At 69.5% G+C, this 56,802-nt stretch carries 51 protein-coding genes and 3 tRNA genes (1 of these 54 running past the window's edge); 33 read left to right on the top strand and 21 right to left on the bottom strand.

Annotation, left to right across the window (positions count from 1 at the left end; genetic code table 11):
- The first annotated feature begins 128 nt into the window (after window positions 1-128).
- The 8 genes from dnaN (at window position 129) to OO67_RS01755 (ending at window position 10,240) form a co-directional block, all read left to right on the top strand.
- On the top strand, window positions 129-1,259 hold the full coding sequence (gene dnaN, locus OO67_RS01790; protein WP_033296764.1) for a DNA polymerase III subunit beta: 1,131 nt from the start codon (window positions 129-131) through the stop codon (window positions 1,257-1,259).
- A gap of 145 nt (window positions 1,260-1,404) precedes the next feature.
- Complete coding sequence (gene gnd / locus OO67_RS01785) at window positions 1,405-2,283, top strand: phosphogluconate dehydrogenase (NAD(+)-dependent, decarboxylating) (protein ID WP_033296763.1); 879 nt, start codon at window positions 1,405-1,407, stop codon at window positions 2,281-2,283.
- Window positions 2,284-2,358: 75 nt separating this feature from the next.
- Complete coding sequence (gene recF / locus OO67_RS01780) at window positions 2,359-3,489, top strand: DNA replication/repair protein RecF (RefSeq protein ID WP_033296762.1); 1,131 nt, start codon at window positions 2,359-2,361, stop codon at window positions 3,487-3,489.
- Window positions 3,486-4,046, top strand: coding sequence for a DciA family protein (locus tag OO67_RS01775; RefSeq protein ID WP_033296761.1), 561 nt, complete (start codon window positions 3,486-3,488; stop codon window positions 4,044-4,046). The genes recF and OO67_RS01775 overlap by 4 nt, the downstream gene beginning before the upstream one ends.
- Before the next feature lie 414 nt (window positions 4,047-4,460).
- On the top strand, window positions 4,461-6,530 hold the full coding sequence (gyrB, locus tag OO67_RS01770; protein ID WP_033296760.1) for a DNA topoisomerase (ATP-hydrolyzing) subunit B: 2,070 nt from the start codon (window positions 4,461-4,463) through the stop codon (window positions 6,528-6,530).
- A gap of 244 nt (window positions 6,531-6,774) precedes the next feature.
- Complete coding sequence (gene gyrA / locus OO67_RS01765; RefSeq protein WP_033296759.1) at window positions 6,775-9,402, top strand: DNA gyrase subunit A; 2,628 nt, start codon at window positions 6,775-6,777, stop codon at window positions 9,400-9,402.
- A gap of 93 nt (window positions 9,403-9,495) precedes the next feature.
- Window positions 9,496-10,092 carry a DUF3566 domain-containing protein gene (locus tag OO67_RS35935; RefSeq protein WP_063746126.1) on the top strand — a complete coding sequence of 199 codons (597 nt, stop codon included), beginning with the start codon at window positions 9,496-9,498 and terminating at the stop codon, window positions 10,090-10,092.
- A gap of 71 nt (window positions 10,093-10,163) precedes the next feature.
- Window positions 10,164-10,240: transfer RNA gene (locus tag OO67_RS01755), tRNA-Ile, on the top strand.
- A 384-nt stretch (window positions 10,241-10,624) separates the two neighbouring features.
- Here OO67_RS01755 and OO67_RS01750 read toward each other — a convergent pair.
- Window positions 10,625-10,984 carry a DUF6344 domain-containing protein gene (locus tag OO67_RS01750; RefSeq protein ID WP_033296757.1) on the bottom strand — a complete coding sequence of 120 codons (360 nt, stop codon included), beginning with the start codon at window positions 10,982-10,984 and terminating at the stop codon, window positions 10,625-10,627.
- Between the two features lie 281 nt (window positions 10,985-11,265).
- On the opposite strand from OO67_RS01750, the gene OO67_RS39250 reads away from it, so the two are divergent.
- Window positions 11,266-11,400, top strand: coding sequence for a DLW-39 family protein (locus OO67_RS39250; RefSeq protein ID WP_003958712.1), 135 nt, complete (start codon window positions 11,266-11,268; stop codon window positions 11,398-11,400).
- Between the two features lie 497 nt (window positions 11,401-11,897).
- Window positions 11,898-13,235 carry a hypothetical protein gene (locus OO67_RS01745; protein ID WP_033297008.1) on the top strand — a complete coding sequence of 446 codons (1,338 nt, stop codon included), beginning with the start codon at window positions 11,898-11,900 and terminating at the stop codon, window positions 13,233-13,235.
- A 6-nt stretch (window positions 13,236-13,241) separates the two neighbouring features.
- Here the strand turns inward: OO67_RS01745 and OO67_RS01740 are convergent, their stop codons facing one another.
- Window positions 13,242-14,732, bottom strand: coding sequence for a serine/threonine protein kinase (locus OO67_RS01740; RefSeq protein ID WP_033296756.1), 1,491 nt, complete (start codon window positions 14,730-14,732; stop codon window positions 13,242-13,244).
- 107 nt (window positions 14,733-14,839) lie between these two features.
- Complete coding sequence (locus OO67_RS01735) at window positions 14,840-15,388, bottom strand: helix-turn-helix domain-containing protein (RefSeq protein WP_033296755.1); 549 nt, start codon at window positions 15,386-15,388, stop codon at window positions 14,840-14,842.
- Window positions 15,389-15,558: 170 nt separating this feature from the next.
- Between OO67_RS01735 and OO67_RS01730 the strand changes: the two genes are divergently transcribed.
- Window positions 15,559-15,631: transfer RNA gene (locus OO67_RS01730), tRNA-Ala, on the top strand.
- Between the two features lie 211 nt (window positions 15,632-15,842).
- Here OO67_RS01730 and OO67_RS01725 read toward each other — a convergent pair.
- Both OO67_RS01725 and OO67_RS01720 read right to left on the bottom strand, forming a co-directional pair.
- Window positions 15,843-16,757 (bottom strand): serine hydrolase, encoded by a 915-nt coding sequence (locus tag OO67_RS01725; protein ID WP_033296754.1) that lies wholly within the window; start codon window positions 16,755-16,757, stop codon window positions 15,843-15,845.
- Entirely contained in the window at window positions 16,754-17,626 is an 873-nt protein-coding gene (locus OO67_RS01720; protein WP_033296753.1) for a LysR family transcriptional regulator, read from the bottom strand. Before OO67_RS01720 ends, OO67_RS01725 begins: the two co-directional genes overlap by 4 nt.
- Before the next feature lie 275 nt (window positions 17,627-17,901).
- On the opposite strand from OO67_RS01720, the gene OO67_RS01715 reads away from it, so the two are divergent.
- Together OO67_RS01715 and bla are read left to right on the top strand one after the other, a co-directional pair.
- On the top strand, window positions 17,902-19,500 hold the full coding sequence (locus tag OO67_RS01715; RefSeq protein ID WP_382056144.1) for a penicillin-binding transpeptidase domain-containing protein: 1,599 nt from the start codon (window positions 17,902-17,904) through the stop codon (window positions 19,498-19,500).
- Window positions 19,501-19,554: 54 nt separating this feature from the next.
- Window positions 19,555-20,499, top strand: coding sequence for a class A beta-lactamase (gene bla / locus OO67_RS01710; protein WP_051709065.1), 945 nt, complete (start codon window positions 19,555-19,557; stop codon window positions 20,497-20,499).
- Between the two features lie 195 nt (window positions 20,500-20,694).
- Here the strand turns inward: bla and OO67_RS01705 are convergent, their stop codons facing one another.
- Window positions 20,695-21,420: a DUF5324 family protein gene (locus tag OO67_RS01705; RefSeq protein ID WP_033296751.1), complete on the bottom strand. Its 726-nt coding sequence runs from the start codon at window positions 21,418-21,420 to the stop codon at window positions 20,695-20,697.
- Between the two features lie 346 nt (window positions 21,421-21,766).
- On the opposite strand from OO67_RS01705, the gene OO67_RS01700 reads away from it, so the two are divergent.
- Together OO67_RS01700 and OO67_RS01695 are read left to right on the top strand one after the other, a co-directional pair.
- A complete protein-coding gene (locus tag OO67_RS01700) occupies window positions 21,767-22,294 on the top strand; it encodes a peptidylprolyl isomerase (protein WP_033296750.1) in 528 nt (175 codons plus the stop codon).
- Window positions 22,295-22,451: 157 nt separating this feature from the next.
- Window positions 22,452-23,366: a rhomboid family intramembrane serine protease gene (locus tag OO67_RS01695; RefSeq protein ID WP_033296749.1), complete on the top strand. Its 915-nt coding sequence runs from the start codon at window positions 22,452-22,454 to the stop codon at window positions 23,364-23,366.
- Between the two features lie 242 nt (window positions 23,367-23,608).
- On the opposite strand, the gene crgA is transcribed toward OO67_RS01695, so the two are convergent.
- Window positions 23,609-23,863 (bottom strand): cell division protein CrgA, encoded by a 255-nt coding sequence (gene crgA / locus OO67_RS01690; protein WP_033296748.1) that lies wholly within the window; start codon window positions 23,861-23,863, stop codon window positions 23,609-23,611.
- Between the two features lie 178 nt (window positions 23,864-24,041).
- Between crgA and OO67_RS01685 the strand changes: the two genes are divergently transcribed.
- From OO67_RS01685 to OO67_RS01665, 5 genes are all read left to right on the top strand, one after another.
- Window positions 24,042-24,767 carry a DUF881 domain-containing protein gene (locus OO67_RS01685; protein ID WP_033296747.1) on the top strand — a complete coding sequence of 242 codons (726 nt, stop codon included), beginning with the start codon at window positions 24,042-24,044 and terminating at the stop codon, window positions 24,765-24,767.
- A gap of 140 nt (window positions 24,768-24,907) precedes the next feature.
- Entirely contained in the window at window positions 24,908-25,096 is a 189-nt protein-coding gene (locus OO67_RS01680) for a hypothetical protein (protein WP_033296746.1), read from the top strand.
- On the top strand, window positions 25,093-25,731 hold the full coding sequence (locus OO67_RS01675; RefSeq protein WP_033296745.1) for an aminodeoxychorismate/anthranilate synthase component II: 639 nt from the start codon (window positions 25,093-25,095) through the stop codon (window positions 25,729-25,731). The genes OO67_RS01680 and OO67_RS01675 overlap by 4 nt, the downstream gene beginning before the upstream one ends.
- Window positions 25,728-27,077, top strand: coding sequence for a class E sortase (locus OO67_RS01670; RefSeq protein WP_033296744.1), 1,350 nt, complete (start codon window positions 25,728-25,730; stop codon window positions 27,075-27,077). The genes OO67_RS01675 and OO67_RS01670 overlap by 4 nt, the downstream gene beginning before the upstream one ends.
- A gap of 36 nt (window positions 27,078-27,113) precedes the next feature.
- Window positions 27,114-27,842: a class E sortase gene (locus OO67_RS01665; protein ID WP_033296743.1), complete on the top strand. Its 729-nt coding sequence runs from the start codon at window positions 27,114-27,116 to the stop codon at window positions 27,840-27,842.
- 81 nt (window positions 27,843-27,923) lie between these two features.
- Here OO67_RS01665 and pknB read toward each other — a convergent pair whose 3' ends face one another.
- From pknB to OO67_RS01635, 6 genes are all read right to left on the bottom strand, one after another.
- The gene (gene pknB, locus OO67_RS01660) at window positions 27,924-29,927 is read right to left on the bottom strand and encodes a Stk1 family PASTA domain-containing Ser/Thr kinase (protein ID WP_033296742.1); all 2,004 of its coding nucleotides are present in this window, start codon (window positions 29,925-29,927) and stop codon (window positions 27,924-27,926) included.
- A gap of 171 nt (window positions 29,928-30,098) precedes the next feature.
- Window positions 30,099-31,553, bottom strand: coding sequence for a peptidoglycan D,D-transpeptidase FtsI family protein (locus tag OO67_RS01655; protein ID WP_033296741.1), 1,455 nt, complete (start codon window positions 31,551-31,553; stop codon window positions 30,099-30,101).
- Window positions 31,550-32,950, bottom strand: a complete 1,401-nt coding sequence (locus OO67_RS01650) for an FtsW/RodA/SpoVE family cell cycle protein (RefSeq protein ID WP_033296740.1) — start codon at window positions 32,948-32,950, stop codon at window positions 31,550-31,552. The genes OO67_RS01655 and OO67_RS01650 overlap by 4 nt, the downstream gene beginning before the upstream one ends.
- A gap of 21 nt (window positions 32,951-32,971) precedes the next feature.
- Window positions 32,972-34,459, bottom strand: coding sequence for a PP2C family protein-serine/threonine phosphatase (locus OO67_RS01645; RefSeq protein WP_033297007.1), 1,488 nt, complete (start codon window positions 34,457-34,459; stop codon window positions 32,972-32,974).
- A 129-nt stretch (window positions 34,460-34,588) separates the two neighbouring features.
- Entirely contained in the window at window positions 34,589-35,104 is a 516-nt protein-coding gene (locus OO67_RS01640) for an FHA domain-containing protein FhaB/FipA (protein ID WP_033296739.1), read from the bottom strand.
- A gap of 10 nt (window positions 35,105-35,114) precedes the next feature.
- Window positions 35,115-35,966, bottom strand: a complete 852-nt coding sequence (locus OO67_RS01635) for an FhaA domain-containing protein (RefSeq protein WP_033296738.1) — start codon at window positions 35,964-35,966, stop codon at window positions 35,115-35,117.
- A 315-nt stretch (window positions 35,967-36,281) separates the two neighbouring features.
- On the opposite strand from OO67_RS01635, the gene OO67_RS01630 reads away from it, so the two are divergent.
- Window positions 36,282-36,364, top strand: a tRNA-Leu gene (locus tag OO67_RS01630).
- Between the two features lie 980 nt (window positions 36,365-37,344).
- Here OO67_RS01630 and OO67_RS01625 read toward each other — a convergent pair.
- The gene (locus OO67_RS01625) at window positions 37,345-37,797 is read right to left on the bottom strand and encodes a MarR family winged helix-turn-helix transcriptional regulator (RefSeq protein WP_033296737.1); all 453 of its coding nucleotides are present in this window, start codon (window positions 37,795-37,797) and stop codon (window positions 37,345-37,347) included.
- A gap of 89 nt (window positions 37,798-37,886) precedes the next feature.
- Here OO67_RS01625 and OO67_RS01620 point away from each other — a divergent pair, with 89 nt between their 5' ends.
- The 4 genes from OO67_RS01620 (at window position 37,887) to OO67_RS01605 (ending at window position 42,205) form a co-directional block, all read left to right on the top strand.
- Entirely contained in the window at window positions 37,887-38,960 is a 1,074-nt protein-coding gene (locus OO67_RS01620; protein WP_033296736.1) for an ABC-2 transporter permease, read from the top strand.
- 338 nt (window positions 38,961-39,298) lie between these two features.
- Window positions 39,299-40,750: a DUF2252 domain-containing protein gene (locus OO67_RS01615; RefSeq protein ID WP_051709063.1), complete on the top strand. Its 1,452-nt coding sequence runs from the start codon at window positions 39,299-39,301 to the stop codon at window positions 40,748-40,750.
- 57 nt (window positions 40,751-40,807) lie between these two features.
- The gene (locus OO67_RS01610) at window positions 40,808-41,815 is read left to right on the top strand and encodes a J domain-containing protein (protein ID WP_033296735.1); all 1,008 of its coding nucleotides are present in this window, start codon (window positions 40,808-40,810) and stop codon (window positions 41,813-41,815) included.
- 45 nt (window positions 41,816-41,860) lie between these two features.
- The gene (locus tag OO67_RS01605; RefSeq protein WP_033296734.1) at window positions 41,861-42,205 is read left to right on the top strand and encodes a rhodanese-like domain-containing protein; all 345 of its coding nucleotides are present in this window, start codon (window positions 41,861-41,863) and stop codon (window positions 42,203-42,205) included.
- Window positions 42,206-42,525: 320 nt separating this feature from the next.
- Here OO67_RS01605 and OO67_RS01600 read toward each other — a convergent pair whose 3' ends face one another.
- Genes OO67_RS01600 through paaA form a run of 5 tightly spaced genes read right to left on the bottom strand, consistent with a single transcriptional unit; the run spans window position 42,526 to window position 46,095 of the window.
- Window positions 42,526-43,587 carry a 2Fe-2S iron-sulfur cluster-binding protein gene (locus OO67_RS01600; protein ID WP_033296733.1) on the bottom strand — a complete coding sequence of 354 codons (1,062 nt, stop codon included), beginning with the start codon at window positions 43,585-43,587 and terminating at the stop codon, window positions 42,526-42,528.
- Window positions 43,588-44,085, bottom strand: a complete 498-nt coding sequence (gene paaD, locus OO67_RS01595) for a 1,2-phenylacetyl-CoA epoxidase subunit PaaD (RefSeq protein WP_033297005.1) — start codon at window positions 44,083-44,085, stop codon at window positions 43,588-43,590.
- Window positions 44,082-44,783 carry a 1,2-phenylacetyl-CoA epoxidase subunit PaaC gene (gene paaC / locus OO67_RS01590; protein WP_033296732.1) on the bottom strand — a complete coding sequence of 234 codons (702 nt, stop codon included), beginning with the start codon at window positions 44,781-44,783 and terminating at the stop codon, window positions 44,082-44,084. Before paaC ends, paaD begins: the two co-directional genes overlap by 4 nt.
- Window positions 44,780-45,070: a 1,2-phenylacetyl-CoA epoxidase subunit PaaB gene (gene paaB, locus OO67_RS01585; protein WP_031090474.1), complete on the bottom strand. Its 291-nt coding sequence runs from the start codon at window positions 45,068-45,070 to the stop codon at window positions 44,780-44,782. Before paaB ends, paaC begins: the two co-directional genes overlap by 4 nt.
- A complete protein-coding gene (gene paaA, locus OO67_RS01580) occupies window positions 45,067-46,095 on the bottom strand; it encodes a 1,2-phenylacetyl-CoA epoxidase subunit PaaA (protein WP_033296731.1) in 1,029 nt (342 codons plus the stop codon). The genes paaB and paaA overlap by 4 nt, the downstream gene beginning before the upstream one ends.
- A gap of 88 nt (window positions 46,096-46,183) precedes the next feature.
- On the opposite strand from paaA, the gene OO67_RS01575 reads away from it, so the two are divergent.
- From OO67_RS01575 to OO67_RS01565, 3 genes are read left to right on the top strand one after another with little or no spacing between them, the layout of a single operon-like run.
- Window positions 46,184-47,158 carry a DUF5819 family protein gene (locus OO67_RS01575; protein ID WP_244299997.1) on the top strand — a complete coding sequence of 325 codons (975 nt, stop codon included), beginning with the start codon at window positions 46,184-46,186 and terminating at the stop codon, window positions 47,156-47,158.
- Window positions 47,155-48,426 carry an HTTM domain-containing protein gene (locus OO67_RS01570; protein WP_033296730.1) on the top strand — a complete coding sequence of 424 codons (1,272 nt, stop codon included), beginning with the start codon at window positions 47,155-47,157 and terminating at the stop codon, window positions 48,424-48,426. Before OO67_RS01575 ends, OO67_RS01570 begins: the two co-directional genes overlap by 4 nt.
- Window positions 48,423-49,133 carry a TrmH family RNA methyltransferase gene (locus tag OO67_RS01565; RefSeq protein ID WP_033296729.1) on the top strand — a complete coding sequence of 237 codons (711 nt, stop codon included), beginning with the start codon at window positions 48,423-48,425 and terminating at the stop codon, window positions 49,131-49,133. The genes OO67_RS01570 and OO67_RS01565 overlap by 4 nt, the downstream gene beginning before the upstream one ends.
- A gap of 57 nt (window positions 49,134-49,190) precedes the next feature.
- Here OO67_RS01565 and paaN read toward each other — a convergent pair whose 3' ends face one another.
- Window positions 49,191-50,891, bottom strand: coding sequence for a phenylacetic acid degradation protein PaaN (paaN, locus tag OO67_RS01560; protein WP_033296728.1), 1,701 nt, complete (start codon window positions 50,889-50,891; stop codon window positions 49,191-49,193).
- Window positions 50,892-51,013: 122 nt separating this feature from the next.
- Here paaN and OO67_RS01555 point away from each other — a divergent pair, with 122 nt between their 5' ends.
- Entirely contained in the window at window positions 51,014-51,604 is a 591-nt protein-coding gene (locus OO67_RS01555) for a TetR/AcrR family transcriptional regulator (RefSeq protein WP_033296727.1), read from the top strand.
- 15 nt (window positions 51,605-51,619) lie between these two features.
- Here the strand turns inward: OO67_RS01555 and OO67_RS01550 are convergent, their stop codons facing one another.
- Window positions 51,620-52,141, bottom strand: coding sequence for an Lrp/AsnC family transcriptional regulator (locus tag OO67_RS01550; RefSeq protein ID WP_078597533.1), 522 nt, complete (start codon window positions 52,139-52,141; stop codon window positions 51,620-51,622).
- A 208-nt stretch (window positions 52,142-52,349) separates the two neighbouring features.
- On the opposite strand from OO67_RS01550, the gene pdhA reads away from it, so the two are divergent.
- From pdhA to OO67_RS01530, 4 genes are all read left to right on the top strand, one after another.
- Complete coding sequence (pdhA, locus tag OO67_RS01545) at window positions 52,350-53,513, top strand: pyruvate dehydrogenase (acetyl-transferring) E1 component subunit alpha (protein WP_033296725.1); 1,164 nt, start codon at window positions 52,350-52,352, stop codon at window positions 53,511-53,513.
- Window positions 53,510-54,541 (top strand): alpha-ketoacid dehydrogenase subunit beta, encoded by a 1,032-nt coding sequence (locus tag OO67_RS01540; protein ID WP_033296724.1) that lies wholly within the window; start codon window positions 53,510-53,512, stop codon window positions 54,539-54,541. The genes pdhA and OO67_RS01540 overlap by 4 nt, the downstream gene beginning before the upstream one ends.
- Window positions 54,541-55,914: a dihydrolipoamide acetyltransferase family protein gene (locus OO67_RS01535; protein ID WP_033296723.1), complete on the top strand. Its 1,374-nt coding sequence runs from the start codon at window positions 54,541-54,543 to the stop codon at window positions 55,912-55,914. The genes OO67_RS01540 and OO67_RS01535 overlap by 1 nt, the downstream gene beginning before the upstream one ends.
- Before the next feature lie 90 nt (window positions 55,915-56,004).
- A protein-coding gene (locus tag OO67_RS01530) for an NTP transferase domain-containing protein (protein WP_033296722.1) crosses the window boundary here: on the top strand, window positions 56,005-56,802 show its 5' portion. 78 nt of this gene lie beyond the right edge of the window; only the first 798 of its 876 coding nucleotides appear in the window; the start codon lies at window positions 56,005-56,007; its stop codon lies beyond the right edge, outside the window.

Genomic DNA, 56,802 nt, shown 5'->3' with positions numbered 1-56,802 from the left:
AGCAGCAACGACTGTCGGCGCCGTACGTCAGACTGGACCCCGGTGGCATCCCCAGCCCCTCGGCAGGGAGCCCCGGTAAGACGACGAAGGCCGGCAGGGCGAGCGAGCAACAGCAGGAGGCGGTTCCGGTGAAGATCCGGGTGGAGCGCGATGTACTCGCGGAGGCGGTGGCCTGGGTGGCCCGCAGCCTCCCGGCCCGTCCGCCGGCGCCCGTTCTCGCGGGCCTTCTGCTGAAGGCTGAGGACGGAGCCCTCAGCTTCTCGAGCTTCGACTACGAGGTCTCGGCCAAGGTCTCGGTGGACGCGGAGGTGGAGGAGGACGGCACGGTGCTCGTCTCCGGCCGCCTGCTCGCCGACATCTGCCGCGCGCTGCCGAACAGGCCGGTGGAGATCTCCACCGACGGTGTACGCGCCACGGTGGTCTGCGGCTCCTCGCGGTTCACACTCCACACCCTTCCTGTGGAGGAGTACCCGGCGCTGCCGCAGATGCCGACCGCCACGGGCACCGTCCCCGGTGAGGTCTTCGCCTCCGCGGCGGCACAGGTCGCCATCGCGGCGGGGCGTGACGACACCCTGCCCGTCCTGACCGGTGTCCGGATCGAGATCGAGGGCGACACCGTCACCCTCGCGTCGACCGACCGCTACCGCTTCGCGGTCCGTGAGTTCCTGTGGAAGCCCGAGAACCCCGACGCCTCGGCTGTGGCCCTGGTGCCCGCCAAGACGCTCCTGGACACCGCCAAGGCGCTGACCAGCGGTGACACGGTGACCTTGGCGCTGTCCGGTTCGGGCGCGGGCGAGGGGCTCATCGGTTTCGAGGGCGCCGGCCGCCGTACGACCACGCGGCTGCTCGAGGGCGACCTCCCGAAGTACCGGACGCTCTTCCCCACCGAGTTCAACTCGGTCGCGGTCATCGAGACCGCCCCGTTCGTCGAGGCCGTCAAGCGTGTGGCGCTCGTCGCCGAGCGCAACACCCCGGTGCGGCTCAGCTTCGAGCAGGGTGTGCTGATCCTGGAGGCCGGCTCCAGTGACGACGCACAGGCTGTGGAGCGTGTGGACGCCGTGCTCGAGGGCGACGACATCTCGATCGCCTTCAACCCGACCTTCCTTCTGGACGGGCTCAGCGCCATCGACTCCCCGGTCGCGCAGCTCTCCTTCACGACGTCGACCAAGCCCGCGCTGCTCAGCGGCCGGCCGGCCGTCGACGCCGAGGCGGACGACGCGTACAAGTACCTGATCATGCCGGTCCGCCTCTCCGGCTGATCCGGCGGTCGTCCCTGTCATGGCAGTTTCCGGCGGGCAGGCTCAGCGCAGAGCGGGCCCACCGTGCTGCACCCCGCCGTACTGTTCCGGCCGGGCGTAGGCTCGGTCCTGGGTACGAATCGGCACAACGCTTAAGGAATCTCTGATGGAGCTCGGTCTCGTCGGCCTCGGCAAGATGGGCGGCAACATGCGCGAGCGCATCCGCCGCGCAGGCCACACGGTCATCGGTTACGACCGCAATCCGGACGTCGCCGATGTCCACAGCCTCGAAGAGCTTGTGGGCAAGCTCAAGGGCCCGCGCGTCGTGTGGGTGATGGTGCCCGCCGGTGCCGCGACCCAGTCCACCATCGACGAGCTGGCCGAGCTGCTCTCCCCGGGGGACGTCGTCGTGGACGGCGGGAACTCCCGCTGGACCGACGACGAGAAGCACGCCGTCGAGCTGGGCATCAAGGGCATCGGCTTCGTCGACTGCGGCGTCTCCGGCGGCGTCTGGGGCCTGGAGAACGGCTACGCCCTGATGTACGGCGGCGAGGCCGCGAACGTGGAGAAGGTCCAGCCTGTCTTCGACGCCCTCAAGCCCGAGGGTGACTTCGGCTCCGTCCACGCGGGCAAGGTCGGCGCCGGCCACTTCGCCAAGATGGTCCACAACGGCATCGAGTACGCCATGATGCAGGCCTACGCCGAGGGCTGGGAGCTCCTGGAGAAGGTCGACTCCGTCACCGACGTGCGCGAGGTCTTCCGCTCCTGGCAGGAGGGCACGGTCATCCGTTCCTGGCTGCTCGACCTGGCTGTCAACGCACTGGACGACGACGAGCACCTCGACCAGCTCCGTGGCTTCGCCGCGGACTCCGGTGAGGGCCGGTGGACGGTCGAGGCCGCGATCGACAACGCGGTGCCGCTGCCCGCGATCACCGCGTCCCTGTTCGCGCGCTTCGCCTCGCGGCAGGACGACTCCCCGCAGATGAAGATGATCGCCGCGCTGCGCAACCAGTTCGGCGGCCACGCGGTCGAGAACAAGAAGTAGGAAATCCGCGGGGCCGAGGGCAGGAGACGGCCCCGCGGAACACAGCAGAGCACGCAGTCGGAAGGGTCGGCGACCATGCACGTCACGCATCTCTCGCTGGCCGACTTCCGCTCGTACGCCCGGGTCGAGGTCCCTCTCGAACCGGGCGTCACCGCGTTCGTGGGGGCCAACGGCCAGGGCAAGACCAATCTGGTGGAGGCGGTCGGCTATCTCGCCACGCTCGGCAGCCACCGGGTGTCCTCCGACGCCCCCCTGGTGCGCATGGGCGCGGAGCGCGCCGTCGTACGCGCGGCGGTCACCCAGGGAGAGCGCTCGCAGCTGATCGAGCTGGAGCTCAATCCTGGCCGTGCCAATCGGGCACGTGTCAACAGGTCGTCGCAGGTCAGGCCGCGCGACGTGCTGGGGATAGTGCGGACGGTGCTCTTCGCCCCCGAGGACCTGGCCCTGGTGAAGGGTGACCCGGGCGAGCGCCGGCGCTTCCTGGACGAGCTGATCACGGCGCGCTCCCCCCGCATGGCCGGAGTCCGCTCCGACTACGAGCGGGTCCTGAAGCAGCGCAACACCCTGCTGAAGTCCGCGGCCATGGCCCGCAGGCACGGCGGCCGGTCGATGGACCTGTCCACCCTGGACGTGTGGGACCAGCACCTGGGCCGGGTGGGGGCGGAGTTGCTGGCGCAGCGGCTGGATCTCATCGCGACCCTGCAACCGCTGGCGGACAAGGCCTATGCGGACGTCGCCCCGGGTGGTGGGCCCGTGACGCTGGAGTACCGCAGCTCGGTCGGTGGCGACGTGGAGCCCGCGCGCACCCGCGAGGAACTGTACGAGCAGGTGATGGCGGCCCTGGTCCAGGCACGTAAGCAGGAGATCGAGCGCGGGGTGACCTTGGTCGGTCCGCACCGTGACGATCTGGTGCTGGGTCTGCGCGGCATGCCGGCCAAGGGGTACGCGAGCCATGGCGAGTCCTGGTCGTACGCGCTGGCGCTGCGACTGGCCTCCTACGATCTGCTCCGCTCGGAGGGCAACGAGCCGGTACTGGTGCTGGACGACGTCTTCGCCGAGCTGGACGCGCGCCGTCGTGAGCGGCTGGCGGAGCTGGTGGCCCCGGGTGAGCAGGTGCTGGTGACGGCCGCTGTGGACGACGACGTCCCAGGTGTACTGGCCGGAGCGCGGTACGCGGTCTCCGAAGGGGCGGTGGAGCGGCTGTGAGCGGCCCGGACGAGCAGGGTGGACCCGCGCCGGGGCCGGCGAAGCAGCCGGAGGTGTCCGGGGTGGATCTGGCGCGCGTGGCTCTGCGTGCGGCCAAGGAGCAGGCCCGTGCCCGGGGCGCCGCGGCGCAGCAGAAGAAGCAGGCGAGGCGCGGCGGGGGGCTGCGGTCGGGTGCACGGTCCGACGGGCGGGATCCGCTGCCCCTGGGTTCGGCGATCAACCGGCTGATCACGGAGCGGGGCTGGGAGACCCCGGCGGCCGTCGGCGGCGTGATGGGCCGCTGGCCGCAGATCGTGGGTGACGATCTGGCCAATCACTGCGTACCGGTGCGGTACGACGAGGATCCGGCTGAGCGGGTCCTGACCGTGCAGTGCGATTCGACGGCGTGGGCGACACAGCTCCGGCTGCTCGCGCCGCAACTGGTCGCGCGGCTGAACACGGACCTGGGCCACGGCACCGTCCGGATGATCAAGGTGCTCGGTCCCGGCGGACCTCAGCGCAGATTCGGCCCTCTCCGGACGCCCGGGAGCAAGGGGCCCGGCGACACCTACGGCTGAGCTGGGCTTTCCCTGTCCACGGTCCTCGTCCACGGTCCTGGGTCACGGCTCGCGCAGGGAAGGGCCATGAGGGCGGTACACCCGCTTCTGTCCTGATTCGCCGACAGCCTGGCGCTTCCCCTCTGTCCGCCTTTGTGTGGATTTGCGGCACGCGAGGAATGTGCGGCGTCCCTCACCGTAGCCGGGGGTTGACAGCCCGAAGCGCGCAAAGCCGTCGTGAGCCCCCCGGGGCCCCTTCCTGAATATGGGGAGTCGTCAGCCGCTCATTCAGGGCGGCACATGCGTACTCAGGCACCGGCAAACCCCCATTCATGTCAGCGCTACCGGTAGACTGGTGGACAATCCCGCTTCCTCGCGGGAGTCGTCGATACAAGCCGAACGACGCAGCCGCTCCCGCCTGCCGGAGAACGGCCTGTGCTGTGCCAGAAAGGGCGCTTCGTGGCCGATTCCGGCAACCCCAACGAGAACATTCCGTCCACAGCCGGTGAGCACGGCGAGGTGACCGCCTCGTACGACGCCAACGCGATCACCGTGCTGGAAGGGCTGGACGCGGTCCGCAAGCGGCCTGGCATGTACATCGGCTCGACCGGTGAGCGCGGCCTGCACCACCTCGTGCAGGAAGTGGTCGACAACTCGGTCGACGAGGCGATGGCCGGCCACGCGGACACCATCGACGTCACGATCCTCGCCGACGGCGGGGTGCGCGTGATCGACAACGGCCGAGGCATCCCGGTCGGCATCGTGCCGTCCGAAGGGAAGCCGGCCGTCGAGGTCGTGCTGACCGTCCTGCACGCGGGCGGCAAGTTCGGCGGCGGCGGTTACGCCGTCTCCGGCGGCCTGCACGGCGTCGGCGTCTCCGTCGTCAACGCCCTGTCCACACGGGTCTCCGTCGAGGTCAAGACGGACGGATACCGCTGGACCCAGGACTACAAGCTCGGCGTCCCGACCGCCCCGCTGGCCAAGCACGAGGCCACCGAGGAGTCCGGTACGTCGGTCACCTTCTGGGCCGACGGGGACATCTTCGAGACCACCGAGTACAGCTTCGAGACCCTTTCGCGCCGCTTCCAGGAGATGGCGTTCCTCAACAAGGGCCTCACCCTCAAGCTCACCGACGAGCGGGAGTCGGCGAAGGCGACGGCGGGCGCGGACAGCGCGGACGCGGTCGAGCCCGCCGAGGAGGAGGCCGCCCGCTCGGTCACGTACCACTACGAAAACGGCATCGTCGATTTCGTGAAGTACCTCAACTCCCGCAAGGGCGACGTCATTCACCAGTCGGTGATCGACATCGAGGCCGAGGACAAGGACCGCCTCCTCTCGGCCGAGATCGCCATGCAGTGGAACACGCAGTACACGGAGGGTGTCTACTCCTTCGCCAACGCGATCCACACGCACGAGGGCGGTACGCACGAGGAGGGCTTCCGTGCGGCGCTGACCTCTCTGGTCAACCGTTACGCGCGCGACAAGAAGCTGCTGCGCGAGAAGGACGACAACCTCACCGGTGAGGACGTCCGCGAGGGTCTGACGGCGATCATCTCGGTCAAGCTGGGCGAGCCTCAGTTCGAGGGTCAGACGAAGACCAAGCTGGGCAACACCGAGGCGAAGACCTTCGTGCAGAAGGTCGTCCACGAGCAGCTGACGGACTGGTTCGACCGGAACCCCAACGAGGCCGCGGACATCATCCGCAAGGGCATCGCGGCGTCCACGGCCCGTGTGGCGGCGCGCAAGGCGCGTGACCTGACCCGGCGCAAGGGGCTCCTGGAGAGCGCCTCGCTGCCCGGCAAGCTGAGCGACTGCCAGTCCAACGACCCGACGAAGTGCGAGATCTTCATCGTCGAGGGTGACTCCGCCGGTGGTTCGGCGAAGTCCGGCCGCAACCCGATGTACCAGGCCATCCTGCCGATCCGAGGCAAGATCCTGAACGTCGAGAAGGCCAGGATCGACAAGATCCTGCAGAACACCGAGGTCCAGGCTCTGATCTCGGCCTTCGGTACCGGGGTCCACGAGGACTTCGACATCGAGAAGCTCCGCTATCACAAGATCATCCTGATGGCTGACGCCGATGTCGACGGCCAGCACATCAACACCCTGCTGCTGACGTTCCTGTTCAGGTTCATGCGGCCGCTCGTCGAGTCCGGGCACGTCTATCTCTCCCGCCCGCCGCTCTACAAGATCAAGTGGGGCCGTGACGACTTCGAGTACGCGTACTCGGACCGTGAGCGCGACGCCCTGGTGGAGCTCGGCAAGCAGAACGGCAAGCGGATCAAGGAGGACTCGATCCAGCGCTTCAAGGGTCTCGGTGAGATGAACGCCGAGGAACTGCGCGTCACCACGATGGACGTCGACCACCGTGTGCTGGGCCAGGTCACGCTGGACGACGCGGCGCAGGCCGACGACCTGTTCTCGGTGCTGATGGGTGAGGACGTCGAGGCGCGGCGTTCGTTCATCCAGCGCAACGCCAAGGACGTCCGCTTCCTCGACATCTGAGTCGGCCGTACAAGGAGGAGGGTCGGGCGAATCGGGAGGCGGCGTCACAGGTCTGGGCACGCACTCCCCCGAGCTCTCGGCCTCGCTCGAGCAGGGGGACCCCCAGCGGCATCGTCGTCGGTCACCATGGCTCCGCCATGGCTGGATCCTCCGCCTTGCAGCTGCACGCACCCGGACCCGCTCCTTCCCCCACCTCCCAGTCGCCGGACCTCCAAGCCGCAGCGCGAAAGGACTTTGACCAGCAATGGCCGACGAGAACACCCCTGTGATGCCCGAAGAGGAGCCCCCCGTCCCGGGTGTGGGCATGCGTGTCGAGCCCGTCGGGCTCGAGACGGAGATGCAGCGCTCCTACCTCGACTACGCGATGTCCGTCATCGTGTCGCGTGCACTGCCCGACGTGCGGGACGGTCTGAAGCCCGTCCACCGCCGCGTGCTGTACGCGATGTACGACGGTGGCTACCGGCCCGAGAAGGGCTTCTACAAGTGCGCCCGCGTCGTCGGTGACGTCATGGGTACGTACCACCCGCACGGCGACTCCTCGATCTACGACGCGCTCGTGCGACTGGCGCAGCACTGGTCGATGCGCATGCCGCTGGTGGACTCCAACGGCAACTTCGGTTCCCCGGGCAACGACCCGGCCGCAGCCATGCGGTACACCGAGTGCAAGATGATGCCGCTGTCCATGGAGATGGTCCGGGACATCGACGAGGAGACCGTCGATTTCAAGGACAACTACGACGGCCGCAACCAGGAGCCGGTGGTCCTGCCCGCCCGCTTCCCGAACCTGCTGATCAACGGGTCGGCGGGCATCGCGGTCGGCATGGCGACCAACATTCCGCCGCACAACCTCCGCGAGGTCGCGGCCGGTGCGCAGTGGTACCTGGAGCACCCGGAGGCCTCGCACGAGGAGCTCCTGGACGCGCTGCTCGAACGCATCAAGGGCCCGGACTTCCCGACCGGCGCGCTGGTCGTGGGCCGCAAGGGCATCGAGGAGGCGTACCGCACGGGCCGTGGCTCGATCACGATGCGGGCGGTCGTCGCGGTCGAGGAGATCCAGGGCCGGCAGTGCCTGGTCGTCACGGAGCTCCCGTACCAGACCAACCCCGACAACCTCGCGCAGAAGATCGCCGACCTGGTGAAGGACGGCAAGGTCGGCGGCATCGCGGACGTCCGCGACGAGACGTCCTCGCGCACGGGCCAGCGCCTGGTCGTCGTGCTGAAGCGTGACGCGGTCGCCAAGGTCGTGCTGAACAACCTCTACAAGCACACCGATCTGCAGTCGAACTTCGGCGCGAACATGCTGGCGCTGGTCGACGGGGTGCCGCGCACGCTGTCGATCGACGCGTTCATCCGGCACTGGGTGACGCACCAGATCGAGGTCATCGTCCGGCGCACGAAGTTCCGGCTGCGCAAGGCCGAGGAGCGGGCGCACATCCTGCGCGGCCTGCTCAAGGCCCTGGACGCGATCGACGAGGTCATCGCGCTCATCCGCCGCAGCAACACCGTGGAGATCGCGCGTGAGGGCCTGATGGGCCTGCTGGAGATCGACGAGCTCCAGGCGAACGCGATCCTCGAGATGCAGCTGCGCCGCCTGGCCGCGCTGGAGCACCAGAAGATCACCGCTGAGCACGACGAGCTCCAGGCGAAGATCAACGAGTACAACGAGATCCTCGCGTCGCCGGCGCGTCAGCGGCAGATCGTCAGCGAGGAACTGGCGGCGATCGTCGACAAGTTCGGCGACGACCGGCGCTCGAAGCTGGTGCCCTTCGACGGTGACATGTCGATCGAGGACCTCATCGCCGAGGAAGACATCGTCGTCACCATCTCCCGCGGCGGGTACGTCAAGCGCACGAAGACGGACGACTACCGCTCGCAGAAGCGCGGCGGCAAGGGCGTGCGTGGCACGAAGCTCCGGGAAGACGACATCGTCGACCACTTCTTCGTGTCGACGACGCACCACTGGCTGCTGTTCTTCACGAACAAGGGCAGGGTCTACCGGGCCAAGGCGTACGAGCTGCCGGATGCCGGCCGGGACGCGCGTGGCCAGCACGTGGCGAACCTCCTGGCGTTCCAGCCCGACGAGCAGATCGCGCAGATCCTGGCGATCCGCGACTACGAGGCCGCGCCCTACCTGGTCCTGGCGACCAAGGGCGGTCTGGTGAAGAAGACCTCGCTCAAGGACTACGACTCCCCGCGCTCCGGCGGCGTCATCGCGATCAACCTCCGGGAGACGGAGAGCGGCGCGGACGACGAGCTGATCGGGGCGGAGCTGGTCTCGGCCGAGGACGATCTGCTGCTCATCAGCAGGAAGGCCCAGTCGATCAGGTTCACCGCGACGGACGACGCGCTCCGCCCGATGGGCCGCGCCACCTCGGGTGTGAAGGGCATGAGTTTCCGTGAGGGCGACGAGCTGCTCTCGATGAATGTCGTCCGGCCCGGTACGTTCGTGTTCACCGCCACCGACGGCGGATACGCGAAGCGGACCGCGGTGGACGAGTACCGCGTCCAGGGCCGTGGCGGTCTCGGCATCAAGGCGGCCAAGATCGTCGAGGACCGCGGGTCCCTCGTCGGCGCGCTGGTGGTGGAGGATGCGGATGAGATCCTCGCCATCACGCTCGGCGGCGGCGTGATCCGTACGCGAGTCAATGAAGTCAGGGAGACCGGCCGTGACACCATGGGCGTTCAACTGATCAATCTGGGCAAGCGTGATGCCGTCGTCGGCATCGCGCGCAACGCCGAGGCCGGTCGTGAGGCCGAAGAGGTCGAAGGGACCGATGAGGCCGAAGGCGCCACGGTCGAGGCTCATGCCGAGAACGTGGTCGAGGGCACAGCCGAGGGCACGGCGCCTTCGGCCGGGGAGCACGAGGAGTAGAGCGTGAGTGGAGCCACGGGCGCAGGTTCGGCCGCTTCCGGAGCAGGCGCGAGCGGCGCCCGTGGCCCTGCCACGGACTCCCAAGGGGGCACTGTGACGGACACTCGGGGACCTCAGGCGCAGTACGAGGGGTACGCGACCGGGCCGTTGCCCGGCGAGCGGGAGCCCGCATCGGGTAAGGCGGGGCCCTATCACCCGCCGCAGGCGTACCAGTCCCCTGCGGGCGGTACGCAGGGCGGAGGCACACAAGGCGGTGCGGAGGGCGTCGGCGGCACGCAGGCGACCCGGCTGCCCCGCACGGGGGCGCGGACCACGCCGCGGACCCGTAAGGCGCGTCTGCGGGTGGCGAAGGCCGATCCGTGGTCGGTGATGAAGGTCAGCTTCCTGCTCTCCATCGCCCTCGGCATCTGCATGGTGGTCGCGGCCGCCGTCCTGTGGATGGTGATGGACGCGATGGGCGTCTTCTCCACCGTGGGAGGCACGATCAGCGAGGCCACCGGCTCGAACGAGAGCAACGGCTTCGATCTGCAGTCGTTCCTGTCGCTGCCGCGCGTGCTCATCTTCACCTCGGTCATCGCGGTGATCGACGTGGTGCTGGCCACCGCGCTGGCGACGCTGGGCGCGTTCATCTACAACCTGTCGGCCGGCTTCGTGGGTGGCGTGGAGCTCACTCTCGCCGAGGACGAGTAGGACGCCGGGTATCGATTTTGGGACTGGCCCCGACGTGCGCTAATCTTCAGAAGTCAGCGCAGCAGCGCGGCGGGGCTATAGCTCAGTTGGTTAGAGCGCATCCCTGATAAGGATGAGGCCACAGGTTCAAATCCTGTTAGCCCCACCAGCACGAAGGCCCCTCACCGGTAACGGTGGGGGGCCTTCGGCGTGTACCGCTCACATCAACGATGGTCACGGAACCAGACCTGGCACCTCAGGCGTCGCACCTTGGTGCGCACACTCCGTGAGGGGGACTGTGGGAGACGGTCCACCGTGGTGGGGAATCCTGGTGATCTCGGCCGGGGTGACAGTGATCCTCGGGGCGATCTCGCTGTCCGTGGTCGGCGCAGTGACTCTCGGCGTGATCTGGGTGCGGGGCAGGCGTAGTCGCTGACCATCCGCTGGAATGACCAGCCGATCCGGGTCGGTGCTGGAAACGGGTGCGGGCGCACGGAAAAGGCCCCTGCCGGTGTGGACCGGACCAGGGGCCTGGGTGGCGTCAGCGGTGCTCTCAGGGTGGCAGCGGGGCGGAGTCCCCGGCAGGTGTGGCGCTGTGGGCGGAGTGGCCGCTGTTCGTCGCGTGCACGGCGTCCGTGGTGTCGGCGGACAGCTGGCGGGTGGCGGGTGAGGAACCGTGGGCCTCGGCGCGGATGCGCTGCTTCATCGTGGGTGGCAGCGCCCTGTCACGCGGAAGGGTCCATCGCACCGACGGGGTGCTCGCGGTTGCCGGGTTCGCCCCCGTGTGCTCGTGGCTCGTGACCGCCGGCTCCGCGGCCGTGGCCTGGGCGGTGGCGAGGCCCAGCGACGCGAGAAGCGCGACGAAGGCGGTGACGAAGGCTGTCCAGATGCTCTTGACCCTGAAGGTGCTCATGGCCCCTCGCTTTCAGGTGGTCCGGTTCGCTTACCTTTCCGATGATGTGGATCCGGCCCCTGGAAACCGGGACCGACGCCCCCGGTGCGCCGATCTTCCGATGAACACCACTCTTATGGTTCAACCGGCTCGGAAAAGCCGTTCCGGGGGTCTCCAAGGGCCTCGAGAGGGGCCCGGAACAGGTGGCGGCCGGGTCCCGGGGAGGTCACCGATCGGTATCGGCCGGTGTGTATAGTCGGGCGGCAGAAGTCCCTTACGTCAAGGAAAGACGAGGTCGCGCGGTGAAGAAGCTTCTCCTGGTCGCACTGGCCGCCATCGGCGGGCTCCTCGTGTACCGCCAGATCCAGGCGGATCGCGCCGAGCAGGATCTGTGGACGGAGGCGACCGACTCCGTGCCCGCAGGTTCAGGTGTGTGAGACGGAACAGTCTGCTACAAGCCCCGGTCGCCGAGCGGCCGGGGCTTTCTGCTGTCCGGAGCCCGTTGCCGCGGGCCCGTGACAGCCGCACCTTCGGGTTCACCGGAGTGAATCGTCGGATTGCGTGAGCAAAGATGTCGTGGTGTGCGGGTCGCCGGGAGGCATCCGCATGAGGTGCGGGGCGTCGCCGGCCTCGACGACGCCGCGGCCGGCGATGTACAGACGGAAACCCCTCGGGCTGCCTGCGGGGGGCGGTCGTCGGGGACGAACCGGCCGGCCCCCGGCACCGCGCTCCCGTCCCGCGCGGGAGGCCCGGCCGCCCCACCGAAGCGGGCAATGACGGCAATACGGCGGGGGCCGCAGACAGCAGTGGTACGGGCGGGGCAGGATGGACCGGCAGCGCTGCCGGAGCGGGCGCCGTGGTCGATCCGACCGCCGGGACCCTGCTCGTACGCAGGCGGCCGCGGAGCAGGCACGCAGACGACGAGGGGAAGCGCGTGAACAGGCAGCGCAACAGGGGCCGGGTGACGCTCGCGACGATCGCGGCGGTGTGCGCGGTGGCGGCGCTGCCGGGGCAGGCGCACGCGGCCGACGGCCCTGCGGCGTACGCGTTCGATCCCGCGGCGGTATCGGTCCAGGGCGCGGAGACGAACGCCGACGCGGAGGAGCTGAAGCCCGGTGCGGTCTACAAGAGTTCCGTCGCGCACGGTCAGAAGCTGTACTACCGCCTGGAACTCGACGACACGACCGATGCGTACGTCTCCGCCGTCGCCGTGCCGAAGGCAGGCGGAAAGGTCGCCTACGGGGACGGCATCACGATCAGCGTCAGGGACCTCGACGACAACCAGTGCAGTTCGTACGACGCACTCTTCGAGGCGGCGGAGTTTCCGCGTCCGATCGCCGCGTACGCCCACCGGACCATCGAGAAGGACCGCACCACCTGTCAGGCGGGCGGTACGTACAACGTCCTGATCGAGCGGGAGAGCAAGGCGAGTTCCTCCCCCGAGGCCTGGGACCTGGAGCTGCGTCTCGAGAACGAGCCGGCGCCGAAGGACGGCGGGTCGCTGCCGACGGAGGCGCCGGAGGACTGGCCCTCCGCCTCGCCGGTGCCGCCCGCCGGCAAGCAGGAGCGGTCCGGTGGCAGCAGCTTCTACGACGCCACCAGCCTGGAGTCCGGCGAATGGGTGGACCGCATCGCCCCCGGCCAGACCCGCTTCTACCGGGTGCCCGTGGACTGGGGCCAGCAGATCTTCGCCACCGCCGCGCTGAGCAACAGCGGCAAGTCGACGGAGTACCTCGGCAACGCCCTCGCGCTGTCACTGGACAACCCGGCGCGCGGTCACGTGGACGACGCGACGCTGTCGTACTCGGGGGCGCCCAACTCGGTGTCCCTGGACCCGTTGCCGCCGGTGGCGTACGAGAACCGCCACGACGCGGCGGCAGACGTCAGCGCCATGCGCTTCGCGGGCTGGTACTACCTGTCGGTGACACTTTCGCCCGGGGTCGCCGAGCACTACGGGAGCGAGGCCATCGGGCTGACGCTCAAGGTGAAGGTCGTCAACGACAGCAAGCCGTCGCCGTACCAGGGGGATGCCGGGATCTTCGGGATCACGGACGACGACAGGGAGATGGCCGAGAGCGGGCAGAGCGCGCCCGAAGCCGGTGAGAGCGGCACGATGAAGGTGGTGGCCGCGGCGGGCATCGGCATGGGCTCCGTGCTGGTGCTCGGGCTCGGGGCATGGACCCTGCTGGCCAGGCGCAGGGCCGTGCCCGCCGCCGTGCCGCCCGGCGCGGGCGGTCAGCCCCCGCTCGGAGGCCCGCCGCAGGCCTGGTGAAGACGGTCAGGCGGGCAACTGGGTGAGTGCCCAGATCCCCACGGCGAAGCAGATCAGCGCCACCACCAGCACCGGGACCGCCACCTTCGGGGGCGGTCCCGGCCGCTTGGCGGGGGAAGGCCGGGACGGGGGCTGCGCGGCGTGACCGGGAGCCTGAGGGTGCTGGGCGGTGTAGGCGCGGGTGGGCGGAGTGCCGTACGGCACGGCGGCCGTGGCGGCCTGGGCGAGGTCCGAAGAGGCGGCGTAGGGGGGCACCGTGCCGGCCGGGGCGGACGGCGCCTGCGGATGCGCCGGGTGCGGAAGCGGCGCGGGCTGCTGAGGGGGTGGCGCGAGGTGGAAGCTGCCCGTCTCCGACATCGACGGGGTTGCCGCGTACGGCTGTTGCCCCGGCGCACCCTGCGGCGCCGCGTACGGCTGCTGTCCCGGCGTACCCTGCGGCGCCGCGTACGGCTGCTGTCCCGGTGCACCCTGAGGCGCCGCGTACGGCTGCTGTCCCGGGTCCTGAGGCGTGTACGGCTGCTGGGACGGCTGTGGCGCGTGTGGCGTGCCGCCGGAGGCTTGTGCGGGCGTCTGCGGCCCCATGCCGGGCGTTCCAGGGGCGTCGGGGGCGACGGGGCGGTCGGGGCCGTCGGGCCCGAACCCCGCGGGGAGGGGGCCGATCTGGTCGAACACCTCCACGGGTTCGTCGTCCGGACCGGTCTCCGGCAGCATCTCGACCGCTGCCGTCAGCGCCTTGCGCGCACCTGTGGCCGTACGGAAGCGGGCGTGCGGATCCGGCTGCAGCAGGCCGGCGAGCACCTGCCACAAGGGCTCCGGCACCCCCTGGGGCGCGCCCGGCGTGCCGTGGGCGGCGAAGTACTCGATCAACGCCTTCGAGTCGGGCTTCTTCCCATGGAGCAGATAGAGGGCGACGAGACCCACGGCGAACAGGTCCGCCGGGAAGTCGGGCTCCGCTCCCATCATCTGCTCGGGTGCGAAGTAACCGGGCGTTCCCACCACGTAGTTGGTCTCCGTCAGCCGTGGTTCTCCCTTGCGCATGGAGATGCCGAAGTCGGAGAGCCGCAGATGCGGCCGGCCCTTGCCGGTGGCCTCCATAAGGATGTTGGCCGGCTTGATGTCACGGTGCACGACCCCCTCGGCGTGCACCGTGGACAGCCCGGACAGCAGCTGATCGAGCAGGAGACAGACGAAGCGCGGGGGGAGGGGGCCGTAGTCACCGATGACGTGGGCCAGCGAACCGCCGCTGACGAGATCCATCGTGAACAGGACCTTGTCGTCGTCGGCGGCCCAGCTGGCCGGGGCGAGAACGTGCGGATGCTCGATCCGCAGCGCCTGCTCACGGACGAAGCGCAGAAGGGTGTGCGCGTCGCTCTGCTGCAGGACCTTGGCCGCGACGTACCGGCGCCGCCGGTGGTCCCACGCACGCCAGACGGCGCCGACCCCACCACGTCCGATCGGATCGATCAGCTCGTACCGACCAGCGAAGACCTCACCCATTGCGCTGCGCCCGCTCCCGTTCCCGTTTCGGTTCGTGCCCCGGCTGCCGGGATACTGCCACGGCTCCGCCGCCCCGGGGCGGCCCCCGGGGCCCCGGAGGTCCCGTCCTAGCTCTGGTGACCCTCGTAGTGCGCGACCGCGTCCGCGGTGCGTCCCGCTCCGTACACCCTGAGGAACTCTGCCAGTTCGGGGTGGGCCGGGGCGAGGGAGTCGGCCGCATCGATGATGTCGCCGGCCGCCGAGACCGACCGGAGCAGCGACTGGATCTCGCGGACCACACGCCGCACGGTGGGAGCGCCACCGGTGCTGGAGGTCTGGCCGGTGTTGGTCAGGACCGAGCCGCCCTGCGACTTCTTGATCTCTTCCATCCGGTCGGTGGCCTCTCCCGCGCTGACGCTGCCGTCCGCGACCTGGCTGGCGAGCTCCTGGAGCGCCTGGACCCGCTGGACGACCGCGGGATTACCGATCTTGGCCCGCTGTCCGCTCATCAGCTGGGAGAGCATCGGGGCGGACAGCCCCAGCACCGCCGCGAGGCGTGCCTGATTGAGACCGAGGTCGTCGATCAGCCTGCGGAAGAGCGCCCCCAGCGGCTCTCCGTACCAGCTGCGCTGGAGCTCCCGGGCTCTAGCCGTCGCCTCTTGCTGCGCTGCGTCCATTGCGTCTCCCCTTCGCTGCGGCTTCGCTGCTGCGAACCTCGTCGTGCATCTTACGGAGAGCGGTTGCGGGCCGGGAGTCCCAATCCTTTTGCAGGATCAGGGGGGTCACCCGGTACTCTGTTCTGCGACGGACGGCGCGGCATGGATGTGTCCTGTGGTGTCCGCATTTCGGGGCCTTAGCTCAGTTGGTAGAGCGCTGCCTTTGCAAGGCAGATGTCAGGAGTTCGAATCTCCTAGGCTCCACGACGAAATGCCCCCTGAACCTGCGGAAACGCAGGTTCAGGGGGCATTCTTCGTGCCCGTCGGGGGCGCATGGATGCCCTCGATGTCATCGGAGGCCCCTGCTCCTCCGAGGGGTTTGCACCGTGAAGGCGCGCCCCCCTCCGGGCCCCACCCCCGTCAGACGGTTGGCCGGCCTCCCGGCCGGGGCCGCCTACGGCCGGGGCCGCGGAGGTCAGGTGCCCTGACGTCCCCGCAGCTCCTCCACGGCGGTCCGGGCGGCGGCGCCGATCACCGCGTCGGCGCGCGGCAGCTTGGCGTCGGAGCGGGCGGCCTGGGTGAAGACCACGGCGGTGTAGGTGCTGCCGTCCGCTAGTTCCACGACGCCCGCTTCGTGGCGCAGGGCTCCGAAGCTGCCGGTCTTCCCGTAGACGGTGACGTCGTCGTACGGGAATCCGGACGCGAGCCGGTGCGTCCACGGCTGCCTGCGCATCACGTCGCGCATGAAGGCGCAGCGCTCGTCCGAGGCGGCCCGCCCGGTCCAGATCGCCCGCAGGAGCCGTGCCATGTCCGCCGGTGTGGTGGAGGCCTTGAACGCCGGGTCGTACACCCCCGGGGGCACCACGGTGTCGTTGTCCGCCACGTGTGCCAGGGCGGCGTCCAGGGAGGGGGCGCCCGTCTCGGCGACCAGGCGGCTGAACGTGGTGACGACTCCCCCGCGGATATGGGTGTCGGGCATGCCCAGGTCCCGGCACATGGCGTCGACCACCTCCGCGCCGACGGCCCGGAGAACGGCGTCGGCCGAGGTGTTGTCGGAGATCGTCATCATCAGCACCACCAGGTCGCGCAGCGACATCGTGACGCTGTCGTGCAGGATCGAGATGCCGGTCGGGCCGGGCACGCGCTCGCCGGGTTCCAGCGTCAGCCTGCGCCCCGGATCGATCAGCCCCGCGTCCGCCAGGCGGCAGAAGGCGACCATCAGAGGCACCTTGTAGACCGACCCCATGGGCAGCTGCTCGCCGGGGTCGACGGTCACCCGGGCCGACGGACTGTTCAGCTCCGCCACGTGCAGCCAGCCTCGGACACCCGCGTCGTCGAACATGCCGCGGATGGCCCGCTCCGCACTGCCGCCGCTCCTTCGACCGCTCACTTCGCCACCGTCCGGGTCAGGGTTTCCTCGATCAGTCGCGCTGTCTCAGCGGTCTCCTCCGCCCCCGGGCGCCGTGGGTCCCAGGCCACCCGCAGGCGCAGCGGGAGCGGCGGATCGTGGGCCGTCCGCCGCTCGACCTCCGTTGCCGTCAGCGCGGCGTCCGCCGTGACCAGCACCGCCTGACCCGCCGCCACCAGCGCGAGCCCGGCGCGTTCGTCGGCGACCACCACGGTCTCCACCCGGCGGCCGCGGCTGGCCAGGGTGTCGACGAAGAGGTCGTGGGCCGCGGGCGCTTCGGCACGGGGCCGTACGGCAACGGGCAGACGCGACACGAGGGCGTCCCCGGCGTCACCGAGCCCTGCGGGGGCGAGGATCCAGGTCGGCAGCAGGATCACCCGGCCTGCGGCGAGCCCGTGCAGCACGGAGGGATGGCGGATCACGGCGATGTCGAGCCGGCCGGCCGCCACGTCGTTGAGGAGCACTGCGGTCGAGGCCGTCACCATGCCGATCCGTGCGTGTTCACCGGCCCTGACCGGCGAGGCGGCCACGTCGGCCGCGAGGGCGGTCGGCACCTCCGGAGTCAGCCCGAGCCGCAGGCGCCTGCCGTCGGCGTGCTCGCGGGCACCGGTCTCGCGCAGTTCCGCGAGTGCGGCCAGCGCCCTACGGGCGTGGGGAAGGAGCAGCGTCCCCTCCTCGGTGAGGGAGACTCCCCTCTCGCGGTCGAACAGGCGGACCCCCAGCAGGGCTTCCAGCCGGCGCAGGCCCTGTGACAGAGGCGGCTGGGTGATGCCCACTCGTTGAGCAGCGGTTCCGAAGTGCTCCTCCTCCGCCAGCGCGACGAAGATTTCGAGATGCCGTTCCGTCAGCACTCACCCTCCTGAAGTGCGGCGATACAGCCTGTGAATCAGCGTGATGCCGAGATCGTATTCGACATGCGGCGGAAGGGCGGGCTTGACTCCGGAAAGGGGGAAGGCGGGCGGGCCTCGGTGGGCCGTCGGCCGGGCTGCCGGCGCGCGCAGGCACCCCTCCGACGCCGGGGGACCGATTCCGGCGAGCTGATCAGGCCCGACCCGGAACGGAGAACACTGTGACGCGTGACGACAGCAGGTACGGTTCCACGCCGCCGCGGGGGCGGACGCGGCGCGTGCGGCGCCCGCTCGGCATCGCCACGGCCCTTCTCGTGCTGGCGGCAGGGGGTTATGCAGCCTTCGCCTACGTGAGCACCGATACCCGTGACCAAGACGCGGAAGTGGCGGCAGCCCGAGAGCCCCTGGCGGCATTCCTGGCCGCGTGGGCAGGGCATGACGCGCCGAAGGCGGCGAGCTACACCGACACACCTGACGGGTCGGCATCGCTTCTCACGTCCGTGCTGACCAACCTCAAGCCGTCGAGAACCACCATCGACGACGGCGAGGGCCGGATGAGAGGGGAAGGGAAGGCGCGCTTCCTCTTCACCGTGACCATGGCGGTACCGGGCGCGGGCGACGTCACCTGGCGCTCCCACGCGCAGGTGAGTGACGCGTCGGGGACGTGGAAGGTCGAGTTCACGTCGTCGCTGATCCATCCGGAACTGGCGTCGGGGCAGACGCTCGCGCTCAAGAGCGCCGGCGCCAGGGCGCAGGTCCTCGACGCCGAGGGCGACCCGCTCCGTGCGGAGAGTCTCGTCGGGGCCGTCGACCCGGTCAGCGGCAAGGGCGCGTCAGGCTTGGAGGCACGCTACGACAAGACCCTGTCGGGGGGCCGGAAGGCGGCCAGATCTCTGGTGGTCGCGGACCGGCAGAGCGGTCGAGCGGTCAAGGAGCTCACCGGGGGAGCCCCGGCCGAAGGCCGTCCCGTGCACACCACCATCGACCCCCGAGTCCAGAGCGCGGCAGCCGATGCTCTCACCGGGACCGAGGTCCACGCGGCCATCGTCGCCATAGATCCGCGCAACGGCCACATCCTCGCCGCGGCCAACCGGCCCGGTGGCTTCAACCGCGCCCTCGAAGGCCGCTACCCGCCTGGATCCGTCTTCAAGGTCGTCACCGCGGCGGCTCTTCTGGCAGGCGGAACGAAAGCGGAAAGCCCCGCGCCCTGCCCGAAGTTCGCGCATGTCGACGGACAGCGCTTCGAGAACCAGAAGCAGTTCGAGCTGCCGGCCGGCTCGACCTTCGCCGACGCCTTCGCGCAGTCCTGCAACACCTACTTCGTCGAGGCCCGTGACCGGCTCTCCGACACCGAGCTGCGCGACACGGCCCAGGCCTTCGGGATCGGAGGCAGCTGGGACGTGGGCACCACCACCTATGACGGCAGCGTTCCCGCCTCGACGAGCGACAACGACAAGGCAGCCGCCACCATCGGTCAGGCCCGCGTCCAGGCGTCTCCGCTGGTGATCGCGTCCGTCGCGGCCACCGTCAAGAGCGGGACGTTCAGCCAGCCCGTACTGGTGCCGGACGCGGTGAAGAAGAAGCACCGGGCTCCTGCGGAACTGGATGCCGGCGTCACCCGTGAGCTCCGTGAGCTGATGCGCGCCACGGTGACCTCCGGTTCCGCCCACGCCCTCCGTGATCTTCCCGGTCAGCCTCACGCCAAGACCGGTACCGCCGAGTTCGGCAGCGGCACACCGCCCCGTACGCACGCCTGGATGATCGGGTACCAGGGTGACTCCGACCTCGCGTGGGCGGTTCTCCTTGAGGACGGCGGGTCCGGCGGCGCCGACGCCGGGCCGGTCGCCCAGCGGTTTCTGCGCAACCTGGCCGGCTGAGGAGAGGCCGGCCAGGTCCGAACGAAGACCTCAGAAGGGGAAAGACCGCAACTCATGAGTACCCGCACCACAGTCTCCCGCCGTGCCGCCCTCGCCACGCTGGCGGGGATCGCGGCCTCGACGCTTCCAGGATGCGCCGAGCCGGCTTCATCCGGTCCGCCGCCGCCCGGCCCGCCACCGTCCGCCTCCGCGCCCTCCCGCACGACCCCGGCCGAACCCCGTACCGAGCGGGCGTTCGCGGAGCTGGAACGGAAGTACGACGCCAGGCTGGGCGTCTACGCTCTCGACACAGGCAGCGGCCGGACCGTCACCCACCGGCCCGACGAGCGTTTCGCCTATGCCTCCACCTGTAAGGCCCTGCTGGCCGGCGCCGTGCTGGACAGGAACTCGCTCCGCGAGCTCGACCGGCTCGTGCGCTACGGCCGTGACGACCTCGTCAGTCACTCGCCGGTGACCGAACGGCATGTCGCCACCGGAATGAGTCTGCGCGAGCTGTGCGACGCCACGGTCCGCTACAGCGACAACGCCGCGGCCAACCTCCTTTTCCGGGAGCTCGGCGGCCCACGGGGGTTGCAGGACGCCCTGCGGGGGCTCGGTGACGACGTCACCCGCTGCGACCGCTACGAGGTGGCGCTCAGCGACGCGGTACCCGGTGACCTCCGCGACACCAGCACGCCCCGCGCCCTCGCCGACGACCTGCGCGCGTACGTCCTCGGCACCACACTTCCCACGGACAAGCGTGCCGTGCTGACCGACTGGCTCAAGCGCAACACCACCGGCGACCACACCATCCGCGCCGGTACCCCGGACGGCTGGCAGGTGGGAGACAAGACCGGTACCGGTGGCTACGGCACCCGCAACGACATCGCCATCGTCTGGCCACCGGACCGCGCCCCCATTGCCCTCGCCGTTCTCTCCCGCAGGGACACCAAGGACGCCGAACGCGACGACGCGCTCCTCGCCCGCGCCGCCGAAGTCACCTTCGACGCCCTTGTCTGAGCGCACCGTGCGGTGACGGACCCGCCCTGCTGTGTGGTCTGCACGCTTCTGCGGTCCTGTCCTGTTTCACGTGAAACAGGACAGGACCGCTTCACTGTTTCACGTGGAACAGAGAAGAGGCGCCGAAGACCGTGAGGTCTCTCGGCGCCCCTTTCAGGCGTCCGTCCCGGGTGGACCGGGCCGGCAGTGGACTGCTCAGGGACGACCGTCGCGGTCGCTGCCGTTCGCCTGGTCCGATTCGTCCTCGGCATCGTCCTGCTTCGCCCGGACCTCCGGGTCGAGCACGGTCCGGCCGTCGCCGTCGACGGAGGTCAGCGGAGCGCGCTCGTCTCCCACCTCGGTGGGGGCGGGCGGCTCGACCAGCCAGTCGGGGTTGGCCTGCTTGTCCCACCACTTCCAGGCGGCGAAGGCCGCTCCGGCCAGGGCACCCAGCACGAGGAACCCCTTGGCCGCCCGCCCTGCCTTGGCCCTGCGCTCGTGCTTCCTGACGAGCTTCTGGATCTCCTTGGCCGTGACCTGGCCTCGGAGGGCGGCCAGGGCCGCCGTGCTGCGGGCAGTGGCCTCCTCGGCCATGGGCCGGCCGACCGCCACCGCGTACTCGACGCGGGGGACGGTGTAGTCCGCTGCGGTCCGGGCGGCGCTGCGCGTCCGGATGGCGGCCTTCTGTGCGGCCTCGTCAACCTTCGGAGGCACATGGGTCAGTGCCTGTTCGATGCGTGGTGCGAGGTGTGCGCCGTACTGGACGCGGGCTTGCGCGGCTGCCTTCGACACCTTGGGCGCGAGCAGTGCACGAGCCTCCTGCGCGTAGTGCGCGGCCTGTTCCTTGGCCGTGTCGGCGTAGGGCGCCACCACTTCCGCGGCGTGCTGCGCGCTGTCCTTCGCCGAGTAGGTTGCGGCGCGCACGCTGTCGATGCGGGTCACGGGATCCTCCTCCTTGGTGGCGGGTAGGTACTCCGCCTATCCACCCAATTCGAAATCATGCCCCCTGGGGCTACGAGCGCCATGCGGGACGGGCATCCGGGTCACGAACGTCATTCTCGGGCAATACGGTGCAAGAGGAGTGTGTCGCCGACGATGCCACGGTTCGTGTCGGCGCGCCCCGTGTCGTCGGCACCTGGCCCTGTCGATCCCCAGGACGTGTGGGAAGGGTGCAGGAAAGCGGGCAACGAGGTGAGTGGGGCTCCTGCCGACGCCGTGGCCGCGCTGCGGAGGGGGTGCCGCATGCAAGGATCGGTGGTCATCAGCGGAGACTTAGGGAAGGCAGACCGTGGCCGAGCAGCTTTACGCCACTTTGAGGACCAACCAGGGCGACATCGAGATCCGGCTGCTGCCGAACCACGCGCCCAAGACGGTCAGGAACTTCGTCGAGCTAGCCAAGGGGGAGCGTGAGTGGACCAATCCGGAGACGGGCAGGAAGTCCACCGAGAAGCTGTTCGACGGCACTGTCTTCCACCGCGTCATCAGCGGCTTCATGATCCAGGGCGGCGACCCCCTGGGTAACGGCACGGGCGGCCCCGGGTACGAGTTCGGCGACGAGTTCCACCCCGACCTCGCGTTCGACAAGCCGTACCTGCTGGCGATGGCCAACGCCGGTCCGGGCACCAACGGTTCACAGTTCTTCGTGACCGTGTCGCCCACGGCCTGGCTGACAGGCAAGCACACGATCTTCGGCGAGGTGGCCGACGAGGCCGGCAAGAAGGTCGTGGACGCCATCGCCGCGGCTCCCACCAATCCGCGCACCGACAGGCCGCTTCAGGACGTGGTGATCGAGTCGGTCGTCATCGAGACCCGCTGACCTGGAGGGCGGCCGGCCCTCCGGGCCGCTGACCTGACGGGCCGCCTCCTCGCCGGGAACCAACCGCCCTGCTCGTCCGTACTGTTACATAACGGGCGAGTGGGGCGGTGGCATGTGTGCCGCCTCCGCGGGACGAGGACCGAAGGGGCCGTGACCGATGGACCAGCAGCCGCCGGAAGACCAGGACGGGTCCGCGGCCGCGGGCGGCCCACCCACGTGCTACCGGCATCCGGACAGGGAGACGGGGATCCGCTGCACGCGGTGCGAGCGGCCGATCTGCACGGACTGCATGGTCGAAGCCTCGGTGGGCTTCCACTGTCCGGAGTGCGTCCGTGAAGGTTCCGGTTCGGGCCACCACCGCGCGCCGAACCGGCCGCGGACCCTGGCCGGGGGAAGCGTCGCGGACGACCCCAGGCTGGTCACCAAGATCCTTCTCGGTATCAATCTCGCCGTCTTCGTCGCGGTCCTGATCGCCAGGCAGTCCGAGTATCCGCTGGTCGACGACCTGCTGTTGTTCGGCCGGGCCTACTCGGGCGATCCGTCGGCGGGTCTGGAAGGCGTGGCGGAGGGGCAGTGGTACCGGCTGGTGACGTCGATGTTCCTGCACCAGGAGGTGTGGCACATCGCTTTCAACATGCTGGGGCTGTGGTGGCTCGGCGGGCCCCTGGAGGCCGCTCTGGGCCGTGCCCGCTATCTCGCGCTCTACCTGCTCTCAGGGCTCGCGGGCAGCGCGCTCACCTACTGGATCGCCGACCCCGCGCAGGGCTCGCTCGGTGCCTCGGGCGCGGTCTTCGGTCTGCTGGGTGCCACGGCCGTGCTGATGCGCCGGATGAACTACGACATGCGACCGGTGATCGCACTGCTCGTGGTGAATCTGATCTTCACCTTCAACCCGTGGGGTGCGATCGCCTGGCAGGCGCATGTCGGGGGACTGGTCGCGGGCGCGCTGATCGCGATCGCCATGGTCCACGCGCCGCGCGAGCGCCGGAACGCCGTGCAGTACGGCGCCTGCGCGCTCGTCCTCGTGGTGATCGTGGTCGCGGTCCTCGTCAGGACCGCCGCGCTCACCTGAGCGACATCCGTCGGTCCGGGCAGCGGTTGTCCACAGAGGGTGCCGGATCTTGTGCATGACGTGTGGAACAGATGTGCCCCTTGTCGCTGAACTGGGTTTTCCCAGTCAGGACAAGGGGCGTACCGTCTCGCGATGCGTAAGTGTGTAGTCACACCGGCGTCAACGTCGAGGGAGGTTATCCACAGATCGTCTGACCTTTTCCCCTACCTGTGGATAACTCTGTGGGTAACTTCAGGGCAGAGCTACTTCCACTGTGTGGAGACCCCGAAGCCACCGGCGATGAAGCCGAAGCCCACCACGATGTTCCAGTTCCCGAGAGCATCGACCGGCAGGTCGCCCTCGGTGACGTAGAAGACCACGATCCAGGCCAGGCCGATCAGGAAGAGCGCCAGCATCACCGGCGCCACCCAGCTGCGGTTGGTCAGCTTTATGCTCGTCGACTGCTTGGCCGGCGGAGGCGTGAAGTCTGCCTTCTTGCGGATACGTGACTTCGGCACGAGGGACTCTCCTGTCGATGCGCTGCGTGACCGCGCAGTGATCTGTGGCTGGCGCCGGGGCGCGAGGGGGAATGCTGCCTCCCCAGGGCGTCCGTTAGCGTAGTGCTTCCGTGGCGCCTAAGGAGATAAGGGTACGTTGAGCAATTCTGCCGACTCTCCTCGAGGCCCGGCCGGGCGCATGTCCCGATGGCCGGTCCAAGGCCTCACCGCTGCCGTTTTCGCCCTGGCCGGTCTGATCTTCGTCACCAGTGCCAACACGGCCAAGGGCACCGACATCCGGACCGACTCGTCGCTGCTGAAGCTCTCCGACCTCATTCAGCAGCGCAGCGAGAAGAACGCGGAACTGGACGAGTCGACCGCTTCCGTGCGTGCGGACATCGACACGCTCGCCCGGCGCGACGACGGGAGCACCCGTGCCGAGGACGCGAAACTCGACGCGCTGGAGAAGGCCGCGGGCACCACGGAGATCACCGGTGAGGCGCTTGCCGTCACGCTGAACGACGCCCCGCCGAACGCCACCGCCAATCCGGGGTATCCCGAGCCGCAGCCCAACGACCTGGTCATCCACCAGCAGGACCTGCAGGCCGTCGTCAACGCCCTCTGGGAGGGCGGGGCCCGTGGGATCCAGGTGATGGACCAGCGGCTGATCTCCACCAGTGCGGTGCGCTGCGTCGGCAACACGCTGATCCTGCAGGGGCGGGTCTACTCGCCGCCGTACAAGGTCACCGCCGTCGGCGACCGGGAGAAGCTCAGGCAGGCGCTCACCGACTCCGCGGCCATCCAGAACTACCAGCTGTACGTCAAGGCGTACGGACTGGGATGGAAGGTCGAAGAGGACGACAAGCGTACGCTTCCCGGCTATTCCGGCACCGTCGACCTCCATTACGCACAGCCTGTGGAGTAGTGCGCCGGACTCCCCGGTCGGCGGACCTCGTGAAGGGCGGACGGGACTGTGACGGACGCCTGGCAGACGGCTTTCCACAGCTGACCCACGCCTGTGCCCCGGCCGTTTAGTCTGGTGCCGTACCGAATGGAGGCAACAGCATGTACGGCTGGATCTGGCGGCACCTGCCGGGCAACGCATGGGTGCGGGGCTTCATCTCGCTCGTGCTCGCCCTGGCCGTGGTCTACGCGCTCTTCCAGTACGTCTTCCCGTGGGCGGAGCCGCTGCTGCCGTTCGGTGATGTGACGGTGGACGGCGCGGGAACCGGCGGAGCGGGGGCCGGCCGGTGAGCGCTCGCATTCTCGTCGTCGACAACTACGACAGCTTCGTCTTCAACCTCGTCCAGTACCTCTACCAGCTCGGTGCGGAGTGCGAGGTGGTGCGCAACGACGAGGTGACCACGGCACACGCCGACGACGGCTTCGACGGGGTCCTGCTGTCGCCCGGTCCCGGTACACCCGAGCAGGCGGGCGTCTGCATCGAGATGGTGCACCACTGCGCGCGAAGCGGCGTTCCGGTCTTCGGCGTCTGCCTGGGCATGCAGTCGATGGCCGTGGCGTACGGCGGTGTGGTGGACCGGGCGCCGGAGCTGCTGCACGGCAAGACCTCACCCGTGCAGCACGAGGGCAAGGGCGTGTTCGCCGGTCTGCCGTCCCCCTTCACCGCGACGCGGTACCACTCGCTCGCCGCCGAGCCGGCGACGGTACCGCCGGAGCTGGAAGTCACCGCACGCACCGCCGACGGCATCATCATGGGGCTCCGCCACCGTGAACAGGCGGTGGAGGGAGTGCAGTTCCACCCCGAATCGGTGCTCACGGAGCACGGTCACCTGATGCTCGCCAACTGGCTGGAGCAGTGCGGTGACCAGGGTGCCGTCGCGCGATCGACGGGGCTCGCCCCGGTGGTGGGCAAGGCCGTCGCGTGACCTCACGCCGCCCCCACGCCGGGCAGGAAGGCCCGTACGCGCAGGGAGCGTCCGAGCCCGACGGCACGTTCGAGGCGGCGGTGGAACAGCTCGCGGATCCGCTGAACGATCCGTTGCCGGGGCAGCACACCTCGCCCTGGTTCCGGGCGGAGACGGGCCAGCCCGACGACGTAGCGCGGCAGACGCCCCGTACGGCGGCTCAGGAGCCTGTGGAGCCCTCGGGCGAGTGGTACGACCCGGAGGGGTATCGGAGGGACTGGTACGGGCCTCAGGGGCCGGAATCAGGCCCTGCGGCCGGCACCGTCCAGGGGACGGCCGTGATACCCGGCCCGGGAGCGCCCGCCCCGGTTCCGGGAGCTCCTGCCCCCGGCCCCGTGCGGTCCGTCACCGACGTCAGTCCCGTCCAGGGCGACGAGACCGTCGCCCTGCGGACCGCCGACACCCGGAGGGCGGCGCGGCCGGCGGGCTCCGACGCCCCGGAACCCGCCCTCGGCCACTTGTCCACGGGCGGGGAGCCTCCGTCCACGGGCGGCCGGGCCGAACGCCGCAGGGCGGCCCGAGGGCGAGGCAGACGGAGGGGCGAACCCCGGCGTGCCGCGGAGGCCGGAGCGCCGGCGGAGCCCGCGGCCCCGATGTCGCGGCTGGAGGCCCGTCGCGCCGCCCGTGCCGCGAAGGACAGCCCCGCCGTCGTCGCCAGCCGGGTCGTCGGTGAAGTGTTCATCACCTTCGGTGTGCTGATGCTGCTGTTCGTGACGTACCAGCTGTGGTGGACCAACATCCGCGCCGATCAGATCGCCGGCCGGGAGACGAACAAGATCCAGGACGACTGGGCGAACGGCGAGCGCAGCCCGGGTGTTTTCGCACCCGGTCAGGGGTTCGCCATCATGCACATCCCCAAGCTCGACGTGGTCGCACCGATCGCCGAGGGCATCGACAAGGAGAAGGTCCTCGACCGCGGCATGATCGGTCACTATGCCGAGGGCAAGCTGAAGACCGCGATGCCGTCGGCGAAGCAGGGGAACTTCGCCGTGGCGGGTCACCGCAACACCCACGGAGAGCCGTTCCGCTACATCAACAGGCTGGAACCGGGCGATCCGATCGTGATCGAGACGCAGGACGCCTACTACACGTACGAGATGGCCAGCATCCTTCCGCAGACGTCGCCGTCCAACGTGGCCGTGATCGACGAAGTGCCGCCGGGGTCCGGTTTCACCGGTCCCGGCAGGTACATCACACTCACGACGTGCACGCCGGAATTCACGAGTACGTACCGAATGATCGTGTGGGGCAAAATGGTCGACGAACGGCCGCGTAGCAAGGGGAAGCCCGACGCGCTCGTCGGCTGACGCGGGCTGGACGACATCACGACAGGGACGGGTGCGGTGGCAGCGAGGACCGAGCACGAAGAGCGCACCGACGAACGGGTGGCCCCGGTGCGGCGCACGAGCCGTCATCCCGTCGCGACGGCGGTGAGCATCTTCGGCGAACTGCTGATCACCGGGGGGCTGGTGCTGGGCCTGTTCGTCGTCTACTCGCTGTGGTGGACCAACGTGCTCGCCGACCGCGAGGCCGACAAGCAGGGCAACACCGTCCGCGACCGCTGGGCGGGCGGACCGGGAGCGCTGGACACAGGGGACGGCATCGGCTTCCTCCACGTCCCCGCCATGAAGAACGGCGAGGTGCTGGTCAAGAAGGGCACCGACACCGAGACGCTCAACAACGGCATCGCCGGCTACTACACGGACCCCGTGAAGTCGGCCCTCCCCTCGGACGCGCAGGGCAACTTCTCGCTCGCCGCGCACAGGGACGGGCACGGCGCCAAGTTCCACAACATCGACAAGGTGAAGAAGGGCGACGCGGTCGTCTTCGAGACCAAGGACACCTGGTACGTCTACAAGGTCTACGCCGAGCTGCCGGAGACGTCCAAGTTCAACGTCGACGCGATCGCCCCGGTGCCCAAGGAGTCGGGCGTGAAGAAGGCCGGCCGCTACATCACGCTGACCACGTGCACCCCCGTCTACACCTCGAAGTACCGCTACATCGTGTGGGGCGAGCTGGTGCGGACCGAGAAGGTGGACAGGGACCGCACGAAACCGGTGGAGCTGCGGTAGTCACGGACGACGGCACAGGGCCCCGGTCACCGTTGCGGAGGTGACCGGGGCCCTGTGTGCGTTCGTGCCGGGCCGGGCGCGTCAGTCCGACGAGCCGGACGGGCCTCCGAAGAAGTTGCCGTCTCCGCCGCCCCCGTCCATTCCGCCGAAGGTGGTGAGAGTGACCGTACTGCCCTTGGCGACCTGGGTGTTGGGACCCGGGGCGGCCTGCATCACGAGGGAGTTCGGCTTGTCGGGCGAGTTGGGAGCGAGTGCGACCACCAGTCCGAGGCCTTCGAGCGTTCCCTTCGCTTCCTGGTACCGCTTGCCGACGATGTCAGCCGGGATGGTGACCTGCTCGGGCTGTGCGGGCCCCTTGGAGACCTTCAGGACGATCTGGGCGTCCTTGGCCTGCTTGCTCGGCCCTTCCGGGGTCTGGCCGACGACCATGTCCTTCGGCTGCTCCGAGTCGACGTCCTGCCGCACGATGTTGGTGAAGCCGATGCCGCGGAGCTGTGCCTCCGCCTCGGCGTAGGTCCGGTTGAGAACCGGCAGGTCGAGCAGCGCCTCCTTGGCCACGGTGATCGTGACCTCGGTCTCCTTGTCGACCTTCGTACCGCCCTCGGGGTCCTGCTTGGTGACCGTACCCGCCGTCGCCTCGGACTCCACGGCGGTGACCTTCACCGTGAAGCCCTCGTCCTCCAGCTTCTTCCGCGCGCTCTCCTCGGACTTCTCCAGGACATCCGGGACCTCGACCTTGGGAGCGCCGGCGGAGACGACGACCGTCACGGTCTCGCCCGTGGCCATCTGGGCGTCCCCCTCCGCTGACGGGGTCTGGCTGCAGATCTTGTCCTTCTCCTGGGTCTCGCAGGGTGCCGTGGATCCGACCTTCAGGACGACCCCGGCGTTGTCCGCGAGTCTCTGCGCCTCATCGGTCGTGGAGCCGACCATGTTCGGCACGTCGATCTTGCCGCTGCCGCTGTCGTCGGAGCTGAAGATGTAACGGCCGATCAGGATCGCGCCGATGAGCACAAGAACGCCGGCGACCACGAGGAGGATCGTCGAGGTGTTGCTCTTCTTCTGGCGCCGGCGGCTCTGGCGGTCGTCGTAGCCGTAGCCACCGTCGTCCGGATTGACCGGGGGCAGCATGGACGTCTGCGCGCCGCCCGGGTCCGTCGCCCGCAGGGCGGTGGTGGGCTGGTCGTTGCCGTAGGCGTCGTACCCGCCGTAGCCCGCCGCGCCCATGGCGGCCGTGGCCGCGACCGGCTGGCCGTCGAGGCAGGCCTCGATGTCGGCGCGCATCTCGTCGGCCGACTGGTAGCGGTAGTCGGGGTCCTTGGTCAGCGCCTTCAGGACGATGGCGTCCATCTCGGGCGTGATCTCGGGATCGAAGTTGCTCGGAGGCTGCGGCTCCTCGCGCACGTGCTGGTACGCGACCGCGACGGGCGAGTCACCGACGAACGGGGGCCGGACCGCGAGTAGCTCGTAGAGCAGGCAGCCGGTGGAGTACAGGTCGGAGCGTGCGTCGACCTGCTCGCCCTTGGCCTGCTCCGGAGAGAGGTACTGGGCTGTCCCGATGACCGCGGCGGTCTGGGTCATCGTCATTCCGGAGTCACCCATGGCACGGGCGATACCGAAGTCCATGACCTTGACCTGGCCGGTGCGCGTCAGCATGACGTTCGCCGGCTTGATGTCCCGGTGGACGATCTGCGCGCGGTGCGAGTACTCCAGTGCCTGGAGGATCCCGACCGTCATCTCGAGGGTCCGCTCCGGCAGCAGCTTGCGTCCGGAGTGCAGGAGTTCTCTGAGAGTCGATCCGTCCACGTACTCCATCACGATGTACGGGATGGAGACCCCGTCGACGTAGTCCTCGCCGGTGTCGTAGACGGCGACGATCGCGGGGTGGTTGAGCGAAGCGGCCGACTGGGCCTCACGGCGGAACCGTGCCTGGAAGGACGGATCGCGGGCGAGGTCGGCCCGCAGCGTCTTCACAGCGACGGTGCGGCCGAGCCGGGTGTCGTGCGCGAGGTAGACCTCGGCCATGCCACCACGGCCGAGCACCGAGCCCAGCTCGTACCGGCCGCCGAGGCGACGCGGCTCTTCCATAACTGATCCAGCCCTCTCCGTCAGTCCCGACCGCACCCGTGTGTGGTCCGGCGGTGCGCTGTTCGCGCTTACGCTACCGGGCCCTCCTGGCGTGATCGGCCCGCACCCGTCAGCTGATATCCGACCGGTATCCCAATGTGCTGGTGTGGACAGAAGTTGTGACGGGTGTCACTACTTTCCGTCGAGTACCGCCTTCATCACGCTCTTGGCGATTGGTGCGGCCAGGCCGCCGCCGGAGATGTCGTCCCGGTTGGCGTTGCCGTCCTCGACCACCACGGCGACGGCGACCGGTGAACCGCTGTCGGTCTTCGCGTACGAGATGAACCAGGCGTACGGCTTCTCACTGTTGTTGAGTCCGTGCTGGGCGGTACCGGTCTTGCCACCGACGGTGACGCCCTTGATCTGCGCGTTGGTTCCCGTGCCGTCCTCGACCACGGTCTCCATCATCTCCTGCACCTTCTGGGCGTTCTCCGCCGAGAGCGGCTGGCTGAGCTGCTCCTTCTCGTGCGTGTAGATGACGTCCAGATTGGGTGCCTGGCGCTGGGCGACCATGTACGGCTGCATGAGCTTGCCGTCGTTGGCGATCGCGGAGGCCACCATGGCCATCTGGAGGGGAGTGGCGCGGTTGGACGCCTGGCCGATGCCCGCCATGGCGTTCTGCGGCTTGTTGTCCTTCGGGTAGATGCTGGCGTCGGCCCGGACCGGGGTGAAGACTTCCTTGTTGAAGCCGAACTTGTCGGCCTGTTCGATCATCTTCTCGTTGCCGAGATCGTCGCTCATCTTGCCGAAGACGGTGTTGCAGGACCAGCGCAGGGCTTCCCGGAGCGAGGCGTTCTCGCAGGGGATGTCGCCCTCGTTCTGCAACAGGTTGGAGGACAGGGGGAGCCGCCAGGGCAGGGGGGACTCCGTCTCCGCGTCGATGTCGGTGTAGAGGCCGTTCTCCAGCGCCGCCGCGGCCGTGACGACCTTGAACGTCGAGCCGGGCGGGTAGGTCTCCCGCAGGGCCCGGTTCAGCATCGGCTTGTCCTTGTCGGTCAGGAGCTTCTGCCGGGCGTCGGAGTCCTTCATGGAGTTGCCCGCGAAGACCGAGGGGTCGTACGAGGGGGTGCTGGCCAGGGCCAGGACGGCCCCGGTCTGCGGGTCGATCGCCGCGACGGCACCCTTCTTGGCGCCCAGCCCCTTGAAGGCGGCCTTCTGGGCGGTGCCGTTGAGGGTGGTGACGACGTTCCCGCCGGTCTCCTGCTCGCCGGTGAACATCGACAGGGTGCGGTCGAAGAACAGCTGGTCACTGTTGCCGGTGAGGATGCCGTCCTCGAGGCTCTCCAGCTGCGAGGAGTCGAAGGCCTGCGAGGAGTAGCCGGTGACGGGTGCCCACATGGGGCCGTTCTTCCAGACGCGCTTGTACTTGAAGTCGCTGTCCGTGGTCTCGACGGAGCCCGTGACGGGTTCGCCGTCGACGATGATGTTGCCCCGCTCGTGGGCGTAGCGCTCGATCTGGACGCGGCGGTTGTGCTCGTTCGCGTTGAGCTCGTCGGCACGCACGTACTGGATGTAGTTGGTGCGGACCAGAAGCGCCAGAACGAGGATGCCGCAGAAGATCGCGATCCTGCGGAGCGGCTTGTTCACGGTCGGACCACCTGGGTCATCTCGGCGTCCGGGGACGGAGCGGGGGCAGGAGCGGGACGTCGGGCCGTGTCGCTGATTCTGATCAGGATCCCGATGAGTGCCCAGTTGGCGATGACCGACGAACCACCTGCCGCGAGGAACGGCATGGTCATACCGGTCAGCGGGATGAGCCCCATGACACCGCCGGCGACGACGAAGACCTGGATGGCGAAGGAGCCGGAGAGGCCGATCGCGAGGAGCTTGCCGAACGGGTCCCGGGCGGCCAGCGCCGTACGGACGCCGCGCTCGACGATCAGACCGTAGACGAGCAGGACCGCCATCATCCCGGCCAGCCCGAGCTCCTCACCGACGGTGGCGAGGATGAAGTCGGAGTTGGCCGCGAAGCCGATCAGGTCGGAGTTGCCCTGACCGAGGCCGGTGCCGAGGGTACCGCCGGAGCCGAACGCCATCAGGGACTTGGCCATCTGCTCGCTCGCCGCCTCCTTGCCCCAGCCCGCGAAGGGGTCGAGCCAGGCGGTGACGCGGTCCTGGACGTGCGGCTCGAACGTTGCCACGCCGACAGCGCCGGCTGCGGACATCAGCAGACCGAAGACGATCCAGCTGGTGCGCTCCGTGGCGACGTACAGCATGACGACGAACATGCCGAAGAACAGCAGCGAGGACCCGAGGTCGGTCTCGAAGACCAGGATGAGGATCGAGAACGCCCAGACCATGAGGATCGGCCCGAGGTCGCGGCCGCGGGGCAGGTAGAGCCCCATGAAGCGGCGGCTGGCCAGGGCGAGCGCATCACGCTTGACCATGAGGTAGCCGGCGAAGAACACCGCGATGATGATCTTCGCGAACTCTCCCGGCTGGATCGTGCCGACGCCGGGGATCTTGATCCAGATCTTGGCGCCGTTCACGGCCGGGAAGAACATCGGAAGGATCAGCAGGAACAGCGCCACCAGCATGGAGATGTAGGTGTAGCGCTGCAGGATGCGGTGGTCCTTGAGCGCGATCAGGACGACGACCATCAGGGCGACGCCGACCGCTGAGAACATCAGCTGCTTGGAGGCGGCCGGGGCGAACGTCTTGAGTGCCTGGAACCGCTCCGACTGGTCCAGGCGCCAGATGAAGGCCAGCCCCAGCCCGTTCAGCAGGGTCGCCAGCGGCAGCAGCAGCGGGTCCGCGTACGGGGCGAACCTCCGCACCGCGAGATGCCCCACACCGCCGAGCAGTGCGAGGCCCAGGCCGTACCCGAGCATGCCGGCGGGAAGTTCGCCGTTGAGGGCGAGGCCCACGTTGGCGTACGCGAACACCGAGATGAGGACGGCGAACGCGACCAGGGCCAGCTCGGTGTTACGGCGGCTCGGCGCGTCGATCGCGCCGATGGTGGTCGTGTTGGTGACAACGCTCATGTGCTGAAGGCCCCCTACGGCTTACTGCTTACCGCACTGCAGGGCCAGCTTCTTCTCTTCCTCCGAGAGGCTGGGGCCGGGAGTGGGAGTCGCGGTCTGGGTCCCCTTGACGGGGGACGTGGCGGACGTGCTGTCGGAGGCGCTGCCGGCTTCGCCCTGCTCCTTGGCGGCATTGGCGTCCGCCTCGGCGGCGCGGCGCTGCGCGTCCTTCTCGCAGGCGGAGGCCTGTGCTTCGAGCTCGCTGATCTTCTTGCGGGCGTCGGTGAGGCTGCCCTGGGAGATGGTCGCCTCGACCTTCTTTCGCCAGTAGGGCGGGAGGTACTTCAGTTCGATCTTGGTGTCCTCTTCGACCTTCGAGAGGGACACCCAGGCGAGGTCCTGGCTGATTCCGCGGAACAGCGCGACGTTGTCTTCCTTCGCGCCCACGTAGAACTGGTTCTGGGTCCAGCGGTAGCCGCCGTAGACGCCGCCGCCGATGACGGCCAGCGCGAGCACGATGAGGAACGACCGCTTCAGCCACCTGCGGCCGCCGCGGGGCTTGACGAAGTCGTCGTCGGTGTACGAGTCGAAGGCGCCGTCCGGGGCGGAGCCGTAGCCCATGTCGTCGCCGCTTCCGGGAGGGCCGAAGCCCCCGGCCGGCGGCGGCACGGGGCGGCCGAGGCCGGCCGCACGTCCCGCCGGCGTCTCCATGGCACGGCCGTCGTTCGCCTGGGCGGCCTGGTTCTCGGCGACCGCCCCGACGATGACCGGGGTGTCGTTCAGCTGCCCGGCCAGGGTGTCGTTGCTGTCGACGTCCAGGACGTCGGCGACGATGCACGTGATGTTGTCGGGGCCGCCGCCGCGCAGAGCGAGCTGGATGAGGTCCTGGATGGTCTCCTGGGGGCCCTGGTAACTGGCCAGGGTCTCTTCCATCGTCTGGTGGGAGACGACGCCCGACAGGCCGTCCGAGCAGATCAGGTAGCGGTCACCGGCACGCACCTCCCGGATGGAGAGATCGGGCTCCACGTGGTCGCCGCTGCCCAGGGCCCGCATCAGCAGGGAGCGCTGCGGGTGGGTGGTGGCCTCTTCCTCCGTGATCCTGCCCTCGTCGACGAGACGCTGCACCCAGGTGTGGTCCTGGGTGATCTGCGTCAGGACACCGTCACGCAGGAGATACGCACGGGAGTCGCCGACGTGGACGAGGCCGAGACGCTGACCGGTCCAGAGCAGGGCGGTGAGCGTCGTGCCCATCCCCTCCAGCTGGGGGTCCTCCTCGACCATGACGCGCAGCTGGTCGTTGGCCCGCTGGACCGCCGTACCGAGCGAGGTGAGGAGGTCGGATCCCGGGACGTCGTCGTCGAGCTGCACGAGCGTGGAGATCACCTCGGAGCTGGCGACCTCTCCGGCCGCCTGGCCGCCCATGCCGTCGGCGATGGCGAGAAGGCGGGGTCCGGCATAGCCGGAGTCCTCGTTGCCTTCCCGGATCATGCCCTTGTGCGATCCGGCGGCGAAGCGCAGGGACAAGCTCATGCGCACCTCGCCCGTCGGCTCGGGGTACAGCCGGTCTCGAGCCACACTGCCCACCCTCCGGTCGGGAGCCGCGCCGGGTCCGTCGTCAGGACCGCCGCGGCTCGCTCGCTCCGCTCGCTCATTGTCGTACTACTTCCGCAGCTCGATGACGGTCTTGCCGATGCGGATCGGCGCGCCCAGCGGAACAGGTGTCGGGGTGGTGAGCCGGGTCCGGTCGAGATACGTGCCGTTGGTGGACCCGAGGTCCTCGACGATCCACTGGCCGTCACGGTCCGGGTAGATCCTGGCATGCCGACTGGACGCGTAGTCGTCATCCAGCACGATCGTTGAATCGTGCGCCCGGCCCAGGGTGATGGTCTGTCCCTGGAGCGCGACGGTGGTGCCGGTGAGCGTGCCTTCGGAGACGACCAGCTTGGTGGGTGCCCCGCGGCGCTGGCGCCCGGACTGCTGGCGCTGCTGAGGCGGCGCTGTTTGCTGTTGGCGTCCCTGCTGGGGACGGGTGTCACCTGCAGTGCGGCGTGAGCCGCGCTGCGTGACACGCGTACCGAACAGGTCGCTGCGAATGACCTGGACGGCCACGATTACGAATAGCCACAGAACAGCCAGGAAACCTAGCCGCATGACCGTCAGGGTCAGCTCTGACATTGCCCCCGCTTCACCCTTCGGCTTGCCGGTAAACGATGGTGGTGCTGCCCACGACGATCCGCGAGCCGTCGCGGAGCGTAGCGCGGGTGGTGTGCTGCCCGTCTACCACGATGCCGTTGGTAGATCCGAGATCCTGGATCGTCGAGGGCGTTCCGGTCCGGATCTCACAGTGCCGGCGGGATACGCCGGGGTCGTCGATCCGCACGTCGGCGTCGGTGCTTCGTCCCATCACCAACGTCGGGCGGGAGATCTGATGGCGGGTGCCGTTGATCTCGATCCAGCGCCGCACCTGGGCGTCCGGCACGGGGCCGGACGCGGCCGGCGGGCGCCAGTCGCTGGAAGGGCCTCCGGAGCGCCCGCCGCCCGGCGGCGGGGACGGGGGCATGGGAGGGGCGGAAGTCGGCGGGTAGCCGTAACCGCCCTGCCCCTGAGAGGGGGCGGGCCGGTTCGGCTGGGCAGGGCCGGGCTGCTGGCCCTGCTGTGACGTGCTCGACGCCAGGGTCCGGCTGCGTACGCGGTAGAGACCCGTGTCGAGGTCGTCCGCCTTCTCCAGGTGGACCTTGATCGGCCCCATGAAGGTGTACCGCTGCTGCTTGGCGTAGTCACGTACGAGGCCGGACAGCTCGTCACCGAGCTGACCCGAGTACGGGCTGAGCCGCTCGTAGTCAGGGGTGCTCAGCTCGACGATGAAGTCGTTGGGCACGACGGTCCGCTCGCGGTTCCAGATCGTCGCGTTGTTGTCGCACTCGCGCTGGAGGGCTCCCGCGATCTCTACCGGCTGCACCTCGGACTTGAAGACCTTGGCGAAGGTGCCATTGACCAGACCTTCGAGACGCTGCTCGAAACGCTTCATGACTCCCATGGGGCACCTCCTCCGGTGTCGTCATCCCTGCACTGCTTACTGATCGTATCCACGCGTCGGGAAATCGGCTGGTTCCCCTTGTCTGCACAGTGGATGAGTGTCACCTCTCACACGGATCGTAGAGGTGGCCTCCTGACAGTGTCCCGCACTCCGGGTGCACTCAGGAGGAGTGGGTCCGGGCTTTCCGCGTTCCCGGTTCCCCTGGTGGGTGCGGCGAAACAACGGATGTGAATCCACCCTGTCCAGCGTGCTAATCTTCGGGATGTCGCCAGGCGCTCACACCACACGGTGAGAGAGTCTGAAAACACCACTCATGCGCGAGTGGCGGAACGGCAGACGCGCTGGCTTCAGGTGCCAGTGTCCTTAGGGACGTGGGGGTTCAAATCCCCCCTCGCGCACAACGGGCAGTCGCTTGCGACTGCCGGGTTGGTTCGACAGAACCCCCGCATCGGAGAGATCCGGTGCGGGGGTTCTTCGTTGTGCGAATTTCCTCCCGCGGTCGGCGTGGCTCCTTCGGTCCGGCGCTTCCCGCACGTGCCTGAGGCTGCCGACCTGAGGGAAGGATCCGTATTACCTCGGACGAGTAGGCCGCGTACGGCAGGCGCTGTGATGAAGCACGCACCCGGCCCAGAAGCGGGGTCCGGAGCGGCTGCTGTTTCACGTGAAACGTCGGATCCGCACCAAAGGGGCGTTTCGCTTGAACCGCGGAACGGGAGTGTCAGGCGGGCGAGTCGCGCAGCGAGCGCCTTGGTGTTGCCTGTCGTGGCGGTGAACGCCTGACTGCGGGAAGTGACGGCGAGGGTGACGAGGCCGGTCATCCCGGACTTCGAGCGAGCCGGCGTCAACTCCGGCACGATGAGATCGACTTCGGCCTCGAGCAGGCCCCTCGGGCCTCTCTCCAGGTAGCTCCGGATGCGACCGAAGCCATCGCGGGGCGTGTCAGGGGTGCACGAACCACCGCGACCGGCCGCGACGGTGACGGGCGTGTCGGCGACCGGGCCGTCCGGGCCGGCGTTGTGGCGGACGATCATCGCTTGGTCCAGCGGCGCCTTCGAGTTGGGCGGAGCGGAGAGACGTCGTACGTCGGCGCGGCGGTGAGCGCGGCGTCCGCTGCGGCCGGTTCGGCTGGCGGCTCCCGGCTTCCGGGCTGGGAGCGGCCGACTCGTGGTGTGTGAGGCCGATGAAGGGCTGGCGGATGCCGGTGCCGCCGGCGCGCCGCGCTCAAGGAGGCCGTGGGGTGGGCGGTTGCCCGTATGTCAGGAGCCCGGGGCTGCTGACCCGCTGCCTGGCGGCCCGGCAGCCGTGCGGAGGCGGGAGCCGCGCTCGGGGCCGGCGCCGGGCGGGAGCGTGGCTGCGGGCGGCCGGGCTGGGTGGGGGCCTACCGAGGTGAGGTGTCCTCGCCCGCCGAGTTGTAGCGCAGCAGGTACTCCGCGAACTGTTCGAGATCCTCCGACGTCCACGCGCCCAGGCGTTCCCGGTATGCGGCGCGCCGGCTGGCCTGCGTGGAGGCGAGCGCCTGAACGCCGGCGGTGGTGGGGTGCAGTACCTGGATGCGCTGGTCGTCCGGGTCCGGGTGGCGCTCGACCAGGCCCAGATTCTCCAAGGCCGCTACCTGACGGCTGACCGTCGACTTGTCCAGCATGTAGTGCGCCGCCAGGTCGGTCGCCCGGCAGCCGTGCCGGTGTTCGATGTGGGCGAGCAGCGTGTACGACACCAGCGGCAGATCCGGGTGGAGCCGCGCCGCGGTCGATCGCGCTCGGCGCGCGAAGGCGGTCAGCTCGCGCTGGATGACATCCAGCGACTCCTCGCGTCCCCGGTGGGCGTCTGCCACGTGAATCACCTTCCAGCCTTCCCGAATATTGGTTGTACGATACAACGAAGGTAGAAGTTGTAAAAGCCAACCATTGGAGGATTGGTCGAATGTCCGCAGGTCCGAGCTCAGCCTCCGGCTCAACCGCCGGTGCGCTGCGGCATGTGCTCAGCCATCTCATAACGCCGCTGCTGATGTGTATCGGCATGGGGCTCGCCTATCTGGGGGCTTTTCACGCCCCGGCGCCGCATGACCTGAGGGTGGACGTCGTCGGTTCGGGATCAAGCGCGCAGGTGCTTGCACAGGCCCTGCAGGACAAGGGTGACGGCGCCCTGAGTGTGCGTACGGTAGCGGACCGCGACGTCGCGGTGTCCCATCTGAAGACGCAGCAGAGCTACGGCGCCTACGTGCCGGGCGGCAGGCCGGAACTGATGGTGGCCACCGCGTCCTCGGACACCAGCGCGACGGTGGTCCAGAAGATCTTCACCGAGGTTGCCGCCGGGCAGGGCGCTCCCCTCCAGGTGACGGACGTGGCGCCCACGGCGGAAGGCGACCCGACCGGGCAGGGCATCTTCTTCCTGCTGGTGGCGGTCAGTATCGGGTCCTACGCGTCGGTGGCGGTGATCGGCGGTGCGGGTGCGGTGCTGGCGCTCCGGATCAGAGCCGGGCTGGCAATCGGCACCTCGCTCGTGGTGAGTGTGATCGGCGCGGCGTTCGCAGGACCGGTGTTCGGCCTGGTGGACCAGGGACTCGGCGGGCTCTGGGCCATGGCGTGGCTCTACTCGGCGGGCGTCCTCCTGATCGGCGTGGGTCTGCACACCTTCCTCAAGCGGTGGACCACGCTCGGCGTGATGCTGCTCTTCGTCATGCTCAACTTCACGAGTTCCGGCGGCATCTTCCGGCCTGAACTCCAGCCGGGCTTCTTCGGATCCCTGCACTCCTTCTGGAACGGTGCGGGCTTCGTCGAAGGGGTGCGCAGCCACGTGTACTTCGGCGGTCACGCCCTGGGCGGGCACCTGCTGGTACTGGCTCTCTGGGCTGTGGCCGGACTCGTCGTCGTAGGGGTGGCGGGCGTGGCCGAGGCGAAGCGGCGCCAGGCGGCCGCGGAGAAGGCGCGTGAGGCGGTTCTCATGCGGACCGCGGCCGACGCAGAGGAGGAGATGGAAGAGGCCGTGGGGGTGTGAGGACCCGGCGTTCAGGGCTGGGGCCCGGCGGGCGGGACGTGGAGGACCGGGCGCTCTCCGGGCGTGCGGTCTCCGGCTGGTACTGCGACCGGCCCGGTTCGTGTGACGGGTGCGGTTCCCGCGGCCTGGGTGCGGGGCAGCGTGGGTTCTGGGGCTGCCCGGGGCGGGGGCCGTCGGCCGGCCCGCGGCCGCCGAGTGGTGGGATGCGCAGGTCGTCCACAGGACGGCTCCCAAGTTGTCCACAGGGGCGGGCGGTTGTTGCGGGACGGTTGTACCGTCGTCCGCATTGACATCGGCCGGACGGAACGGCTGAACGAGGACGGGGGAGGCGACGCTCCATGGGCGAGACCGAGGCGACGGCACAGCGAGCGGCAGGTGACGGGCGCATTCCGGTCGTTCCCGGTTTCGCGCGACGCGTGGCGGGAGCGGTGCGGCCGCCCGGTTCCGGGGCGGTCTCGCCGAAGGCGGCCGGCAAGGCGCTGAGGGGCAAGGTCCCTCGCTCCGCGCACAGTTCCCTGGCCCTGCCCGCCGGAAGGCCGGATGCTGTCCAGGCGGTCGAGGAGTCGAACCGGGGCCGGGTGCCCGGCCTCACACCCATACGGGTGGGGCGGATGGCGGCAACGCCGTTCGCGTTTCTGCGCGGCTCGGCCGGCTTGATGGCCCATGACCTGACGGGCACACCGGTCACGGGGGTGGGTGCCCAGCTCTGTGGTGACGCGCATGCCGCCAATTTCGGGCTCTACGGCGATGCCCGGGGCAACCTGGTCATGGACCTCAACGACTTCGACGAAACCGTGTTCGGGCCCTGGGAGTGGGATCTCAAGCGGCTTGCCACCTCGCTGGTGCTTGCGGGCCGGGAGGCGGGGGCGGACGAGGACACCTGCCGGCAGGGTGCGTACGACACGGTGGGCGCGTACCGGCGCACGATGCGTCTGCTGGCCGGGATGCCCGCGCTCGACGCGTGGAACGCCATCGCGGACGAGGAACTCGTCTCGTACACCGACGCGCGCGACCTGCTGGGGACTTTGGAGCGGGTTTCCGCCAAGGCGCGCAACAACACGAGTGCCCGCTTCGCCGCCAGGTCCGCCGAGGAGTGTGAGGACGGCGGTCGCCGATTCGTCGACGCACCGCCGGTGTTGCGCCGGGTGCCCGACGCCGAGGCGGCGGCGGTTGCGGCGGGGCTCGAGGGCTACCTCGCTACGATCTCGGAGGACAGGGTTCCGCTACTGGCCCGCTACGCGATCCATGACGTGGCCTTCCGTGTGGTCGGCACCGGCAGTGTGGGGACCCGGTCGTATGTGGTGCTTCTGCTCGACCACCGTGGCGAGCCGCTGGTCCTGCAGGTGAAAGAGGCCCGTCCCTCCGCGCTCTCGGCCTATCTCCCCCAGGTCGGCTTCGAGGTGCCGGCTGTGGCGCACGAGGGCCGCCGGGTGGTGCTCGGCCAGAAGCGCATGCAGGTCGTCAGCGACATACTGCTCGGCTGGGCCGACGTCGACGGCAGGCCCTGTCAGGTACGCCAGTTCAGGAACCGTAAGGGCAGTGTGGATCCGGCCGCGCTCGCGGCGGACCAGGTGGACGACTACGGGCGGATGACCGGGGCGCTCCTCGCCCGGGCCCACGCGCACAGCGCCGACCCCCGGCTGCTCGCCGGCTACTGCGGGAAGAACGCGGAGCTGGACGCGGCGGTGGCCGATTTCGCCGTGACGTACGCGGACCGGACGGAGGCGGACCACGCCGAGCTCGTCCAGGCTGTCAGAGCCGGGCGGGTGGACGCCGAGCTCGGCGTCTGAGCGGCTTGCGGGCACCGTGTGTCCCCACGGCGCGCGCCGTGGCCATACGCTGGACGGGTGACCCACGAAGCCGCCGGGGTGCCTACCACCCGGAACGACGAAGACCGGCAGAACCAGGACCGGCAGGACGAGCCGCAGCCCGCGCAGGACGCGGCGCGGGGGGACGATCTGCGAGCCGAGCCGGGCAGTGCGCCGCAGGCGGGTACTTCCGCCGGTGAGGCGGCTGGTGGTCCGGTCGGCGGCGGGGGCGGTGAGGCGGGCGGTGACGCGGTGGCGAATGAGAGCGGTGCTCCTCGGCCCGAGGAGCGGCTTGCCAAGGCCGTCCGGGTGGCCGAGCAGGCGCTGATCGAGTTCGAGATCGCGGTGGAGACCTTCCGGGTCGAGGTGGAGAACTTCTCCCGGCTGCATCACCAGAAGCTCGGCCCGATGTACGCGCGTCTCGACGAGCTCGATGCGCAGATCGCGGAGGCCCGGGCGGCAAGGACCGGTGATCCGGAGGATCTGCGCAAGGCCCAGGAGGCTCGGGCGATCGTCATGCCGATGCCCGGCGTCGACGAGCTCTTCCACGACTGGATGGACTCGGACGGGCTCTCGCCCGAGGCCTCGGCCATGCTCACCGAGCAGCCCGTACGGCCGCCGAAGCGGGTCAGGCCGGGCGAGGAGGCGCGCAAGCTCTACCGTGAGCTGGCCCGTCAGGCCCACCCGGACCTGGCACCGGACGAGGCGGAGCGAGCACGGCGGGACGAGTTCATCGCCCGCGTCAACGCGGCCTATGGTCGCGGCGACGTGGCGTTGCTGAAGGAACTGGCCGCCGAGTGGGCGGCCGGCCCCGTCACGCCGGAGCTCCGGCTGAGCGAGAGCGAGGAGCTGTACGCGCGGCTGGAGTGGCTCAGCCGACGTAAGGAGCTGCTCAAGGTTCTGGCCGGGGAGCTGGAGGAGAGCGCGATCGGCTCGATGCTGAGGATGGCGCCGGATGACCCCGACCGGCTGCTGGACGACATCGGCGAGAAGCTTCTGGCGGAGGTGTCCCAGCGTGAGAAGGAGCTGGCGGGCCTGGTGCAGTAGCGTTCCGGATGACCCTGGCGCGTACGTACGAGAGAAGGCATACCCATGAATTTCGCTCCGCTGCCCTCGGTGGACGCCGCGGCGGTTCCGTCGGACGGCTTCGTACTGGACGTCCGCGAAGACGACGAATGGGCAGCCGGACATGTCGAGGGTGCGCTGCACATTCCCATGAGTGACTTCGTCGGCCGCTTCGGCGAGCTGACCGACGCGGCCGACGACGGGCGGCGCGTGCACGTGATGTGCCGCGTCGGAGGCCGTTCCGCCCAGGTCACTCAGTACCTGGTGCAGCAGGGCATCGACGCTGTGAACGTCGACGGAGGCATGCAGGCCTGGGACGGTGCCGGGCGCCCGATGGTCACGGACAACGGAAGCTCGCCTTTCGTCCTCTGACGGCCCTCACGGCACCGTCCTCGTTGTCCTCCTGAGGATCGCGCCGTCGAGGCCGCTTCCCTGAGGACCGCGCCGTCGACATCTGTCGGCGCCGTGGTCCAGGAGCGCCTGACGGAGGGCCGGGCCTACCCGTCCGCAGTAGCCGGCCGTGCAACAGCCTCAGGCCCGCTCCCGCCCTGCGACTCCCCTGCGACGCGGCTGCGGTGCGAGGCCCTTGCAACTGGTACGCCTGGTGCGGCTGTACCGACGGGGTGGTGCACCCCCGGTGCGCACTGAGCATGGAGCTGCCGTCAGGGCAGGCCCTCGGGTCCGGGAGATCCTCAGCGGTCGAAGTCGAGTTCTACCTCCAGGGTGACCGGGTGGGACTGGCAGGCAAGCACGAAGCCGGCCCCGGTCTCCTCCGGTTCCAGAGCGAAATTACGGTCCATCCGCACTTCCCCGGATACGAGGTACGCCCGGCAGGTCCCGCACACTCCTCCCTTGCAGGCGTACGGGGCGTCCGAACGGCTTCGCAGCATCGTGTCCAGCAGCGATTCGCCGTCCTGGACCGGCCAGCTGCCCGACCGGCCGTCGAGTGTCGCCGTGAGCCTGCTCTCCGACGGTGCGGCCACCCGGGCAGCCGCCGAGGGAGCCGCCGACTCGTCGGCGACGTGGAAGATCTCCTGGTGTATGCGTGACCGGTCGGCGCCGAGTGCGCGCAGCGCGCCCTCCGCCGCCCGGACCAGGCCGAGCGGCCCGCAGAGGAACCAGCCGTCCACATCAGGCACCGACAGCAGCGCGGGCAGCAACACGGAGAGCCGCTCGCGGTCCAGTCGGCCTGAGGGGAGCCCAGCAGCCTGCTCCTCCCGGGACAGCGCGGTCACCAGCTGGAAGCGGTCCGGATAGCGGTCCTTGAGGTCAGCCACCTCGTCCAGGAACATCGTCGAGGCAGCGGTCCGGTCGCTGCGGATCAGACAGAAGCGAGCCAAGGGCTCGCGCGCCAGCAGCGTCGCCGCCATCGAGAGCACCGGAGTGATGCCACTGCCCCCGACGATCGCGGCGAAGTGGCCCGGGCGGGGGTCGAGGACGAAGCGACCCATAGGAGCCATCGCCTCCACCTGGTCGCCGACCGTCAGCTCCTTGAGCGCGTACGTCGAGAACGCGCCCCCGTCGACCATCCGGATGCCCACCCGCATCAAGGGCTCACCCGGATGCTCGGCGGCGGGCGCACAGATGGAGTAGGACCGTCGGATCTCCTCCCCGCCCACGCGGTAACGCACATTCAGGTGCTGACCGGGGCTGTGGCGGAAGGTCTCGCACAATGCGGCGGGCACGGCGAAGGTGACGGCCACTGCGTCGTCCGTGATCCGTTCGATCGCGCTGACCCGGAGCGGATGGAACATCTACAACTCCTTGAAGTGATCGAAAGGTTCGCGGCACGCCACACAGCGGCGCAACGCCTTGCATGCCGTGGAGGAGAACCGGCTCAGCAGCTCCGTGTCGGTGGAACCGCAGTGGGGGCAGCGCACCGAGAGAGTCAGAGGCACCGGTCCGTCCGGCGCGCCCCCCGGGCGCGGCGGCGCTATGCCGAACTCCGCGAGCTTCCGGCGCCCTTCATCGCTGATGTCGTCCGTGGACCATGCAGGGGCGAGGACCGTGACCACGGACACATCCGCGACGCCGCGTTCATGCAGCACACGCTGGATGTCGGCGGACATGGCCTCGATGGCCGGGCAGCCGGTGTACGTCGGTGTGAGATGCACGGTGACCTTGTCCGGCCCGTCCACCCGCACACGGCGAAGCACGCCGAGCTCGTCCAGAGTGATGACCGGCAGCTCGGGGTCGGGCACGGAGCCTGCCAGCCGGTGGAACTCCGCTTCCAGCGGGGTCTCGGTCGTCACCACGATGCCCCCGGGTGGCTGCGGTGCAGATGCTGCATCTCGGCGAGCATCCGCCCGAACGGCTCCGTGTGCAGGCCCTGCCGGCCCGCTCCGGCCGCCCAGGCCCCGGCCTGTGGCCCCGACGGGAGCGCCAGGGTGGCGCGATCCACTACGGAGGTGACGGCGGCCAGCCATCCGTCGCGCAGGGCGTGCGCGTCCACGTCCACGCCCTCGACGGGCTCGAACAGCTCGCCGGTGTACCGCCACAGGGCGTCCAGGGCGAGCTGCATGCGCTCATGGCTTTCCGTGGTGCCGTCACCGAGTCTCAGGACCCACTGCTCCGCGTGGTCCCGGTGGTAGGCGACTTCCTTGACGGCCTTGGCCGCGAGGTCCGCGAACTCGCCCTCACCGGTGGCCAACTCCTCGTACAGCAGGTGCTGGTAGACGGAGAAGTAGAGCTGGCGGGCCATGGTGTGGGCGAAGTCGCCGTTCGGCTGTTCCACCAGCTGGACGTTGCGGAAAGCCCGCTCCTCACGGAGGTAGGCCAGCTGGTCCTCGTCCCCCACGAACGAAAGCAGCATTCTCGCCTGTCCCAGCAGATCCAGGGCGATGTTGGCCAGAGCCACCTCCTCCTCCAGCACGGGCGCGTGGCCCGCCCACTCACCCAACCGGTGCGAGAGCACCAGCGCGTCGTCGCCGAGGGCGAGGGCCGCGGTCACAGGTGCTTCACCCCTTCAGGGATCTCGTAGAACGTGGGGTGCCGATAGGGCTTGTCCCCGGCGGGTTCGAAGAACGAGTCCTTCTCGTCCGGCGAGGACGCGGTGATCTCCGTCGAAGGGACCACCCACAGGGAGACCCCCTCCGAGCGGCGTGTGTACAGATCACGGGCGTTGCGGAGAGCCATTTCGGCGTCCGGTGCGTGCAGGCTGCCCGCGTGGGTGTGGGAGAGCCCGCGCCGGGAACGCACGAAGACCTCCCACAGAGGCCAGTCGGTCGAGCTGCTCATGCGGTCGCCTCCACGGGCTGGGCGGCCGTTCCGGCTGTACCGGCCCGAGCCGCGTGCTTGTCTGCGTATGCCGCTGCCGCCTCGCGGACCCAGGCGCCGTTCTCATGGGCTGTGCGCCGCTGGGTGAGCCGTTGCTCGTTGCAGGGGCCGTTGCCCTTCAGGACCTCCTGGAACTCCGTCCAGTCGATCTCTCCGTAATCGTGCTGCCCGAGCTCCTCGTTCCACCGGATGTCGGGATCGGGCAGGGTGAGCCCCAGCGCTTGTGCCTGCGGGACACAGATGTCGACGAACCGCCGGCGCAGCTCGTCGTTGGAGTGCCGCTTGATCCTCCAGGCCATCGACTGTGCCGAGTGCGCCGAGGCGTCATCGGGTGGGCCGAACATCATCAGGGAGGGCCACCACCAGCGGTTCACCGCGTCCTGAGCCATCTCGTGCTGGGCGGGGGTACCCCGGCTGAGGGCGAGCAGCAGCTCGTACCCCTGGCGCTGGTGGAACGACTCCTCCTTGCAGATCCGGACCATCGCGCGCGCGTACGGACCGTAGGAGCAGCGGCACAGCGGTACCTGGTTGGTGATCGCGGCGCCGTCCACCAGCCAGCCGATCGCGCCCACGTCCGCCCAGGTCAGCGTGGGGTAGTTGAAGATCGAGGAGTAGCGCTGCCGTCCGGCGTGCAGTTTGTCGAGGAGCTCCTCGCGGCTGGTACCAAGCGTCTCCGCCGCGCTGTACAGATAGAGGCCGTGTCCGGCCTCGTCCTGCACCTTGGCCATCAGGATGGCCTTGCGGCGCAGCGAGGGTGCTCGTGAGATCCAGTTGGCTTCGGGCTGCATGCCGATGATCTCGCTGTGGGCGTGCTGGGCCATCTGGCGGATCAAGGAAGCCCGGTACGCGTCGGGCATCCAGTCCCGCGGCTCGATCCGGTCGTCGGCCGCCACCGTGGCGTCGAACGCCGCGAGACGCCCCGCTTCCGCTTCGTCCGCCGTGCCCGCTGTCCCCTGCGTCGTCTGGTCCGCAGTCACTGCCGCCATCCCGGGCTCCCTACCGACCGATCGTTCGGTTCCTTGGCTTCAATGGTGAGTCGGAGGCCCGTAGGGTGTCAACCCTGTGGATAACTGAGTGGTGATCGACGGCGATCGGGGCGGGATGGACGCGGACCACGGTGGGCGCACCGGCAACGAGAAGAAGCTCGCCTGGCCCGGCGTGACGAACCGCCCGGATCAGGGCCCGGAGGCCGGACCTGCGGGCGAACCGGAGGCCGGACCTGCGGGCGAACCGGAGGCCGGACCTGCGGGCGAACCGGAGGCCGGACCTGCGGGCGAACCGGAGGCCGGGGCGGATCTTCCCCCGTCGACCGACCCGGAGTCGGAGGGTGGCGCTTCCCGGTCCGTCCTGGGGCCGTCAGCGCACCGCCCCGGCGGTGGCCTGGCCGCGCTCTCGCTGCCGTACCAGGTCGCCGCGGCGCTGGCTCTGTCTGTCATAGGGCTGCTGGCCTGCGCACACATAGCCATGATCTTTCTGCACGTCGCGCCGTCCAACACGCTGACGAAACAGCACGGCGAGGTCGTCGACGACTGGGTCTTTCCCGAGTTCGAGCAGAACTGGAAGCTGTTCGCCCCCAATCCGCTCCAGCAGAACATCTCCGTGCACGTACGGGCCGAGGTGGCCGACAACGGGGCCGACGGCAGCAGCATCACCCGCTGGATAAATCTCTCCCGTGACGACGGCGAGTCGATACGTGGCAACCTCCTCCCCAGCCACGTCGACCAGAACGAACTGCGTCGTGCCTGGGACTTCTACACCGGATCCCACGACAGCGAGAACCGCCCCAACGGCCTGCGCGGCGAGCTGTCCGAGCTCTATATCCGCCGCATCGTCATGCTGCGCCTCGCCGAGCACGGCTACGGCGGCACGGTCGAGCGCTTCCAGGTGCGGTCCGCCGTACGTTCCGTCGGGGCTCCGCCGTGGAGCGCCGAGAAGATCAGCACCCGGCCGGAGTACAAGGAGCTCCCGTGGTGGACCGTGGCCCCGTCCGACCTCCCGCGGACGGCTGCGGCGGATCAGGCCGCGCAGGCCGGGCAGGCGGAGAGATGAGCGCCCCCGCTCCGGTCCGTGAGAGCGCCGGAACCGCCGACCGGTCGCTAGCCTCCGCTGTCCAGCGCGTCACGGCCGCCCCCCTCGGCGCCTACCAGAGCGCCGTCGTCCGGATCGGCATCTCCGCCACCTGTCTGCTGTTCCTCCTGCGAGAGCTGCCCCACCGCCACGAGCTGTACGGCCCGGACGGCCCGTGGAGCTGGGACATGGCACGTCGGCTCATCACCAACAACGACGCCTTCACCGTCCTGATGTGGTCGGACAGCACGATCTGGTTCGAGACCGTGTACGCGCTCACGCTGGTGTCTGCCGCGCTGCTGATGATCGGCTGGCGGACCCGGGCCACCTCCGTCCTCTTCATGGCCGGTGTGCTCTCCCTGCAGAACCGCAGCATCTTCATGGGCGACGGCGGTGACAACGTCATCCATCTGATGGCCGTCTACCTGGTCCTCACCCGCTGCGCGCAGGTCTGGTCCCTGGACGCGCGCCGTGTGTCGCGGGACGCCGCGCGGCTCGCGGAGCGAGACCGGCCGGCCCGTGACGTCGCGGGGCCGGCCTTGTGGGCGGTGCTCGGCTGCTTCCTCCTGCCCGCCACCGTCATGGGAGGACTCGGCGGCACGTGGTGGATGCCGTGCCTCCTGTGGGCGTTGTGGCTGGGGAACGGTGCCTGGTGGGTGCTCAGCCGTTACGCGCCGGACCGTGAGCTGCGCGTCCTGTTCGACGTTCTGGCCAACCTCGCCCACAATGCCGCTCTCCTCGTGATCATGGCCGAGGTGTGCCTGATCTACGCGACCGCGGGGTGGTACAAGATCCAGGGTTCCCGCTGGCAGGACGGCACCGCGATCTACTACCCGCTCAACCTGGACTACTTCGCTCCGTGGCCCGAGCTCTCCGGTCTCATCGCCTCCAGCGCGCTGGCGGTCATGATCCTGACGTACGTCACGGTCATCGTGCAGGTCGCCTTTCCCTTCACGCTGTTCAACCGGCGGGTCAAGAACGTCCTGCTGGTCGTCATGATCGGCGAGCATGCCGGGATCGCCGTCCTGCTGGGGCTTCCCTTCTTCTCCATGGCGATGATCGCCGCCGATGCCGTCTTCCTGCCGACGGTCTTCCTGGTGTGGCTGGGACGCAGGGTCGCGCAGGGCCGGCAACGCCTGTTCTCCCGGAGGGAGGGCAGGCTCGGGCTCCCCCGGCAGCGGCGGGGGAGCAAGGACGACGAGGAGGCCACGCACGGTGGCGGTGGCAGTGGCCATACGCTCGTCGGGTGACCAGCGAGACCGGTAGTCCAGAAGAGCCCCGAGCGGCAGCCGTACCCGATCCGTCCGCGGAACCGATCCAGTACGACGACGGGTACGGTGCCGCGATCGGCGTAGGCCCGCACCCGCTGCCCTGGCCCGAGGGTGTGCGCTACGACCCCGAACTCCTCGCCCACGGTGACCGGCGCAATGTGGGCGACGCCTATCGATACTGGACGCGGGAGGCGATCGTCGCCGATCTGGATCTGCGGCGGCACGATTTCCACGTGGCGGTGGAGAACTGGGGCCATGACTTCAACATCGGCTCGGTCGTGCGCACCGCCAACGCCTTCCTCGCGAAGGAGATCCACATCGTGGGCCGGCGACGCTGGAACCGGCGGGGGGCGATGGTCACCGACCGCTACCAGCATGTGCGCCACCACCCGGACACGGCGGACCTGACTGCCTGGGCGGCGGCCGAGGGGCTGCCGATCATCGGGATCGACAACCTGCCCGGTGCCGTGCCGCTCGAGCGGACGGAACTGCCGCGCCGGTGTGTGCTCCTGTTCGGGCAGGAGGGGCCCGGACTGACGGAGGAAGCGCGCAAGCATGCCTCGATGGTGTGCTCGATCGCGCAGTTCGGCTCGACACGGTCGATCAACGCCGGCGCGGCGGCCGCCATCGCCATGCACGCCTGGGTGCAGCGCTACGCGGACATCACGGATCCGCGCCACGGATGACCGGTGGAGCGGATCCCCGCTCCACCGGACGTCCTACGCCGCCAGGCCTGACCTCGCTCAGGCCTGGCGGCGGACCTCCACGACCCGGAAGCGGTTGGATACGAACGCACCGTCGCAGAGCGCCGCGTTGGCCGCCGGATTGCCTCCCGAGCCGTGGAAGTCGGAGAAGGCCGCCGTCTGGTTGACGTACACGCCGCCGGTGAGATTCAGCGAGAGCTGAGCCGATTCGTCGAAGCAGACGTTCTCCACCGCGCGTTCCACGTCGGGGGAGGTGGTGTACGCGCCGACGGTCATCGCGCCCTTCTCACGGACCGTGCGGCGCAGCAGGTCCAGCGCGTCGGCGGTCGAGTCGACGGCGACCGCGAACGAGACCGGCCCGAAGCACTCCGAGAGGTAGGCCGCCCCGTCGTCGGGCTTGGTGCCGTCCAGTTTCACCAGAACCGGCGTGCGGACCACGGCGTCGGGAAAGTCGGGGTTGACCACCGGGCGCGAGGCCAGTGCGACGTCACCCAAGGCCGCTGCCCCTTCCAGCCGGGCCTTCACGTCCGGATTCACCAGGGCACCGAGCAGTCCGTTGGCCCGCGCGTCGTCACCGAGGAGCCCGTTCACCGCCTCGGCGATGTCCGCCACCACGTCCTCGTAGGACTTGGCGCCGGCATCGGTCATGATGCCGTCACGCGGGATGAGCAGATTCTGCGGGGTCGTGCACATCTGGCCGCTGTAGAGGGAGAGCGAGAAAGCAAGGTTGGAGAGCATGCCCCGGTAGTTGTCGGTGGAGTCGAGGACGATCGTGTTGACGCCCGCCTTCTCCGTGTAGACCTGGGCCTGACGGGCGTTGGTCTCCAGCCAGTCGCCGAAAGCCGTGGAGCCCGTGTAGTCGATGATCTTGATTTCCGGGCGTACCGCGAGGGTCTTGGCGATGCCCTCGCCGGGCCGCTCGACGGCCAGGGCGACGAGATTCGGGTCGAAGCCCGCCTCCGCCAGCGCCTCGCGCGCCAGCTGGACGGTGAGGGCCAGCGGCAGGACCGCCCGGGGGTGCGGCTTGACCAGCACGGGGTTGCCGGTCGCCAGCGAGGCGAAGAGGCCCGGATAGCCGTTCCACGTGGGGAAGGTGTTGCAGCCGATCAGCAGGGAGATGCCGCGGCCGGCCGCCGTGTACGACTTGTGCAGCCGCAGCGGGTCGCGCTTGCCCTGGGGCTTCGACCAGTCGGCAGCACGCGGCGTACGCGTCTGCTCCTCGTACGCGTACGCCACGGCCTCCAGGCCGCGGTCCTGGGCATGCGGGCCGCCTGCCTGGAAGGCCATCACGAAGGCCTGCCCGCTGGTGTGCATCACGGCGTGGGCCAGCTCGTGCGTACGCGCGCTGATCCGGGCGAGGATCTCCAGGCAGACCAGGGCCCTCGTCTCAGGCCCCGCCGCGCGCCAGGAGCCCATGGCGGCGCTCATGGCGGGAAGCAGGATGTCCGGGTCGGCGTGGGGATACTCGACGCCGAGCGCAGGGCCGTACGGCGAGAGCTCTCCGCCCGTCCAGCCGTCGGTGCCGGGCTGGGCGAGATCCAGCCGGGTGTGGAGGACGGAGTCGAACGCCGCCTTTCCCTCGGCCGCACCGAGGCTGCCGGGAAGGCCCCCTTCGCCGTAGGCCTTCGGGTGCTCGGGATGCGGAGACCAGTAGGCGCGGGTGCGGATCGCTTCGAGGGCCTGGTCGAGCGTGGGGCGGTGGATCTCGGACAGCTTCTCGGGGGAAAGCTCGGCGGCCATGACGGACCAACTCCTCGTCGAGCCGGGCAGGGATGTGCTGACGGAGTTAGAGTAACCGAACGATCGGTCGGTACAAGGGCCCCAAGGAACCTGTGGACAACTCATGGGGGAGGATCGCGGTCATGACCACGGCCAAGCGGGACACGTACACCCCGGAGACACTCCTGACCGTTGCTGTCCGTGTCTTCAACGAGCGCGGCTACGACGGCACGTCCATGGAGCACCTTTCCAAGGCGGCGGGCATCTCCAAGTCGTCCATCTACCACCATGTGACGGGCAAGGAGGAGCTCCTCCGGCTTGCGGTGAGCCGGGCCCTCGACGGGCTCTTCGGGATCCTCGACGAGCCTGGTGCGATACAGGGGCGGGCGATCGCCCGGGTCGAGTACGTCACGCGCCGCACGGTCGAGGTGCTCATGGCGGAGTTGCCGTACGTCACGCTGCTGCTGCGTGTGCGCGGCAACACGGAGACGGAGCGCTGGGCCCTGGAGCGGCGGCGCGGGTTCGACCAGCGGGTGTCCGAGCTTCTGAAGGACGCGGTGGCGGACGGAGACCTTCGCGCGGACGTGGACATACGTCTGGCGACCCGGCTGCTTTTCGGCATGGTGAACTCGCTGGTCGAGTGGTACCGCCCGCAGCCGGGCGGATCCCAGGAGGCGGAGCAGCTCGCGGACACGGTCGTCCAGCTGGCTTTCGAAGGGATGCGGGCGGGCTGACCGGCGCGGAAGACCCTAGGTGAGCTCGGCCGGACGCTCCGGGCGCGGGCCCAGGTCGGTCTCCTCGAACACCAGCAGGGTACGGGTGGACAGGACCTCGGGGATGGCCTGGATCCTGGTCAGGACCAGCTCGCGCAGCGCCTGGTTGTCCGGGGTGTGCACCAGGAGCAGGACGTCGAAGTCGCCGCTGACCAGTGCGATATGGGTGGCGCCCGGGAGTGCCTGGAGCTGGTCGCGCACAGTGCGCCAGGAATTCTGGACGATCTTGAGTGTGATGTAGGCGGAGGCGGCCTGTCCCGCCCGTTCGTGATTCACGCGTGCGCTGAAGCCGCGGATCACACCGTCCTCGACGAGCCTGTTGATCCGGGCGTACGCATTGGCCCGGGAGACATGGACGCGCTCTGCGACGGCTCGTATCGAGGCGCGGCCGTCCGTTCGGAGGATGCGCAGGATGGCGTGGTCGGTGGGGTCCAGCGGCCGGGCGGGCGCAGTACGGACCGGCTCACCGCCCGCGTCGGCCATTTGTTCAGCTGGCATCTGCCCGCGCCTCCCTGTTGTAGACGACCTGCACCTATCCCAGGCTGTGGAGAACCGTTTGTCCACAGGCTGAAGGTGCCTGTAGCCAAATTGCGCCAACGACCGAACAATCGGTAGGTGAGGCACACCACACCGTGCCCTGCTCACGTCTCGACATTCCTGAAGATTCGGTACTTTCCGATACATCGCATGCCAGGAGGTGCTTGTCATGACGGTTCAGGAGCTGCCCGGCGCAGCCGCCTACCGGCCCACGCCGCCCCCGGCCTGGAAGCCGCTCACCGATCCCGCGCCGCTGCTCCCGGACCCCGAGCCGTACCGCGTGCTCGGTACGGACGCCGCGGCCGGTGCCGACCCTGACCTGCTGATGAGGCTCTACTCGGAGCTGGTGCGTGGTCGCCGGTACAACGCGCAGGCCACCGCGCTGACGAAGCAGGGCAGGCTCGCGGTGTACCCGTCGAGCACCGGTCAGGAAGCCGGTGAGATCGCGGCGGCGCTCGTCCTGGAGGACCGGGACTGGCTCTTTCCCAGCTATCGCGACACCCTCGCCGCGGTGGCGCGCGGGCTGGATCCGGTCGAGGCGCTGACGTTGCTGCGGGGGGACCGGCACACCGGGTACGACCCGCGTGAGCACCGCATCGCCCCGCTCTGCACCCCCCTGGCCACCCAGTTGCCGCATGCCGTCGGCCTTGCGCACGCGGCCCGCCTGAAGGGTGACGACGTGGTGGCCCTCGCGATGGTCGGCGACGGCGGGACGAGCGAGGGCGATTTCCACGAAGCGCTCAATTTCGCGGCCGTCTGGAGGGCCCCGGTGGTCTTCCTCGTACAGAACAACGGCTTCGCGATCTCCGTTCCCCTGGCCAAGCAGACCGCGGCGCCGTCGCTCGCCCACAAGGCCGTGGGATACGGGATGCCGGGACGACTGGTCGACGGCAACGACGCGCCTGCGATGCACCAGGTGCTGAGCGACGCGGTGGCACGAGCCAGGCGGGGTGAAGGGCCGACGCTGGTCGAGGCGGTCACCTACCGCATGGACGCCCACACGAACGCCGACGACGCCACCCGCTACCGCGGCGACAGCGAGGTCGAGGCGTGGCGCGCGCACGATCCGATCAGGCTTCTCGAACGGGAGCTGACCGGGCGCGGGCTGCTGGACGAGGACGGCATCGAGCGGGTGCGGGAGGCGGCGGAACGGATGGCGGAGGGTCTGCGGGAGCAGATGAACGCCGATCCGGTGCTTGACCCGATGGATCTGTTCGCGAATGTCTACGAGGAGCAGACCGGCCAGTTGCGGGAGCAGGCGGCACGGCTGCGGGGCGAGCTGGACGCGGAGCACGGCCCGCAGGACGAGAGCGGCGCGGAGGAGGGGCGATGACCACCGCTGCGGCGACGGCCGGTGAGCGGACCGGAAGGGCCAGGCCGGCCACCATGGCGCAGGCTCTCGGGCGGGCGCTGCGGGACTCGATGGCGGAGGATCCGACGGTGCACGTCCTCGGGGAGGACGTCGGCACGCTCGGTGGCGTCTTCCGCGTCACGGACGGTCTGGCGAAGGAGTTCGGCGACGACCGCTGTACGGACACGCCTCTGGCCGAGGCGGGAATCCTCGGCGCGGCCGTGGGCATGGCGATGTACGGGCTGCGGCCCGTGGTGGAGATGCAGTTCGACGCCTTCGCGTATCCGGCGTTCGAGCAGTTGGTCAGCCATGTCGCCAAGATGCGGAACCGGACGGGCGGCGCCATGCCGCTGCCCATCACGGTGCGGGTGCCGTACGGCGGCGGAATCGGCGGGGTCGAGCACCACAGCGACTCCTCGGAGGCCTACTACATGGCGACCCCCGGTCTGCATGTCGTCATGCCGGCCACGGTCGACGACGCGTACGGGCTGCTGAGGGAGTCGATCGCCTCCGACGACCCGGTGGTCTTCCTCGAGCCGAAGCGGCTCTACTGGTCCAAGGCGGACTGGTCGCCGGACGCGCCGGCCGCGGTCGAGCCGATCGGGCGTGCCGTGGTCCGGCGCCCCGGACGTAGCGCGACCCTGATCACGTACGGACCGTCCCTCCCGGTGTGCCTGGAGGCAGCCGAGGCCGCCACGGCGGAGGGATGGGATCTCGAGGTGGTCGACCTGCGTTCACTGGTGCCCTTCGACGACGAGACCGTCGCCGCGTCGGTCCGCCGCACGGGGCGTGCGGTGGTGGTCCACGAGTCGTCCGGTTTCGGCGGCCCTGGCGGTGAGATCGCGGCGCGAGTCACCGAGCGGTGTTTCCACCATCTGGAGGCGCCGGTCCTGCGCGTCGCCGGCTTCGACATCCCCTATCCGCCGCCGATGCAGGAGCGGCACCATCTGCCGGGCGTGGACCGGGTGCTCGACGCGGTCGCCCGTCTTCAGTGGGAGGCCGAGAGCTGATGGCGCAGGTGCTCGAATTCAAGCTGCCGGACCTGGGCGAAGGACTGACCGAGGCCGAGATCGTGCGCTGGCTGGTCGAGGTCGGCGACGTCGTCGCCGTCGACCAGCCGGTCGTCGAGGTCGAGACGGCCAAGGCGATGGTCGAAGTGCCCTGCCCATACGGCGGCGTAGTGACCGCGCGGTTCGGTGAGGAGGGCGCGGAGCTCCCGGTCGGCGCACCGCTGCTGACGGTGGCAGTCGGGTCCGTGGAGCCGGCGACGGAGGGCGGGACTCCCGGCGAGGCCTCGGGCGGCGCCACCGAGACCGAGTCGTCCGGCAATGTGCTGGTCGGCTACGGCACGGGCGCGCCCGCCGCGCGGAGACGCCGGATCAGGCCCGCTCCGGTCTCGTCCACGCCCCTGTCCACGCCTTTGTCCGCGCCCTCGTCCTCGGGCCCGGGCTCGGAGGCAGGGAAGGCTCCGGCCCTCGGCGCGGTCGATTCCCAGGGCCCCGTCGCCGTCGTCTCTCCCCTGGTCCGGAAGCTGGCGCGGCAGCACGGGCTCGACCTCCGACAGATCGCGGGTACAGGGCGGGACGGGCTGATTCTGCGCACCGATGTGGAGTCCGCGATCAGGTCCGTCGACGGGGAGCGCGTAGCCGGTGCAGCCTCGCTGCCCCGGAGCGAGCCTGACGCGTCGGCCGAGAGGATCGCGCTGCGCGGGGTCCGGGGAGCGGTCGCCGAGAAGCTCTCGCGTAGTCGTCGGGAGATTCCCGACGCCACCTGCTGGGTCGACGCAGATGCCACCGAGCTGATGGCGGCGCGGGCCGCGATGAATGCCGGCGGGGCCGCCGCAGGGGCGAAGGTGTCGGTGCTCGCTCTGCTTGCCCGCATCTGCACGGCAGCTCTGGCGCGGTTCCCCGAGCTCAACTCGACCGTGGACGCCGACGCCCGGGAAATCGTGCGGCTCCCCGGAGTCCACCTGGGCTTCGCCGCCCAGACGGAACGCGGCCTGGTCGTTCCGGTCGTCCGGGAGGCACACACACGGAACGTGGAGTCGATCGGGGCGGAGATCGCCCGCCTGACCGAGGCGGCCCGGGACGGGAGGCTGACCCCGGCGCAGCTCACGGGAGGGACCTTCACGCTGAACAACTACGGGGTGTTCGGTGTCGACGGTTCGACGCCCATCATCAACCACCCGGAGGCGGCCATGCTCGGTGTGGGCCGGATCGTCCCCAAACCCTGGGTGCACGAGGGCGAGCTGGCGGTCCGCCAGGTCGTCCAGCTCTCGCTCACCTTCGACCACCGGGTCTGCGACGGCGGCACGGCGGGGGGCTTCCTGAGGTACGTGGCCGATTGCGTGGAACAGCCGGTGATGCTGCTGCGCACGCTGTAGCGACCCGGGCCGTGGACGGCCCCGCCCGGGGGGCCTTGAGTTCGGTCCCCGGGGGACCGCCCTGGTCGGGCGGCACGCATACTCGGGAGCATGACCGAGTATGACGCCATCGTTCTGGCCGGAGGGGCTGCCAAGCGCCTGGGGGGTGCCGACAAGCCAGGGCTCCGGGTGGGTGGCCGTGCACTGCTCGACCGGGTGCTCGCCGTATGTGCTGACGCCGGGTCCACCGTGGTGGTCGGCGGGCGCAGACCCACCGTGCGACCGGTCACCTGGACACGGGAAGTACCCGAGGGCGGCGGGCCGTTGGCCGCGCTCGGGGCCGGGGTGAGGCACACGGACGCGGAGAGGGTTCTGGTGCTCTCGGCGGATCTCCCGTTCCTGGGGAAGGCGACTGTCCGCGCGTTGCTGGACGCGGCGGGGCCGGAGGCCCGCGAAGGTGCCTTGTGCACCGACCAGGACGGCCGGGACCAGCCGTTGGTCGCGGTCTACCGGGCAGAACCACTGCGCCGTGAGCTGGCCCTCCTCGCCACCGAGCACGGCAGCCTCGTCGGTCTGCCGCTGCGGTTGCTTACGGCTGAACTGGACCTGGCCCGCGTCCAGGCCGATCCTCTGGCCTCGTTCGATTGCGACACCTGGGAAGACGTTGGTGCCGCCAGGGCACGGATCAGGGAGCATGGGACCGTGCTGGACGAATGGATCACCGCAGTCAAGAACGAACTGGGCATCGAACTCGACGTCGACACCGGCGTCCTGCTCGACCTCGCTCGCGATGCCGCGCACGGTGTCGCCCGGCCTGCCGCGCCGCTGACCACGTTCCTGGTGGGATACGCGGCGGCGATGGCGAGCAGTGGTAAGAGCCCGGAGGCCGCAGCCGAAGCGGTGGCTGAA

The organism is Streptomyces atroolivaceus, from assembly GCF_000717025.1.
Lineage (GTDB): Bacteria > Actinomycetota > Actinomycetes > Streptomycetales > Streptomycetaceae > Streptomyces > Streptomyces atroolivaceus.
Note: the sequence above shows the minus strand (reverse complement) of the source record. Positions and strands in the feature narration are given on the sequence as shown.

What these genes read in the sequence shown, in the direction of transcription:
- gnd (WP_033296763.1), top strand. Translation starts at nt 1,405, where the DNA reads ATGGAGCTCGGTCTCGTCGGCCTCGGCAAGATGGGCGGCAACATGCGC.
- recF (WP_033296762.1), top strand. Translation starts at nt 2,359, where the DNA reads ATGCACGTCACGCATCTCTCGCTGGCCGACTTCCGCTCGTACGCCCGG.
- gyrA (WP_033296759.1), top strand. Translation starts at nt 6,775, where the DNA reads ATGGCCGACGAGAACACCCCTGTGATGCCCGAAGAGGAGCCCCCCGTC.
- OO67_RS01750 (WP_033296757.1), bottom strand. Translation starts at nt 10,984, where the DNA reads ATGAGCACCTTCAGGGTCAAGAGCATCTGGACAGCCTTCGTCACCGCC.
- OO67_RS01740 (WP_033296756.1), bottom strand. Translation starts at nt 14,732, where the DNA reads ATGGGTGAGGTCTTCGCTGGTCGGTACGAGCTGATCGATCCGATCGGA.
- OO67_RS01735 (WP_033296755.1), bottom strand. Translation starts at nt 15,388, where the DNA reads ATGGACGCAGCGCAGCAAGAGGCGACGGCTAGAGCCCGGGAGCTCCAG.
- bla (WP_051709065.1), top strand. Translation starts at nt 19,555, where the DNA reads ATGAGTACCCGCACCACAGTCTCCCGCCGTGCCGCCCTCGCCACGCTG.
- OO67_RS01695 (WP_033296749.1), top strand. Translation starts at nt 22,452, where the DNA reads ATGGACCAGCAGCCGCCGGAAGACCAGGACGGGTCCGCGGCCGCGGGC.
- OO67_RS01685 (WP_033296747.1), top strand. Translation starts at nt 24,042, where the DNA reads ATGTCCCGATGGCCGGTCCAAGGCCTCACCGCTGCCGTTTTCGCCCTG.
- OO67_RS01680 (WP_033296746.1), top strand. Translation starts at nt 24,908, where the DNA reads ATGTACGGCTGGATCTGGCGGCACCTGCCGGGCAACGCATGGGTGCGG.
- pknB (WP_033296742.1), bottom strand. Translation starts at nt 29,927, where the DNA reads ATGGAAGAGCCGCGTCGCCTCGGCGGCCGGTACGAGCTGGGCTCGGTG.
- OO67_RS01650 (WP_033296740.1), bottom strand. Translation starts at nt 32,950, where the DNA reads ATGAGCGTTGTCACCAACACGACCACCATCGGCGCGATCGACGCGCCG.
- OO67_RS01645 (WP_033297007.1), bottom strand. Translation starts at nt 34,459, where the DNA reads ATGAGCTTGTCCCTGCGCTTCGCCGCCGGATCGCACAAGGGCATGATC.
- OO67_RS01640 (WP_033296739.1), bottom strand. Translation starts at nt 35,104, where the DNA reads ATGTCAGAGCTGACCCTGACGGTCATGCGGCTAGGTTTCCTGGCTGTT.
- OO67_RS01635 (WP_033296738.1), bottom strand. Translation starts at nt 35,966, where the DNA reads ATGGGAGTCATGAAGCGTTTCGAGCAGCGTCTCGAAGGTCTGGTCAAT.
- OO67_RS01620 (WP_033296736.1), top strand. Translation starts at nt 37,887, where the DNA reads ATGTCCGCAGGTCCGAGCTCAGCCTCCGGCTCAACCGCCGGTGCGCTG.
- OO67_RS01615 (WP_051709063.1), top strand. Translation starts at nt 39,299, where the DNA reads ATGGGCGAGACCGAGGCGACGGCACAGCGAGCGGCAGGTGACGGGCGC.
- OO67_RS01605 (WP_033296734.1), top strand. Translation starts at nt 41,861, where the DNA reads ATGAATTTCGCTCCGCTGCCCTCGGTGGACGCCGCGGCGGTTCCGTCG.
- OO67_RS01600 (WP_033296733.1), bottom strand. Translation starts at nt 43,587, where the DNA reads ATGTTCCATCCGCTCCGGGTCAGCGCGATCGAACGGATCACGGACGAC.
- paaB (WP_031090474.1), bottom strand. Translation starts at nt 45,070, where the DNA reads ATGAGCAGCTCGACCGACTGGCCTCTGTGGGAGGTCTTCGTGCGTTCC.
- paaA (WP_033296731.1), bottom strand. Translation starts at nt 46,095, where the DNA reads ATGGCGGCAGTGACTGCGGACCAGACGACGCAGGGGACAGCGGGCACG.
- OO67_RS01570 (WP_033296730.1), top strand. Translation starts at nt 47,155, where the DNA reads ATGAGCGCCCCCGCTCCGGTCCGTGAGAGCGCCGGAACCGCCGACCGG.
- paaN (WP_033296728.1), bottom strand. Translation starts at nt 50,891, where the DNA reads ATGGCCGCCGAGCTTTCCCCCGAGAAGCTGTCCGAGATCCACCGCCCC.
- OO67_RS01555 (WP_033296727.1), top strand. Translation starts at nt 51,014, where the DNA reads ATGACCACGGCCAAGCGGGACACGTACACCCCGGAGACACTCCTGACC.
- OO67_RS01550 (WP_078597533.1), bottom strand. Translation starts at nt 52,141, where the DNA reads ATGCCAGCTGAACAAATGGCCGACGCGGGCGGTGAGCCGGTCCGTACT.
- pdhA (WP_033296725.1), top strand. Translation starts at nt 52,350, where the DNA reads ATGACGGTTCAGGAGCTGCCCGGCGCAGCCGCCTACCGGCCCACGCCG.
- OO67_RS01540 (WP_033296724.1), top strand. Translation starts at nt 53,510, where the DNA reads ATGACCACCGCTGCGGCGACGGCCGGTGAGCGGACCGGAAGGGCCAGG.
- OO67_RS01535 (WP_033296723.1), top strand. Translation starts at nt 54,541, where the DNA reads ATGGCGCAGGTGCTCGAATTCAAGCTGCCGGACCTGGGCGAAGGACTG.